Raw genomic sequence first — 48,510 nt, forward strand, 5'->3', positions numbered from 1 at the left:
GAAGAGCGCCGGTCGCCGCAGCGCGAACTCGACGTAGGCGACTGCGAATTCGGCAAGATCCGCCGACGTCGACGGTAGCTCGCGGCCGTCTGTCAGGTCCGCCTTCAGATCGCGCAACCCTTGCGCGGCGAGAGCAGATTCGAGCGCTTCACGATCAGCGAAATGTCGGTACGGCGCAGTCGCCGACACACCGACCTCGCGCGCGATCGCGCGCATCGAAAACGGCTCACCTGCCTCGAGCATGCGCATCGCCGACGCCAGCAGCGAGGCCTTCAGATCACCGTGATGGTAGCCACCCTTGACTGATGTTGACACCGTTAACTTTCCTTTCTACGCTCATGTGAGCAATGTAAACATACCGCATTCAGGAGCGCCGATGCCATTCACCGACCCTGCACCCGACAAGTTGGAGACTGACAGCACAGTCTCTCCGGTCTTCGCCCCGTTCACTCTTCCCAGTGGGGCGACACTCCCCAACCGGATGGTCAAGGCAGCCATGGAGGAGAACATGGCCGCAGCTGGACAGCTCCCCGGCAAAGAGCTGTTCGAGCTGTACCACCGCTGGAGCCGAGGAGGGGTGGGAACGATCATCACCGGCAACGTCATGGTTCACGCGGAGGCGCTGACCGGGCCGGCCGGCGTCGTTCTCGACGCACAATCCCCAATCGGGCCGTTCCGCGAATGGGCGGATGCCGCACAGGGCGGAGGTGCGAAAGTGTGGATGCAGATCAATCACCCCGGTCGGCAGATTCAAGCCGACATGCCCGGTGTCGCATGGTCTCCGTCGGCCACTCGCGTCGAACTCGGCAAGAACAGCAAGCGATTTGCGCATCCCCAGGCCATGACCGCACGGCAGATAAACGACACCGTCAACCGTTTCGCAACAGCAGCACGTCGCGCAGAGGAAGCTGGTTTCGACGGCGTGGAAATCCATGCCGCACACGGCTATCTGCTCTCGCAGTTTCTCTCTCCGTTGGTCAATCAGCGCACCGACGAATGGGGCGGCACCCTAGAGAACCGAGCGCGATTGCTTCTCGACATCGTCCGCACAGTGCGCAGGGTTGTCGACCCGACGTTCACGGTTGCCGTCAAACTCAATTCCGCGGATTTCCAGCGCGGAGGATTCGACTCCGACGACGCAGCGCAAGTGATCGCCATGCTCGCACCACTCGGTGTCGACGTCGTCGAACTGTCCGGAGGGAGCTACGAAGCACCGGCCATGACCGGCCAAGGCCCGGACGATCGCACCCTCGCTCGGGAGGCCTACTTTCTGACTCTTGCAGAGGAACTGGCCGAGGCCAGCCCGGTGCCGTTGATGTTGACCGGCGGTGTGGTTCGGCGACCTGTTGCCGAGCAGGTCCTGGCGAGCGGTGTGGATTTGGTCGGCATGGGCAGTGCGTTGGCGATCGATCCCGATCTGCCGAATCGGTGGCGCCTCGATGCCGCAGCCTCCGTCGAATTAGCCCCGGTGACCATCAAGGACAAGGCCATGGCGTCGGCGGCGAGCATGGCTCGCGTGCGACAGCAGCTTCGACGATTAGGCCGAGGCAAGTCCACGCGGCCGACGGCCAGCCCTGTGGTCGCACTATTGAAAGAGCAGCTGCTGCAGCGCCGCGCGCTCCGGCGGTATCGCCGCTGGTTACAGCACCGCACCCCCTCGATCGGGTAATGCGGACAGTTTCCCGTCATTTCGGCGGCGAACCCAGACAGTGTTGACAGTGCTTACATTCACCCTTAGCCTGATGTAAGCAATGTAAACATTGAATGGTCGACAGAACGAACGGAAGCATGAAAATGACGAACACAGCGACAACCGTCAAGGTCGATCTGGGCGGCCGGACCGTCGAAATCCCGAAGGACGGCCTGTTCGACCGCTACCGGATGGATGTGCCGCTCGACAAGGTCGCCGCCGACCCGCGGGTCCCGAGTGTCGACTTCTTCCGCACGCTTCCGAAAACGCAGGTCCAATCGCCGATCGGCACGACAAGGACGCCGAACTTCTACTACGCGATGTCCTCCGCGCGTTTGACCATGGTGGCCCCGAGCAGGGCGATCCGTAAGCGGATCCCAAAGGAGCTGGCGCCGCTGGAAATCGCACCCGGGTTCGGGTTGGTGTCAGTGATGGCGTTCCGCTACGACGTGTGCGACATCGATTTCTACACCGAGGCGGCTGTGGGTGTGGCGGTTCGCCCGGCGCGCCACGGCGGACTTACCACGGCCGCTGCCGATCTGGTTGCCGCCCTCGGTGACGATCACCTGCACTCCTATGTGCTCTCACTTCCGGTCAACACCGACATCGCCCAGGTGCGCGGCCATGACGGGTACGGGTTCCCCAAGTGGGTCACCGATCTCGATGTCGGCATCGACCACGCACGCACCACGGCCCGCATCGCCAACGCGGACGGCGGCGTCGACATCGCCTTCTCCGCCCCCACCCCGGAGCAGAAGACGTTCGAAACGGGCACGAACGTCTCCACCCTCACCTCGTACACGAAGCGAGACGGATCCTGGCACTCGACCCTCAACCAAACCAACGTCCTCGCCAGCGGAACGTCGTTGTTTCCTCGCGGATTCGATCTGACTCTCGGCGAGGGCAGGATGTCCGACGACCTACGCGCACTCCGGCCCATCCGCACGATCAGATTCGATGCCACCACCTCGGCTCAGGCCGCTCTGCACATGCCGGTCCCGGTCTCGGTTCGCTGACACCTCGTATCGACCGAACATTTCAGGAGTACACCGACATGACCGCAACGACCTACACCTCCACAGATCCCCGCGCGGCGCTGCCCGCCACACTGACCACAGGATTACTCGAACGGCTGACAGAACGAGTTACGGCCTCGCCCGGCGCTCCCCGCTCGATCACCACTGCCCCGTACACCGGTTCACCACTCGCAGACTTCCCGGTCTCGGCCCCGGCTGACGTCGACGAAGCATTCGTTCGTGCCCGCCGCGCCCAGGCGAGATGGGCAGCGACTTCCGTAGCGGAGCGTGCCAGCGTGTTACTGCGTTTCCATGATCTGGTCCTGAAGAATCAGAACACCGGGCTCGACCTGATGCAGGCTGAGAACGGCAAGACTCGTCGCGATGCGTACCTCGAGATCGCCGACGCTGCCATCGCCGCCCGCTACTACGGCCGCACCGGACCGAAAGTTCTTGAACCCGAACGTCGCCGGGGGGCTCTGCCCTTTCTCACCCGCACGTCCGAGCTGCACCACCCGAAAGGGGTGGTGGCGATCATCTCGCCATGGAACTATCCACTGTCGATGGCGGCGACGGACGCCATCGCCGCACTGATGGCCGGAAATGCTGTGGTGCAGAAGCCCGACACCCAGACCGCGCTGACCGCCTTGTGGGCCATGGACCTGATGTACCAAGCGGGCCTACCGGCCGATGTGTGGCAGATGGTGATCGGCCGAGGCAGTTCGATCGGGGACCCACTCTTGGCGAACGCGGACTACATCATGTTCACAGGGTCCACGGCGACCGGTCGAGACATCGCCCGCGGCGCGGGCCAGCGGCTGATCGGGGCGTCACTCGAACTGGGCGGCAAGAACGCGATGCTCGTCCTCGACGACGCAGATCTCGATCGGGCAGCCGAAGGGGCCGTGCGCGCTGCGTTCCCGTCGGCAGGACAATTGTGCGTCTCGGTGGAGCGCCTGTATGTCGCCGAGTCCGTACACGACGAGTTCGTTGCCAAGTTCGTTCAGCGAACCTCTGCCTTGACCATCGGAGCCTCCTACGACTACGGGGTCGACGTCGGGAGTCTCACCACCGACAAACAACTGAAGACAGTGTCGGCTCATGTCGACGACGCCGTCGCGAAGGGCGCACGCCTTCTGGCCGGAGGGAAGCCACGTCCAGACCTGGGGCCGCTGTTCTACGAGCCGACCATCCTCGCCGACGTCACACCAGAGATGACGTTGCACACGGACGAGACGTTCGGTCCGGTCGTCTCGATCTACGCCGTCGCCGATGACGACGAGGCAGTTGCACGGGCAAACGACACCGTCTACGGACTCAACAGCAGCGTGTGGGGTCGCGACGCCACCCGCGCCCGCTCAGTCGCTGCCCGATTGCGTTCGGGGACCGTGAACATCAACGACGCCTTCGCCGCGGCGTGGGGCAGCATCGACTCGCCGATGGGCGGAATGGGCGATTCCGGCCTCGGGCGTCGGCACGGTATCGACGGCATCCTCAAATACACCGAAGCCCAAACCATCGCCCACCAGTCGCGATTCGGTTTCTACCCACCAGCGGGAATCCCCTGGAACGCGTGGGCACCCGTGGTGAACGCCGCGCTACGCATCTGGAAAACCATCGGCGCACGCTGACAAACACCGCCTGCCAACCGATTTCGACTACCACCACAGGAGAGGCAAGATGAGCACCGTCACCCCCACCATGCGAGCGATCGTCGTCGACGAGAAGAAGAACCTCGTCGTAGAGGAAGTACCGACCCCAACGCCCGCACCTGGCGAGGTCCTGATTCGCGTTGCCGCCGCCGGTATCAACCGCGGTGATGTGATGCAGCGGCAGGGACTCTATCCGCCACCGCAGGGTATCAGCGACATCATGGGTCTCGAAATCTCCGGCACCGTCGTCGCCCTTGGTCCCGGCGTCGACGGTCCGGCACTGGGCCACGAAGTGTGTGCCCTGATCGCCGGAGGCGGGTACGCAGAATACGCAGTAGTCCCCGCATCTCAGTTACTACCTGTACCCGCAGGCGTGACTCTGATCGATTCCGCTGCTCTGCCCGAGGTGGCGAGCACCGTCTGGTCCACGATCGTCACCGACGCAGGCCTGCAAGCCGGCGATCTGCTTCTCGTCCACGGCGGCGGCAGCGGAATCGGAACCCATGCCATTCAGGTGGCCAAGGCGCTGGGGGCGCGCGTCGCGGTCACCGTCGGATCAGAGGCCAAGGCGCAGCGCTGCCGAGACCTCGGTGCCGACATCGTGCTCAACTACCGAGATCAGGACTTCGCAGCCGAACTGGCGGGCCAGGTAGACGTCATCCTCGACATCATGGGTGGGAGCTACCTCAGCCGCAACATCGACGCCCTCGCTGTCGGAGGTCGGCTGGTGATCATCGGCATGCAGGGAGGCTTCACCGGTGAGGCGAACGTCGGTGCACTCATCGGTAAACGTGCGCGAATCATCGGCCTCAACGTGCGCAACCGCCCGCTGACTGGCCCCGGCTCGAAGGCGGAGATCGTTGCGGCCGTCGCCACTGACGAGTGGCCGTTGATCGAACAAGGGCTTATTCGACCGATCATTTCGGCAAAGCTACCCCTGGCCGATGCAGACGAGGGGCAGGCGTTGCTCGAATCGAAAGACTCGGTGGGAAAAGTCCTTCTCCTGCCGCAGAGTTCGTGACAGATCTCAACCGACTGGAGCGAATGACCCCTCACAGGGCACCCACCGCGCACGCACACAGAATCACCCTCACCACCTTCATGAAGGGATGAGAAATGTCGAACACCGACACCGTCAAAGACCTCGGCGCCAAGCTGATGAACGGTGCGCACAAAATCGTGCTCACCGTCAGTGGAGGGCGACTGCTGTCCAAACCCTTCGGAATGCCGGTCGTCGAGCTGCACACGATCGGACGCTCGTCAGGACTCCCGCGGTCGTGTTACCTGACAACCCCTGTCCGAGAAAAGGACTGGATCGTGCTCGTCGCGTCGAAAGGCGGCGACGACCGCGATCCGGACTGGTATAAAAACCTCCAGGCCCACCCCGACGCCGAACTCGTCATGGACGGAGAACGCTTCGCGGTACACACACGCACCGCGTCCGCAGAAGAACGAGCCGCACTGTGGACCAAAGTCGTTGCTGCCTATAAAGGCTACGCCGACTACCAACGACGAACACAGCGCGAAATACCACTGGTGATCTGCCAACTGTGAGAAACGAACACCACGCAGCACAAGACGAAGGCCCACCTCGTCCGTTGTGCACTCCGATTCGTCACCGCTTGCACAGCTCGAGCGCTCCCCTTGTCCTGATCGCGCCCGCGATGGCAATAGGGTCGCACTTCTACGAACCGCTGGTCGCAGAGTTCGCACGGCACGGGTGGGAGGCCCATGCTATTCGACGACGAGGATCCGAACGCGGCGAGCCCCGCGCCGACCGCAGACACGATTGGTCCTACCAGGACGAAATCGACGACATCGAGGACGCAATTACCTGTGCGCGGAGGGATCATCCCGAGCAGCCAATCCTGTTGCTCGGGCACAGTCTCGGCGGTCAACTCGTCGCCGGACACCAACTGAACCACCCGGCGGTCGAGGCAATGGTCACCGTAGCTGCTGCGCTCCCCCACCATCGAACCTACCGATTCTGCGGGCTACACGTCTTGCTCATGGGCGCAGTAGCCGTCCCGCTGCTCACCACACTGTTCGGCTACGTACCGACACCGGCTTTCGGCGGCCCCGGCGCTCGCACGTTGATGCGGCAATGGGCCCGCACGGTCATCACAGGCAACCCACCGTACAAAGCCGATCGGCCGATCGCGACGCCCGCTCTCGTCATCAGTTTCGCATCGGACGCCATGGCCCCACCACGATCGGTGGACATCTTCGCGGAGAAACTGTTCGAAACACGCGCGGTGACACGATGGCAGTACGAGCACGACGACGTCTTGCCCGGTGCGAGCAACGATCACGTCAGATGGGTCCGGGGAAGTTCACAGGTGGTCGCACGCATCGTTGCCTGGTGGGAGAAGCCATGACGGTCGCCTCCGACACGCGCGAACATCGATCCATTGACGACCCGACAGGCAATATGTTTAGGTCATGTGAGAGGTGCACACATTCAACCGAACGTCGATCGCTCGTCGGCAGTGCGGGGTCGAAGTAGCGACTACTACCCGATGCAACTGGAGCACGAAACTACTTGCTATGCAGCGGGTTTGCGTACTTCTGCCAGGTACCCTCCCTTCGAATGTACCGGCACTTCTTGACCGAGTTTTCGAAAGACCAACCATCGCCTGCTTCGTCCCATCGTTCCCCCACCCGAGAGGCCAGCTGACATGTCCGAACTACCACCACCGCTCACTCCGTACCTCGAACCGGCAGCGAAGGAGCTGTGCGAGGCCACCGACCCCCACCCCCGAATCTACGAAGTGCCACCCGAAGAAGGACGAAAGATACTGCGGGACCTACAAAGTGGCGACGGCGTCGCACGACCCGACGTCGACGAAGAGTGGGTGGACGTCGATGCAGGCCAATGGGGAACGGTCCGCACTCGCATCATTCGACCGAAAGGCGCTACCGGACCACTGCCGGTGGTGTTCTACATCCACGGCGCCGGATGGGTTTTCGGAGACGACAAGACACACGATCGACTGTTTCGCGAACTCGCGGTAGGCGCCGACGCTGCCGGAGTATTTCCCGTCTACGACCGCGCGCCCGAAGCCCAGTACCCGACCCAAGTCGAACAGAACTACGCGGTTGGGCAGTGGATACTCGAGCACGGAGCCGAGCACGGCCTGGACACTACCCGCATCGCGGTGACCGGGGAGTCCGTCGGCGGATGCATGTCTGCGGTCTTTGCACTCATGAACAAAGAACGTGGAGGTATCGACCTCAAGGCACAGGTGTTGCTCTACCCAGTCACTAACGCGGACTTCGATACTCCGTCCTACCTGCAGTTCGCCGAAGGCTACTACCTCACCCGCGACGGCATGAAATGGTTCTGGGACGCCTACACCTCCGACCCCGCGAAGCGCGCAGAAGTGCACGCCTCGCCGCTACAGGCTTCCCTCGAGGACCTCGCCGGACTCCCGACCACGTTGGTCATCACCGACGAAGCCGATGTCCTTCGGGACGAAGGAGAGCAGTACGCGAATAAGCTCCGAGAGGCAGGTGTCGACGTGACATCGGTGCGCGTGGCCGGAATGGTTCACGATTTCCTATTGCTCGACAGCCTCCGAAACACCCGCGCTGCCAATGTTGCACGGACCCTCGCCGTGGACGCACTCCGTGCCGCACTGCACGGCAGCTGACACAAGTCCGAGCCACGACAGGTAGGCGACAGCGGCGGCACGGAATTAGATCAGTTTCCAAGAGAAACCAACCCCCACCTGTACGGATGAGGTGCCAACTGCACTGCACACCGCGCTAATAGATGTTGCTGCCAAGCCGGCATCAGGGGCGGACGACGGTAGAGCTGCGCCCAGGAATCGCCGCCCACGTGGCGGCCATGCCTGGGTGACGAGTGCGCGTGGCGATATCGTGCGCGCACTGCATCGCCCGGCTCTATGCCCTGCTCACGTGGTTATCGACACCAATCGATCTATTTAGCGCCCGTCAGGAGTGCGCGGCTGACGGAGGATCTGCCGACGCCGAGCGTTGCGGCTATGGCGTCGAGGCTCTTGCCCTGTTCGCGGAGGGTACGGGCGAGTTCTGTGCGTTCGGGTGTCATGACGGTGGGTCGGCCTTGGCGGCGGGCGGCTTCGAGGCCGGCGTGGGTGCGTTCGACGATCATGCGGCGCTCCATTTGGGCGAGGGCTGCCATGATGTGGAAGAGGAATTCGCCGCCTGCGGTGGTGGTGTCGAATCCTTCTGTGAGGGAACGGAATGCGATGCCGCGTTCGCCGAGGTTGTGGACGGTGTCGATGACGTGGCGGACGGATCGTCCGAGGCGATCGAGTTTCCAGACGATGAGGACGTCGCCGTCGTTCTCGCGTAGGTAGTTCAGGCATTCGGTGAGCTGGGGGCGCTGCGCTGTGGAGCCGGATTCGTAGTCGGTGAAGATGCGGATTGCGCCGGCTTGTCGGAGGGCGTGTTCTTGCAGTTCGGGGTTTTGTTCGAGGGTGGAGACGCGGGCGTATCCGATGATGCTCACAGTCTCGGTCCTTCTGATCTGCTGCGTGTTGTGGGATGGTGCGGCTGTTCATGAGTTGGTGGTCGACCTCGGGGCTCCAGTGGGTGTGGAACTTGGTGGTGTCGAGGTCGGCTAGTTCTCGCTCCGGAGCGACGGGCTCAAGTCTTGGCCGAATCTCGGTCACCTGTGGTTCATGTTGTGGTGCTTCCGGTTTGATCTGGCTAGCCCACGTGTAGGCCTGTTCGGGCATGGTGTCGTAGTGCTCGATCATTGCCTGCCAGTGTTCGGGGAAGGTCATGGTGGTGCCACGCGGTGATGTGGCGATGGAGCCCGCGGGTACGTCGGTGACGGGTTTGATCGCGGGTCTTAGGACGTCGGCGAGGATGGTTCCGCCGTCGATGTAAGCGAAGTTGCGGGCAGCTTGGACGGCGTCGACGCTGAGTTCGCGCCATTCGATGGCCCACCCGACGTCGCGGGCGAGTTGGTCGAAGAAAACCCTTTGGGTGCGGGAGTTTCCGTCGACGAACGGGTGGACGCTGGTCAGGTCTCCCCAGTGGCCGGCGAGGTCCTGGACGAACGCTTCGTGGCTGTGGTGGTTGACGTAGACGCCGCTGTTGATGTCGGTGAACACTCGGTCGAGTTCACCGGGGACGGCGCGGGTGGGTCGTGGAGGATGCCGAGATCGCCTGGCGCGGTGTCGATGGTGCGGATTTCACCGGCCCATTCGTACAGGTCACCGAGCAGGTGTCGGTGGATCGCTTGCAGGTGCGCGAAGTCGAAGTGCCCGTCGATCGGGTTCGCTGCCAATTCCGCCATTCGTGTTGCGGCGATGAGAGCTTCGGCCTGCGCGAGAGTGTGAGGGTCGGTGTACCCGAGTCGGTTTCGCAGGACCGTAGTCCCCGGATAGTGGTAGTCGCTGCTCACTGAGCGGTGCGGGAGTTCAGTTCGGCGAGTCCGCGGGCGATCGCTTCGTCGCCGGTGATCTCGCCGTTGAGGACAGCTCGGGCTGCCACTTCCGCTTCCGCAGTAAAGGGGACTCCACCCATTTCGAGTCCGGCGCGGATGCCTGCTATTTCCCGTTCGATCTCACCTGCGGTCAGGATGCGGGTGGGTTTACGCGGAATCTCGTCTCGTGTCGTCATGGTCCGCTCCCCCGGTTCTCGTTTTGCGGCTGTACGCGTTTCTGCGGTTTCGACGCCGCCGACCCTATGTCGGAGGTCGCCGGCGGCGTGTTCGTCGTTCTGCGTTGAGAGTGATGCTATCGAACCGACCGAAAACGGTCTCCTCCACCGTTTCGGTCGATCTAGTTTCGGTCATGAGTTTCGGTCGACGGTTTCGCGTGGTCGCTCGATCGCGCCGATTCGGGTCGATTCGTGGGCCGAATACGAACGTTTGCGGTCCGCCCCCTCCAATCGAACTTGCCGCCACGTCATGCCTCCTTCGAACAGAATTTGGCTAGCCGACGGGCGGGCCGAAAATTTGTCCTCCCGCTTGCCGCCTGTAGTACAGAGCAATTCCAAAGCAGATAGACGACGCGATAAGGAAGCCACCGGCGATACGGATGAAGACCGCATCTTGAGTGATCAGTAGCACTACCCCGATCGCGCCTAGTGCCACGCTCGCACTCACTTGGCCAAGCAACCGCAGTCGCGATCCATTGCCATTCCGCATAGATGTGGACTTGCCCTTGTCGCGCCACAACGTGATCCAGCCAATGACGAGCAGCGCGATCCACAAGATCTGGATCCAGTCACCGCGAATAGCGCCCTCCACCAGTAGGAAAAGCGCGGCAACGGCCACGGTTGCCACTGCGCTGACTCGAAGACACTTGGATTGAAGCATGACTGAGCTTGAGGCTCGACCGCCTATGTCGTCAACGTCAGTCGCTCGTGAATCCATTTCGCACAGAGGAAATTCTGTTTTCTGACGTAACAGCTTCGGTCCAGGTCCCACGAATCGATCGTTTGCGGTCGGACCTTGGAATCGACATATTGATTTAGCTGGGCGCCGGGTTTGGGCGACATCGCGGGCACATAGAGTCAAAGCAGCGCGAGAGTACTTGGCGAGTGCTGAGGCCTACTCCATTGAGAGGATCATTCATGGCTCGTTGGGGACGACGCATCGCCGTTGCATTAGCAGTCAGTGTGGCCGCGGCGATGGTAGTTGGTCTTTTGTATATCGCGCTAGGTACCCGCTCGATTGATTCCTCCTCGACGGATCCGACGACTTCCGAGCAGCCGAACCACGACGCTCCCCAGACGAACGAGGACTTCAAGAGGGATTCGAAGTTGGGGCGAAGCCCGAGAGAGACCCCGGTGCCAGGCGAGTCGACGATCGGCACTTCGGGTGGATACACAGCCGGTTCCTAGCCGAGTGGAATCTGATTGACCGAATTCGGCCGTTTCCGGTCAGGCTTCGGATCGTATGAGGTGATCAGGGTTTCGCCGACAACACAAGTTGCTGCATCAGCAGCGCACTCTCCCGGCTGGCGAAGCCCGTACCTGAGGCTGGCCCGATTCAGGCCCTGTGACTCACCTTGACCTTCAACGCTGCAACGATCACTACGAGCGAAACTGCGGTTGTGATGGAGTTTCCCCACCCGAGCGCGAAGTAGTTCGCGGCTGAATCGAAATCCAATGTCTTGCAGGAGGATACGGGAAATGGGACCCACGCCCACCCTGCTTCTTCGAGCACGCCGCTTGAATACAAACTTGATCGACAGAGCTCCGGCGCTGAGGCCGGGAACCCCCACCGAGAGGTCGCACCGAAACTGACGATCAATCCAAGTACGCCGAGAGCCAGCGCGAAGGAGGAGGCGTTAAAGAAAGCTCGAACTACGCCCCCGGATGAATTCATGTGCACAGCGTACGTTCTCTCTGGATATAGAAACTGACCAATTGCGAGTCACTCCCTGCCGTGACATCGATCCACTCACTGTCCCAATCGAGTTCGTCTCGGGCAGACGCACCAAGGTCCGCAGGCAGTGACCCGGACGCCGTCAACACGATCCCACCACCTCGCGCAGAGTTCAGTAGCCACAGCAGCTGGCGGGTTGCTCCCTCACGCATCACCTCGAAATAGTTGTCATATCCGCCACGAAGCTCCGATTTGGCAACTGCGGCAAACAGTTTCGGCGCGGAATGAACCGACAGGCGACGCAAGAACTTCTCGAACAGCGAACTGCCCACAGGCGGTGACCTATGCAGTGCCACTGCAATGGTGACTGCTGCATTGGACTCTGCGGGAACAAAACGTTCGGGATCGAACAGTCCGTTACTCGCCTGCACGTTCAGGAACTCGCGATACCCGATCGGACCGCCAGAATCCTCCGGCGGGCACGCCCTCGCACCGTCGAGACACGATGGCTCAGAAATCGGCTGGTCTTCGACAATCTGCTCGAGAACCAACGTGTGACTCCACCTTGCGCGGGCGTTGTACTCATAACGGACGTACTCCCCTACCGCGGTAACTGCCTCGTCGATCCGGACTTCGTCCTCACCAAACTCGTCTTCCTGGTATCCGTCGCGCTCGATCACATCTGGCGCGATATACCGATCTGGGCCATTGTCCGTTGAATGATGGACACTCACCCACTGATGAGCGTGTTGATCTCCCCACCCCATCACCGCCTGCACAATCGAATGAAGTTGGTCCAGTTCGATATTCGACGGAACCGAAAACCGTCTCCAAATAGGCGGCGTGATGCAATCGAGTTCGATCCGCATGACAAAGTTCGCCGCCTCCGGCCGTCGACGCTGATTCCGCATCTGCCTCGGCGTAAGGACCTTCATCTGGCTTTGCGCCGCTTGATATGCAGCTACCAAACGCAGATGTGAAGCTCGCCGAACTCTCTGACCCGTCATGCATGGAGGCTAGATCTACCTACCGACAGCCGAGATACTCACTGCCACAAGGCTGTCCGATTTGTCGGGGCTCGCATCACGTCGCTGGTCGGCTGTTAAAGTCCTGATCGCGCGGACCTGCCCAGGCATTTTCAATCATCCACTGCGCGGACAATAGTGTGCGCCGATTACCGTAGACCTGACAGCTACCGCACGAAAACAGTGCCCAGCGCCTGCTCGGACTGGCACAGAACATGAGGATCCATGAGCGACCAAGACACGACCGCCGACCAGCCCCTCCACATCAACGGCGCAATTGCCTTGGTGACGGACGAGCGCGACGAATTGGTTCGCCTGTGCGTTCAAACTCTCGCCGAACTACTGGGCAGTGAGCCTGCCACCGATGACGATGGCGACATCGTCGTGCCGGTTCACGGGTTTGTCGTCTACGTAACTGTTGCGGATGACGGCCCTCAGATCAACGTCTGGTCCTCGGTCCTGACGGGCCTCGGCAATCCCTCGCACGCTGCGACTCGACTGATCGAACTCGCGCAGGAATGGCCACGCCTGCGCTTCGCCTTCAGCGGCGACCACCTACTGGTCTCCACGATGCTCGACGCCGATCCCTTCGCTCCGCAGCATCTGCTGAACCTGATCGACGAGGTTCACGACTTCACTCACGAACTCGACGACGATTTTGCTGAATCCTTCGGAGGGTCCCTCGACTGCGACGCGGATGACGACAGCTACGCCGGCGACTGCAATCCCGGCGGTTGCGACGGAGACTGTGACTGTGCGTGCGGCGATGATGCAGACGGCGTCGACGGTGATCTTGGTATTACACAAGTTAAGTAGTCTGGCTCATCTTCGATCTGCTCCGCAGAGCGCTCGCTGGCGAAGTCACGAAGCGACATAGATCTGCGTGCGGTGCCAGTCCAGATAGACAACATCCGGACGCTCCGCCTTGTCCGGCAAGATCAATCGGTCTCTCAGAGGTGGCTTCCCGAGTGCGGCGCGAAGCGGACCTTCGATCTCCATATCGCTCTCGACGCCGGGCGCGTAATGGAGGTTCAAGTCCTCATCGACGGTGATGAGCCCCGTATCGAAGGCAATGTCATGTGTCGGACACGCGGTGAAGCCGTTGCGACGGTCAAGTCGCTCTTTGTCAGTGCTGTCTCGCCAGGGCTTGATATGGCTTGCAGTAAGGAGGCGCGGCCGGCGTCGGCCACCGATGTTCGCGCTAAGGCCACAGAACACGCAGCGGTGCTCGTGATTGCTGAGTACGCCAGCGGCGAACCGATGCTGGCCGATCCGAACCCTCGAGGTCAGCAATCGCTGGGTGGTCGCGATGGGGATATCTTTACGCTCGCTAGACCACTTTTCGAGCGACTGCTCCAAGGATCTCTCGATCTCACTTTGGACTAACTCTTCTTGTCCCGCCAACCACAGCGTTTCGCCGTTTTCCAATTCGAGGAAGTCTGGCAACGCATGTTCGTCAATTCCGTGGGAACGCGCCGACCGCAGAATTCGAAGGTATACGTCCTGCATCAACACGCTGTCCGAAAGCATCAACGACGCGACTTCGACCTCATGTCGCCCGCCATGACTACGTGTTCCATCCAGGTTCGCCATCTTTGCGATAAAGCTCGTGGGCGGACGCTTGAACAAACTCGCAAGATGCTGGACCGGCATTCCCGCTCGATGTGCAGAAGAGCTACCGAACCGGCGATGGTCAACCAACAGCGATGCGCAGAGCGACAACACGACCTCGCTCGGAACGAACGGCACCTGTCGGCTTCCCTTCGGTACCTCCTGACGTGCGAGTACCGATTTCCACTGCGCCTCCAGCGCGGCGGGCGATGGGTCAAGAAACTCGGAGATCACCGAAGGTGCCACTATGCGCCTTCCTGGTAAGCGTCCAACCCGCAAGTTCACACACTAGCCGGCGCCGCGCGGAATCATTCGAAGCCACTCGTGTGGTATCGCCATCCACTGATGAAGGAGTCCGGCGAACCAGTGCGCCAATCTGGCGGCCCCAAGGACCACAACGGCGCGCTGAGAGGAGGAGCCCCTACCGGAACGCATTCCCCTTCGACGTCAGTGCCTTCACCCGCTCTACGGTCCAGACTGCAAGCACATCCACCTTGCGCTTGCGACCCGTCTCCTTGTGCGTATCGATTTCCTGTTCCGCGATAATGTCCTTGATACCGTCCGCGTCGAGAGCCGAAAGCCGCTCCAACAGAACTTCTTCCCCATCAACCTTGAAGATCTCGAACGGGTCGAAAGCGCCGGGCTCCCGCTTCACCTTCGGGGCAGCAGCACGACGACGCGGCGCCGGCGCAGAAGCAGGTACCGCAGCGGCGGATCCATCCGACGGAACTGCGAAAGCGCTTTCGATTGCCTTCGCGAAGCGCGGGGTACGGGCAGCTTCCTCTGCAACTACCTGAACCAGTTTGGCCAGCAACACCGATGCCGAGGCATTGGTTGCTCCCAACTTGAGGAGCGCTGCACCGGTTTCCTGCACCTGCACGCGACGACGCGCCTCATCGATACCCGCACTCATAGCTTCGCCTGCGCTTCCGTGAGAATGTTCTGCGTAATTGCACGCATCTGATCGAACTGACCTGCATTGCCGTACTTCACCTTCAAAGTGCTGTACGGGTGAAACTCCGCCGACGCGGCAATCTGATTCGACTCCGCGAGATACTCCGGTAATACGTGAGGGACGTTGGGATCGCGTCGAAGATTTCGCACAGTCGTGCGGTGCACCGCCGAGTTGGACTTGTACTTGGTGATCACCAACCCGAGTTCGAAGAGTTCACGGCCGAGTTCTTTGCCGAACTTCGCGATGTGCGTCTGGATCTGCGGAATGCCGTACGTGGAGAGCACATCCGGGATCGTGGGGATCACGTAGCCGTCAGCCATGGCCAATCCGTTGAGTGTGATCGGCCCGAGATTCGGCGGGCAATCGATCAGAACGTAGTCGTAGTACGGCATCACCGGGGCGACGGCATCCCTCAACAATTCAACCGGCTTGGTGGAGTTCCGATCAGCAACCCGAAGGGCACTGATCTCCTCCTGCAGCTCGATCAAATCGAGAGATGAGGGAAGCAGATCCACACCCGTCACTCGCTTGACCGGAGAAACTCCGCGCTGAATCGAGGCTTCAAGATCGAAGTTCGACGTGCCATCGACGGCGTCGCGGAAAATGGTTGCGCTGGTCAGCCCTTGCTTGTTGAGTTCGAGCCAGTGATCCTCACTGATCATCATCGTCGTCAGATTGATCTGCGCATCGAGGTCGATCAACAGCACGCGCTGACCGAATTCGAGCGACATGAACTCGGCCAACCCCGCGGTGATCGTCGTCTTACCGACGCCGCCCTTGAGGTTGATCGTCGCAATCGTCTTAGCCATCAGAACCCATTCCTGTCTCCCACCACAACACACCTAGTTCGCATCGACGATCGCCCCTGTCCCTGACTGCTTCACCCGAAAACCGATTCGCCCCAACGGCTCCGCCGCGTGCGGAAGCGCGTACGAGAACAACGTCGCAAAACCGCGCGAGTCCACGGGACCAGCCTGTGCCCGTTTCAACTGACGAGGAGCCGGATCGTTGGCCAATACCAGAATCAATGCACCGCGAGTCTTCCGATGAAGAGCACCCGCAAGCGGTCCACCGTTCTTCTTCGGGCTGCCCGCAATGTGCTCGATCGCATCGCGCTCACGGACGGCCGTACCGGTGAAACCTGTTCGGTACTCGCGTTCCTGACGCTTGCGATTGACGATCGGAAGTTTCTCGTGCCAACCCTTGATCTCGATCGGCTCCCGGGTCTTGGGGTACGGCAGCAGAACTGCAAAATCCTTGAGCAATCCGGATTCGATTGCGGTCGAAAGCGCTTCGCGGTGGGGACCGAAATCCCACCCGTTCGCCCACTCGAACTGGTCGACGGCCTCCAACACCACATGGGCAGGGACAATGCCGTATCGCGCAGTGAACGATCGCGAAACATCATCCTTGTCAACGAAATTGAAGGACCCTGTTTCGCCCAACGACTTCAATAATGGTGCAACCGCGTCGAAGTGCCGAGCGTTGATCGAACCGTCGCCTCGCGGGGGCTGCATCGTGAAGCTGAAACTTTCACCGCCCATGCCTCGATAAACCAGATCGGCGTTGAACATCTTGTTTCGAGCCGTTGGCCTGAGCCACGGCAGCTGCTGAAACACCATCGGCGGCACATCGCGTGGAGTGACCCACGGTTCGCCCTTCTCATTCACACCGCTGAACCGAATGAGCTCACGCCGGAACTCTTCCTCGTCCCGAACGATCGCCTCGAATGCCTTGTACATGTCGTAGTCCGCGCCGGCGGGCCCGCCAACCGTGCGGCCGATGAACAGGCGCACCAGGTCTCGGTACCCGGGGCGGAATCCGAACCATCGACCCATCTGCATCAACGTGTCAGCTTGGCCCGTTCGACGCGTGTAATAAGTGATGGTCAGGCCCTCGACCGTGAAGCCGCGACTCAGCTTCGTTCCGCCGACAAGGATCTTCCACACTCCCCGTTCTTGGAAATCGAGGGAATCCTGGTTGTAGTCCTTCTCAGCCGCTCCATTGACCACGATGACGGGGCTGGTGCCCTCCGAGATCCTGTCGTAGGCGGCGCCGATGAACTCCTCCAACTCGGCAAACGACCCAGGGTTTGGCAGTTCACTGCCCCGAGCCGCACTCACCACCGCAAAGTCCTCGGCCCAGAGCTTGTCGAGCCTGGAAAGACTTTTGGCCTGGCTGTATCCGGCCGATTTCCACAAAGCTTTGAAGTCGTCCGCTACAGCAACATGCTCGGCCTGCTTCACCGATTCGTGCACCAGCATCGTGTGGTGCCGATACAGCTTGGCGCCCTTCGATTCCCGGAAAAGCTTGATCGCCCCGGTCAGGACAAACGAGTCGAGGGCCCGCAATTGCTCGGCGGAACGATCCTCGTCGCACTCGGCCCGGAGATCCCGTACGTACGCTTTCTGGTTCGAATTGGCCGGAGTCTTGTCGTCGTCTTCGAGATCGTCTAGATCGTGGAAGTCCGCACCACCCATGTACGGGCCGGGCCGCTCGAGACTGACGATGAAGTCCGAAGGAAAGACGTTGACGCTGTCTTCCGGATCGACAAACACATTGGCAAAAGGTGTTGCGGTGTAACCGATGTACTGGGCACGCTCGAGTAGACCGAGGATCTCGGCAATCTGACCGTTGATCGCCGTCCGCTCGACCTGCTCGGTTTTCATCTTCTTCGGATCGATCGTGTTCACCGATGCCTGATCGGCTTCGTCGTCGATGATCAGGGCAGGAATCTGATCGAGTTCGGTCGGCACTTTCTTCAGATCGGCCACCAGCTTCTTGAGGCTGGAGACGTTCTTCTTCACGACCGCGATGCGAATATTGCTGGGGTACAGATTCTTCGGATCATTCAGCGGAAGGGAGTGATCCACGGTTTCGAAGTGCAGTGCGCTCAGGCCCGCGAGCAGGCTCTTGTAGTCAAAGGTCGAGGTGGTGAGTCGACGGATAGCCGGGATTTCATTGGTCTTGTTCGGATCGATTTCGTGTTCGAGAAAGTTCCCGTCCCGCCAGTCCTCGTCGTTGGCGTAGTCGTCGTCCACACCGGCACTGATGTTTTGACGACCGACCAATTCCATGTCGAGGCGTCGCTGAGTCTGGCTCCGGAGAATCTCGATCGTGCCGGTCAACACGATGACCAAGCGGTACCCAGCGTCGATCGCCTTGGCCACCACGCCGCTGAAATTCGCCGTCTTCCCGCTCTGGACGTAGCCGACCACCAAACCTTTGGACTGATACGGCTCGGGCCGCGTCGGATCCGCAAGCCGGTGCACAACCTCAGTGGTTGCAATGTCCAGCTTTCCGATTGTCGCCTCGTCCCAGTTCTTGTCGGCTAAAACTCGCTTGTAAGCGCGCCAATAGAAGTCGTGCTCGCGCCGGCGTTCGGAGGTGTACCAGGGGTCCCACGGCTGCTGAGCCGCAATGACAACGGGCCCACCTTCGCGAGGGAAGTGCGCATCCATCTCGGCGTGGGCGTCGACCGGCAATCCCAACAAGTCGTAGATCCGAGCCCGCCGTTCCGGACTTTGCGGAACAGTCGAGCCTACCCACGTCTCGACACTTTCCGCATCCCACTGCCGTAGACGCGAGGTGAGCGCCGTTCGTACACCGACAGCACTCTCATCGAGGAACACATCGATGATGTCCGCGATGGTCAGGCCATCCGGATAGCTCGCTCGCAGGCGCGCGTTGACCGGGTAGAGCACGTTCTCGGGCGGAAACCCGTCACCGAGTTCACGCGCAACCGCACGGAATACTTCATCACTCACTGCACTACCTGCTCCCGGTGCGCTGCCACTGCGGAAATCAACACTTCCTGCCACGCCTGCATCTTTTCCCTCTGACGAGCGCCGATTCTCGTTCCTTCGAACATCTCACTCACCAACAGGAAGACAAGAGTCTTGAGCACCGGAGCATCAGCCGGGTCGAGACTGCGACGTCCGAGCAGATCACGCCGAAAACGCGCATTGATCCACAAAGTCCGAGTCTTGAGGTCGACTTCGAAGAACTGATCACGCGCCAAGGCTCGCCAACCCACAGCAACAGGATCATCACCGACGCTGAATTCGAAGGCGTCGCTGAAGGAATCGAGCACGTCTTCCGGAAAGCCGGACGCCGGCTCGATGACGCTGATCGGCCGAGGTGCAGAACTTCGGGCTGCCCGCACGACGCGCTCGGCATCGGTCAGATACGAACGGAATCCACCGTTGCAATCCGTGAAGACGGCCCCGTCGACGGCAGCCGACGCAGTGGCGTCGAGCGTCACCCCCGATTTCTCGGGATTGATGGTGATGTGCTGCAGCAGAGAATCGTTCAGATCGACAGCAATTCGTGCCAATCCGTAGTCCGGTCGGCCCCGCACTATCGCGTTCCAGCCGCCGATCTGCAGGAGTCGATCGTGCCGATAGAAGTAGAGCCCCTGCTGGTCGCGGCCGGGGGCGCCGTGGATGCGAAATTCCGGTGCATTGCTCCGGGCGGGCCACATGTGAGCTTCGGCGGTTACTGTGGCACCGGCGATCGACACGGTAAGTGTCCGAGGGTAGTTGGGGTCGCCGGTGCGCGGATACCGGAACGGGTCGATGGCACTGACTGTGCGCAGCGCGCCGGCGCGTCCCGCTTCGACGTCGAAGACATCCACAGTCAGAGCGATCCGGCCGGATTCGATGAGACGGTGAAATACGACGCCGAGGTGACTGCGCACGTCGTTGATGGTCTGTTCGAGCCAGCTGGTCTGCTCGTCCGCGTGCGCGGACATGAGAAATGTTGTGATGCCGCGCCATTCGACAACAGTTCCGGTGTCGAAGGGAAAGCGGGGCGTGACTGCGTCGAAGAATTCTTCGGCTTGCCGGTCCTCGATCACCGAAACTGATTGACGCCCCTGCACTGAGGCCGAGTCGATCTCGCGGCCCTGCGTCGGGTGCCCGGACTTTCGAGACCACACTCGGAGCAACCGAGCCTGACTCAACGACGCCGCCTTCATCCCTACACCGAAATGACCCAGGTCCCCGGCGGCATAGTCGCGCCGGCGGCCGTAGGTCATCGCGGAATCAATGGTGTCACTGTCCATGCCGGAGCCGTTGTCGATCACCATCATCGACACGATCCGTGTGCCGTCCTGAACGAACCTGATCAGCACGTGGGAGGCCGCGGCGTCGAGGCTGTTGTCGATCAGATCGGCGAGCGCTGTCGCGATGGTGTGGTGCAAGCCGATGGCGCCGGCGAGGGACTCGTCCGCAGCAAGGATCTTGGTGCCCACTATGCGGGTGTCCGCGACGTCAGTCATGGGATGCATCCTTACCGTCTACCTCGTCGATTTCGGATGCTTCGCCGCGCCGCCATGCCGCCTCCAGGAAGTCCAGAACCACGTCTTCACCACGATCTTCGTACGCGCGCAGTATCTTTCGTGGACGGTCTTCGCCGTCCAGACACACTGCTTCGGCGAGAATCCGCACCACATGTCTCTCGGCAGTTCGCAATGGCTCGCGATTGCCAACCTCTGCGAGTGCCTGACGTAGTGGGTCGATGTCAGAGTGGACAATCGCCGGTCGGACCACGCGGAAGGTTCCGTCTTGCCACAGCTCGAGCAACACGTCTTCGCCCTCGACAGCGGAGAGTTCACGCAGGAATCGGCGGATAGTGCCGAACGTCGGCTGCGCTCCGGTCCACCGAACTGCTTGAACGCCGAGGTGGCTCTCCAACTCGATGGTCTCACCGCGCACACAGCCGGCAGCGACCGCGACACCGGCGGGTACAGCAAACCCGGAACCCCGTAGATGATCGGAGGTCACGGTCAGTCGATACCGCCACGTACTACCTGACCGATACAGGCGGCGAGTCAACTCTGGCGTCTTCGCAGTGTTACGTGTCCGCTTACGCCGGACTATCCCGTCACCACCAATGTTGAACTCACTGGTTCCTTCAGCCTCTCCCGAAGAAAGCGATTCCTCCCCAACGGAATCCGCACTTCCCCAGGCGTGCAGCCGCCACACTGCGCCGTCGAGCGCCACGCGATCGTCGGCCTCGAGCGCGCGCTCGATCGACCGGTCACTGCGATCGGACTTCAGCAACTCCACAAGCTCCACGACGGACTTCGGCGATCCGACGGCTTCGAGCGCGCCGACTGCCAGATCGGAGATCCGACGCGCACGCGTCAGCGCAGACTCCGCCACAACGACAACGCCGCACCACGCAAGCCACTTCTCCAGTTCGCCGCGTGACATCGACACCACTTCGGCGACGTCGTCGAGTGCAACCACACCGTTCGGGGACTCAAAGTCCTCGAGCAAGGTCTGAGTCCGCTTCTTGGCCTCCGCGACGCCCGGAGCGGCAGCCCAACCGTCAGTCACCTCGAAGTAGTCGTCGAGACGGTCCAGAACCAACCACAGCGGAACTCCGTAACCAGGCACCTCCGCCGCGATGCTCGGATGCACGTCGAGGAGGCGATCAAGCGAAGCTACCGGCTGAATCTCGACCCGCAGGCTGGCAAGCAGGTTCCCCACCGCCGTCCCGAATCCGCACGCCGCGTTGAGTTTGGCTTTCACGTCGGCCTCGATCTGCCCGACTCGCCCCGAGCCCACACCGAGCTTGGCTCCGATCGCTCCCCTGCGCTGCGGAACTCGCGCCACGATCCGCTCACGCAACACCAACGACTCCCGCTCATCCAGCTGCGAGAAGAGATTGTCGATCTCGTCCATCGCGTCGGTACGGTCCGTGTCGGGCAAGTCGTTCGGCGTCAGAGCCGAGATCCGGGCGGCAACTTCCTGAATCGAGGCCGGAGATTCGTCGTCGATCTCGACGGTGACGAGTGGTCTGCTGTCCTGACCTCGGACCCGTCGCCACATAGCAAGCTGAGCGAGATCGTCGAGCAGCGCTGTGATCGCGGGTGGGGCACCTGCTTCCTCATTGGCCTCGACGCGGGCGAGCGGAGTCGTCATGACCGCACAGACCAACAGGTTGAGCACTATGTCGTGCACCGTCTGTTCGCTCGTTCCGCGCACGCCGAAGATCTCAGCGGTCGTGTGCATCAGCAGTCCGCCGATTGCTTTGTCGGTGGTGAGCCGAGACAGTGCAGTCACTGCGCGAGTATCGAGACTCAACACCTCCAGCGGGAGATCTTCACCAAGTAGCGGAAAGCTCGCTCTTAATACCGCTGCCGCGTGGTGAGCGATGTAGAGGGACGCCAGCTCGGAGAGAACCTTCTCGAGATCGACCTCGAGAACAGTGAACGACGGCGCTTCGCTGAACCACCAATCAGGTGACGGTGCCAGCGGCTCGAGCAGCGCAGCACGATCGGATACGTAGTCGTCCAGCCAAGGAAACAGATCGACCCACAGCGTCTGACTCAGCTCGTTCGCGGGAAGCGAGTTCACACCCAACGTCAACGCACTACTCCCACTCACGGATACCTTCATTGCGGTCAAAACCGACCGCGATGTCGGTAACAAGTTACTGCAGCTCGTGAGCGGTCGCAGCGCCGGACCCGCTTACCCGACAGTCAGACTTCTCCGCTCAGTCGACGGCGGTGAAACCCTTCGCCCGATCTTTGTCGGCCGAGGTCCACAGCGTCGTCGACAGTTCCGCCTTCACCAGCGGGATGACCTCTTCCGCAAAGCAGCGCAAAGTGTCCTTCTGCTGCTCGAAGTCGAGCACATGATTGACCGACACCGATTGGAAATCGTGGCCGTAGCTCTGGTGGTAATCGAGGATCTTCTCGGCGACTCGCTCAGACGACCCGACCAACGCCGGCCCGCGATCGACGGCCTCTTCGATGGTCCGGAAACTCGTCGACTTTCCGACAGCTTTGGGATCGTGCTTGCGTTTGTCGGCCTGCGCAACGGCGCCTTCGTAGATCGGACGGAACTCTTCGATCGCTTGTTCGGTCGTGTCGGCGAGGAACAATCCGCCCGAACCCGATCCGACGTACGCCTTGGACGGGTCGTGCCCGTACGCCAGGTACTGCTCGCGGTAGTGGTCGATCAGCACTTTGTAGTTCTCACGAGGCTGGAAGGCGTTGGCGGTGACGATGGGGTCGCCCCACTTCGCCGCGAGTTCGACGGCCTCGAACGAGGTAGCCGATCCGTGCCAGATACGGAACGGGCCGTCGAAAGGACGCGGTAACGTCGTCGCGTCCTCGAGCGAAGGCCGGTGCGTTCCCACCCACTTGACGTTTTCCTCGCTGATCAGCAGTTTGAGGAGTTCGTAGTTCTCGGTGAGGTACTCGTACTGCTTGGTGATGTCCAGACCGAGGAGCGGGTATTGAAGAACCTCGTTGCCCTTGCCGATCACGATCTCGAGGCGTCCCCGGCTGAGTTGATCGATGGTTCCGAAATCTTCGGCGACTCGGATCGGATCAAGTAGCGAAAGGACCGTGACACCTGTCGACAGCAGGATTCTGTCCGTGGCCTGCGCAATCGCCCCCAAAACGACGGTTGGCGCCGACGAAAGAACCGGCCCGGCATGGCGCTCACCCACCGAGAACGAATCGATACCCAGTTCTTCGGCGAGAACCGCCAGTTCGACGACGCGGTTGAGCCGATCGGACGGGGCAACTTCCTCGCCGGTCACTGGATGGGGTGGGTTGAAAATGATGTCCAGAACCTGAAAACGCATGACCCGTCTTTCTCGATAACCGCACAGCGCGCCTGTCCCTCGGAGGCTAGTGCGCGACTGCTCGACGGATCCGCCATCCGAGGATGTTCCCAACGCAATGACGTCGCGAAACACGCTACTCAGCAACATCTTTCGACTCAATAAGACCATTCGGTCGATAAAACTCTCACCGATCCGAAGTCGACCGAAAACATGCCGAACTCCCGCCAGGCAGGACCTGTGTCACCAACCAAACGAGCGCACGGTAAACATGAAGTACTAAGAGTGCGTTCCCTTATCGTTAAGAGGTACTTGTTATGAACGGTGCGGCGGCCATCGGTGATGGCATATTCCAGATTCCTGTCCCGATCACGGACAACCCGCTCGGGCACACGCTCGTCTACGCCATGGAATCCCCCGGCGGACTGATCTTGGTCGACGCTGGTTGGGGTGACGACAACGGCTGGCAGGGCCTCAACGCGGGGCTCGCCGAGATCGGACATTCGGTGACCGACATCGAGGGCGTTGTGGTTACGCACTTCCATCCGGACCACACCGGACTGTGCGGACGGGTCCGCGAGGCATCCGGCGCCTGGATTGCCATGCACGAGGACGACCACTACCTGTTCGATCAGATGGCCACTGCGCGTAACGAGGAGTGGATGGCGTACCAGCTCGACAACATGGAACGTGCCGGAGCGCCCGCAGCTGACCGTGATGCCTTCCGACTGGCTGCCGCGGGTGAGTCTCCCGTGGGCCCCGAGTCCGCTCCCGACCGCCTTCTCGTCGACGACGAGATCATCGCACTCACCGGCCGCGGCCTCCGCGTTGTCTACACCCCCGGCCACACGCCTGGTCACGTCTGCTTCTACCTCGACGACGCCGACATCATGTTCACCGGCGACCACGTCCTGCAGAAGACAACACCGCACGTCGGCAACTTCGTGTACCCCCTCGACGAGCGTGACGCCCTCGCCGATTTCCTCGACTCGCTCGCACGGGTGCAGAACATGAACATCACCCGCGGTCTCGGCGCTCACGGCATTCCGATCGACGACGTCGGAGGTCGCGCCGGTGAGCTGATCGAGCATCACCAGGAGCGACTCGATCACCTGCTCCAGGAGTTCGCCGACGACAAGCTCACTGTGTGGGACGTCGCGGCAAAGATGAAGTGGTACAAGCCGTGGGCCGAGATCTCCCCGATGGGAAAGACGATGGCGTTGTCCGAGGGCGCAGCTCACCTTCGCCATCTGGTTGCCCGAGAGCAGGTCTCTCAGGTTCCCGGCTCCGAGCCCGCGCTCTTCGCTCGCTCCGTCTGAAAGATCAGGGCCGACAAGCACTCGGCTCGTCGGCCCTGATCTCTATTCCGCTTCGGCCTGATCGACTATTCGGGTCGACGCCGATCGCGGCACCACCACCACCGGAACCGGTGAGTACCGCACGATCTTCGCCGCCCGACTGCCGAGGAAGACCCGGGCCAGTGGACCTGCCTTGCTCGAGCCGACAGTCAGAACGTCACCTCGATCCCACTCGACGCCCTCGAGCGCCTCGGCCCAGTTACGACCATGGCTGATAACCGATTCCATGACGTCGGGAATTTCGGGCAGTGCACGCACGCGCTCGAAGGCAGCATTGGTCTCGCGCTCGACCACCTCGGCCCACTCGGAGATGACCGGTGAATCCCCCTCGGTCCCGAGCGTGGTCGTGTACTGCGCGTTCGCACGAACTGCAAACGCCGCCAATCTGAGTCCGGCATCGACACGCGCAGCCACGGTAGCGGCGGCGAGCACCAGATCGTCTTGATCGGGTGTGCCCGAGTATGCGGCGGTGACGCGGCGAACCACCTCACCGGGCTTGGTTCGAAATCCCCTCGGCGCCAGGGCGACCGGAACGTCGGAGCTGTGCAGCAAGCGTGAGGTGACACTGCCGAGAGCCACGTGACCGAACACCCCGGCGGTCGACGAATCCAGGACGATCATCTTGGCTTCGTGCTCGTGAACGAGATCAAGTAGGCCACTCGACGTCGACTGAGCCTCATGCACGACATAGGTCACGTCGACTTCCGAGGGCATGTCAGCCCGCGCTTTCGCCAGCGCCGCTTCGGCTTCGGCTCGCAACTGCTGGTGGTATTCGGCGTCGACCCGCGCCATTCCGGGCGGTGGCGGCGAGGGAATCACCGCGCAGATCACCAACGGTTCACCGGACGAGCGCGCCAACAGCGTTGCCAGATGGACGGTTCCGGAGCTGTCACCGTCGGGTGCGTATCCCGCGAGCAGCGTCATAACTCGGACTCCGATCCCAATTCGGCGCGGTTCTTCGCACCGAGGCGCGAGTGCTTCATACCGTAGGCGAAGTACCAGATGATCGCGACGGTCACCCAGACGAGGAATACGTAGATCGTGACGGTTCGGAGGTCCTTGATGATCCACAGGCAGCCCAGGATCGAGAGGATCGGCGTCACCGGATAGCCGGGAACTTTGAAGCTGCGCGGCAGGTCCGGGTCACTGCGCCGCAGGATGATGACCCCGACCGAGACCACGAGGAAGGCCACCAGGGTTCCGATGCTGGTCATTTCGGCGAGGAAGTTGATCGGAATGAAACCGGCCAGAATGCTGATGACGACGCAGACGATAATGGTGTTGGGCACCGGCGTCAGAGTCCGCGGGTTCACCTTGTGGAAGATCGACGGAATCATGCCGTCGCGTGACATCGCGAACAGAATGCGGGTCTGACCGTAGATGACCACGAGCGTGACGCTGCAGATCGAGATCACCGCACCGGCGGCCAGAAGTGTTCCCGGCCAGGTAGATCCGGTCACCTGTTCGAGGATGGCGGACAGCCCGGCTTCCTGACCTTCGAACGATGCGGAATCCTGTGCACCGATCGCCACGGCGACAACGGCGATGTAGATCGCGGTGACAGACACGAGCGCAATGAGGATCGCGAGAGGGAGATTGCGACGAGGGTTCTTCACTTCTTCGCCGGCGGTGGACACAGCGTCGAGGCCGATGTACGAGAAGAAGATGATTCCGGCGGCGGACATGACGCCACTGAATCCGAACGGTGCGAAGTCGGCGAAGTGATTGCTGTTCCATCCGGCGATGCCGACCACGATGAAGAGCAGCAGAATTGCGAGTTTGATCGAGACCATGATGGCGTTGGCCTTGGCCGATTCACTGGCGCCGCGAATGAGCAGAACACCGCACAGGCACACCAGGATCACTGCGGGCAGATTGATGATGCCGCCCTGCTCCGGCGCTTGTGACAGCGCGTCGGGGATCTGGAACCCGAAGAGGTTGCCAAGTAGCTGGTTCAAGTATTGCGACCATCCGACGGACACCGCCGCGGCCGAGACTCCGTACTCGAGAAGCAGACACGCGCCGACGGCCATGGCCGGAAGCTCTCCGAGCGTCGCGTAAGCGTAGGAATACGACGAGCCCGACGCCGGGACAGCTCCGGCCAACTCCGCGTAACAAATCGCCGTGAGTCCCGCGACGACACCGGCAACAACGAAGGAGATGATCACTGCCGGACCCGCAACCGGGACTGCCTGCGAGAGGACGAAGAAGATGCCGGTGCCGATCGTGGCGCCGATGCCGAACATGGACAACTGCGCCAAACCGATACTTCGGGTCAGCTCGCCGCCGTTGGTATCTGCGCCGGTCTCCTGGTCTATCTGCAAAGCCGGCTTGCGCCGAAGTACGTGTTTGACGAGAGTAGCCATCGACGCTCCTCTAGAGTGCCTGGTAGGAAACTGTTGTATCCTCATACTGCACGTAAGTGTCCTGCGACACAACAGTTGGAGCAAAGTTGCCCAGCTCACGCCAACCGTCCGGTCTGGAATGCCCGGATCGTGAACCGCCTCCGGAGAAAACAGGGAGATCATGACCGGACCGACCATCACCGTCGACCTGCGTCGTATCGAACAGAATGCGCGCGTCCTCGTCGAAGCGTCCAATGCCAAGGGTATTGAGGTGGCGGGCGTCAGCAAATCTACATGTGGCTCCCCCAAGGTGGCGCGAGCAATGGTCCGCGGCGGCGTCGCACAGATCGCCGACTCCCGCCTGGACAACCTGGCCCGCATTCGCCGCGACGGCATCACCGTTCCCCTGATGCTGATCCGCGCACCGTCGCTCAACGAGATCGACGACACGATCCGCTACGCGGACATCAGCCTCAATTCCGAGTTGACGACGATTGTTGCTCTGGGCAGAGCAGCACGGACGCGAGGAGTCGTCCACGACATCGTGCTGATGATCGACCTCGGAGATCTCCGCGAAGGAATCCTGCCGGCGGAGGCGTTGGACGTAGTCGCTGAAATCCTTCCCATCGAGGGCATCAGACTGATCGGAATCGGCGCGAACCTCGCGTGCGTCGGTGGCATCCAGCCGACCGTCGACAACCTGTCGAATCTGGTCTACCTTGCCGACGAAATCACGAAGCGGTTCTCGATCGAACTGCCGATCGTTTCCGGCGGCAATACGTTCTCGCTGCCACTACTCGAGACGGGCACGATGCCCGAGGGGATCAACCATCTGCGTTTGGGCGCCAGCATTGTTCTGGCCGAATCACCTACTCCCCCCGGACTGTACGAACTGCTGAACAGTGATGCTTTCACCCTCACCGCGGACATCATCGAGGCCAAGGTCAAGCCGTCGCGGCCGTATGGAGTCTCAGGCGAAGACGCATTCGGCCGACGCCCCGTCTTCGACAACGAGGACAAGCCGAGCCGACGCCTGATCTTGTCCATCGGCCGCGAGGACATCTCGCCGGAAGGCTTGACCCCGATCGATCCGCGATTGAAGGTGATCAGTGCCAGCAGCGATCACCTCCTCGTCGACGCCGGAGAAACAGGTGACGAATACCGACTGGGTGGCACCGTCGACTTCACGATCGATTACGGCGCGCTCTTGATGGCGATGACATCGCCCTACGTCGAAAAGCGCTACGTCCTGGGCACCGAACCGATCGATGCCAATGCGACCGTCGAATTGATCGATCTCGAAACTACCGGGCTGGCAAGCCATCTCCTCGATCACGGTCTACGCGAGGACATGTCCGGAATCGGTTTCAACTGCATTCAAGCCGAGAACGCCGCCGCGGATCTCACAACGCTGCCGCTGTGGCTCACTACCGAGGCCTGGCAGAACACCAGAATTCCGATTGCCACCGAACCCGGAACCGATTTGGGTGCAATCATTTTCGCCTCCCACGGCGATATCGAACAACTGCTGTCGTCGGCGGCGGATCTGCACGGCCCCAGTTTGGAGAACACCGTCCTGGTGGGCGTCAAGAACGCCACGGTCGATCACAAGCGCGCACTCGACGAGTACGGGGTATTGCTGGTGACGATCGACGAGATCGATCGCCATGGCATGGCGGCCTTGATGCCTCGCGTCCTCGCCGCGGCGGGCCAGGGTGTGAACGGCGTCCACGTCCATTTCGACATGGACATCATCGACGGACGTGTTCTCGGAGTCGACGACACGACACATCTGGGCGGCCTCACATTCCGAGAAGCGCACCTCGCCGCCGAATTCATCAGCGAGACCGGCCTGACGAGATCGATTTCGATCGGCAGCGTCGCGGCAGCGGATTCCGATCCCCTCGGACGGCAAGCGACCTTCGTCGACGGACTGGTTGCATCGCTGCTCGGGCGCAAGGTGGTCAAAGCCTGACGCTGTCGGCAGCCCTTGCGAGAATCGTCCGATGATCACGCGGAGCTCCGGTCAGCACGTATTCATCGCACTCGGCACGCCATGGATCGATGCCGTGGTCGCGTTTCTCGAACCCCGAGCCCGTGTCGATCCCTGGATCATGCACGGAAAGATGGCCATCGGTGACCTGCTGGTCACGGTTCTCGACACCACTCCTCGCACGCTGCTCTGCATCGAGACCGTGGCTGCGCCCTTCGACGGCACGTCGCCGATGGAAGTCGATGAACGCCCGTACGAACTCCACGGTTTGCCCACCGTTCCAGAACTCGAACAACGATGGTCCATCACGTTTCCCACGGATCCTGGGCCGGTCGACGACGCACTGGCCGACCGGATTCTCACGGCCGGCCAGTCACACTATGCGCACTACTTCGGCGACATCGACACGCTGGATCCGACGTCCACAGCTGCCCACGCCCGAACGTTGATGAACGAGCGGGGCAACTGCACAGGTTGCAGCTCACCGATGCCGTTGCGAAAGTTCAACAGCAGCGATCGCCTTCACTTTCATTCCGCATCACGGATCTTCAGGCAGGCTGAACCTGGTGACGACTACCCAGCCGTCCTGTGCCGCAAGTGCACCGGAAGGATGGCCACGTCTGGGCACACCAACTTCATCGACTACATGCTGGCGAAAAATCCACCGTGCCCACACTGCGGTGCACACAGAACCGCTCAGTGTGCCCCGGGGATGCCGGTCCATCCGTTCGATCACCTACCGTGGCTCGCCGTAACTGGCTGCGTCGTGGGACCGGACACCCCGGAATGGACGTGCCGAGCGTGCAGTCACTCATGGGGACAGATGTTCCCGCCGGATCACCCGCAGCACGACTGATCAGTTCGCGGCGAAGCCGGGAAGCCGATCGATGTCCGCGATGATCGAATACTCCGCGGCGTCACCCTGGAGGATTCGACTCTGCTCGCCGTGGACGTCGACGGGGACGTCGCCGGCCAATGTCACTCGGTGCACACTGCGCGCCTGAGTCCCGTAGTCGGCGATACCGTAATGCTGAGTCGCCTGGTTGTCCCAGATCGCCAGGTCGCCGGCCGACCAGTTCCATCGAACAGTGTTTTCCAACTTGATGATTCGTGCCTGCAGGATCTGGTAAAGAGCGACCGACTCCGACGGCTTGAGCCCGACGAACTCCTTGAAGAAGTGACCGAGCAGGAGGGTCTTCTCCCCCGTCGCCGGATGGATACGCACCACCGGGTGTTCGGTCTCGTAGATCTCACGGGTGAATTCGGCGTAGTAGGCCTGGCGCTGCGCGTCTACCGGGTTCGCCTGATCGACAACCTCGGCATAGTCGTAGGCATTGGTGTGAACGGCCCGCAAATTCTCGACCAAGACCTTGAGTGAAGACGGCAGTTGGTCGTACGCGGCGGTGGTCGACGCCCACGTGGTCGCTCCGCCGTACTCGGGAATGGTCGTCGCTCGCAGAATCGAGGCTTTCGGGATGCGGTCGACAAACGTCACGTCCGTGTGCCAACTGTTGGCGGCTCGGTCGAGCACCAACAGCTTGTCGCCCCTGGACTTCACCGTCGGATGCGGGGTGGTCTGGGTGCCGAGGGTTCCGGCGAATTCGTACTGCGACGTGTCGTCGAGATGATGCTGCCCACGGAAGAACACAACCTTGTGCGCTGCCAGCGCATAGTTGATCGCGTAGGCGGTCTCTTCGGACAGATCCCCCGAGAGGTGTACGCCGTCGATGCGGGCGCCGATCAGCTCACCGACCTTGTGGACAGTGATTCCGCCGGCAGCGTAGATCTGCTCCGGGGTCTGGGTGACACGTTCGAGTTCGGTGACGGACATGGCGATCTCCTGTGAGTCGGTCAAGCCTACGGGCGCGGCAGTCGTCATGGCGCTGCCTACTGTGAACACTCAATCATTTACGCTGCGGGCTCGAATACGGTTGAACTCGAGGTGATCTCAAAGTTCGCCGCTCCCTCGCCGGAGAATATTGCCGCTCACTGGGACGAGGCCGTCGTCGTTGTCGTCATGAGCTGTAGCCTGCGATCTGCCGCACCCACGTCTACGGAGGACAGCATGCAACCCGAGGGCCCTGCCGAACAGATTCGTTCAACGCTCGCTCGCATCGCGCATCTTGCCGATACCGGCTCGGTCGAGGATTACGTGGAGCAGTTCACCCGCGAGGCCGAATGGAACATGCCGGCCAACCCCGATCGCGGTATCCCCGCACAGGTACGACGCGGCCGCGAAGAAATTGCTGCTGGAGTAGTCGAGCGCAGGGCGGCCGGAATTCAAGGGCCTGGCACGTTCACGCGTCACATCACCACCGCGATCGCCGTGGACGTGACCTCGGAAACGACAGCCCGCGCGGATGCGGTGTGGACGTTCTACGTCGACACGACCACAACCCCCAAGCTCAGCGGCGTCGGGAGCTACGCGGACGAGTTCGAACTCGAAGATGGGCGGTGGCGACTGTCGCGACGGGTGATTTCGCGCGGCTGACGCTCAGTCTTCTTCGCCGGTGATCGCCTCACACCAGTCTTCGACCTGATCGATCCCCTCTTCCGTCCATTCCGGGCTCATGTCTTCCAGTGCATCGAAGACCACCTCGCAGGTCAGCATCTCTGGTGAACCCTCCGACCCCGCCGTCTCGGCGCCTTCAGCAGAAGCTGTGGCAACTGGGCCGGCGGCCAGCGCAACAGCCATCGCGCCTGTTCCGACCATCGCTTTCACACGCATCGGTTCTCCTCCTTCACTCTCGCTTCGGTCCTCGGGGTACCCGACTCGCCCCGCCCTACCCATCGCCGTCACTCATGTCCGACTTTCGGCGCCGACGGCATAGACTGAGCTCGTCGCCACCACGCTCTCGCAGCGTCGGGGCGACAGATACACAGCTGGATCAGAATCGGAAGGCATCCCATTACAGAATCTCCCGCTCCGCACGACATCTACTTCGTACCCCCGGAGCAGGACAGCCCCAATCCTGTGGAGCCGGCGTCGGCCGCGTCACGCGCACGGATGGGCGAGCTACCCGAGACCGTCCGATTCAAGAATCGTTTTGCCCTCGCGATCACGACCACCACGCCGCTCGAAGCGATGGTCGAAGATCTCCTCTTCATCCGCGACATCCTCGACGCCGCAGGAATCGAGTATCTACTCGTCCGCGGAAACGACGAGCGCCCGGTCATCGCGGTCAGCTGGACGGAACGCAAGAACCTGCGGCAGGCACTTGTCGAGGGATGCGCCAACGCACCCTTCTATTCCAAAACCGTCGACGCGAAGAAGAGTCCAGCGCTTCTTGTCGCGGACGGTGCCCTGTCGAAAACCAACAAGTCACGGATCTTCCGCTTGTTCCGTCCGAGGGTTCACGTCGCAAGCGGTATGAACTACGGCGCGAACATCGGCGTTCAAATCGAATTGTGGTCGATTTCCGACGAAGAAATCGTCCTACCCGTCGAGAACTCACTGACACGACGAACCGTCCTCCCCGAAGAAGCGGTCCGAGGAACCGTCGAGCGATTCGGCCGGATCTGGCCGACCATCGAGAACATGTTCGCCGATCATGCCTCCGATATCAGCTTCGATATCGATCTTGTCTTTTCCTGGGTCGACGGCTCTTCCAAAGAGTTTCAGGCTCAGCGCGCCAAGCGGATGCAGAACTACATCGTCGGCGAGGGGGACGAATCAGAGGCGCGTTTCCGTCAGATCGACGAGCTCAAGTACGCGCTACGGTCCATCCACATGTACGCGCCGTGGATCCGACGGATCTTCGTCGCAACCGATTCCGATCGTCCAGACTGGCTTGCGGACGATCCGCGAGTCACGTTCATGCCCAGCGAAAAGTTCTTCGCCGATCCAAGTGTGTTGCCCACCCACAATTCTCAAGCTGTCGAGTGCCAGCTGCACCATATTCCGGGTCTGGCAGAGCATTTCCTCTACTCCAATGACGACATGTTCTTCGGTCGCCCCGTCGGCCCTGACATGTTCTTCTCCCCCGGTGGGATCAGCATGTTCATCGAGGCCGACACCAGAATCGGATTGGGACACAACGACAACGACCGCAGCGGGTTCGAGAATGCGGCTCGCGTCAACCGCCGTCTGCTACAGGACCGCTTCGGTCTGATGACCACCAGACATCTGGAGCACGCAGCGACGCCACTACGCAAGAGCGTGATGGCCGAGATGGAACGCGAGTTCGCCGAAGACTTCGCGGCCACTGCAGCAAGCACCTTCCGCGCGAGTTCCAATATCTCGGTGACCAATTCGCTGTACCACTACTACACGCTCATGAGTGGACGGTCGGTGGTGCAGAAGTCCGCCGCCGTCAAATACGTCGATACGACGGTCAAGGCCGGTTTGCGCGACATGGACTCACTGCTCGCCAAGCGCTCCATGGACTTCTTCTGCCTCAACGACGGCAGCGCTCCGGAGATCGATCTGGAACTTCGCACACGCAAGATCACGGAGTTCCTGGAGAGCTACTACCCCATCCCGGCGCCCTGGGAAGCCTAGACGAAACAAGGGCCCAGCCGATTTCGGCTGGGCCCTTGCTACTTCGGTCGATCAGCGTGCTGTCACATGCTCCCGTTGCACCGGAATGGGCAGTCCGAGATTGTCACGCAACGTCGTTCCTTCGTAGTCACTGCGGAGGACACCTCGATCCTGCAACAGCGGCACCACGTCGTCGACGAACTCGTCGAGGCCGGTCGGCACGAGGTGCGACCCGAGGATGAATCCGTCCGAACCGTCGTTGCTGACAAACGAATCTATTTTCTCGGCAACCTGCTGCGGTGTACCCACGATCGGTCCACGCTCGAACTGATCGATCACCACTTCGCGCAGATTCAACTTCTTGCTCTCGGCGACCGTGCGCAGTTTTGCCACGGTCGCGAAACGATCCTGGTGAATGAAGGCGCGCCCCTGGATGATCGGCGGAGCTTCGGGGTCCGGAGCGATGTCGGGTAGTGGTCCTTCGGGGTCGTACTTCGACAGATCGAGATTCCAGATCTGTTCGAGCAGAACCAAAGCGGTCTGGCCGGTGACCTGCTGGTCGCGAATCTCTCGGTATTTCTCGATCGCATCTGCCTCCGAGGTGCCGAGAACAAAACTCGCCGACGGCAGGATCTTGATGTCACCCGGGTCACGTCCGGCCGCGACGGCACGTGCTTTGATATCGCGATAGAAATCGGCCGCCTCGGGCAACTGACCGTACGGTGAGAAGATCGCGTCGGCATTGCCAGCAGCAAAATCGCGCCCCTGCGGCGACACCCCGGCCTGCAGAATAACCGGGCGCCCTTGCGGACTGCGCGGCACCGTGAATCGGCCGTTCACGTCGAAATGTGATCCATGGAAAGCAAATTCACCGGAATCCGGTCGCGCGAGAAAGCGCCCTGATGCCTTGTCGGCCACGATGTCGTCATTGCGCCACGAATCCCAGAGTTGACGCACCAGCGCTACGGTCTCCTCCGCACGCTCGTATCGTTGCGCACGATCCAGGTATCCGCCGCGACGAAAGTTCTGGCCGGTGAATGCGTCGAACGAGGTGACGACGTTCCAGGCGGCACGTCCTCCGGACAACTGATCGAGCGTCGCAAATTGTCTTGCCAGCTCGTAAGGCTCGTTAAACGTGGCGTTGATGGTGCCTGCCAAACCGAGGTGTTCGGTCACTGCTGCCAACGATGCGAGCACGGTGAAGGTGTCCGGCCTACCGATGATGTCCTGATCGAAAATCTGTCCCGCACGCTCACGAAGGGCGAGGCCTTCGGCGAGGAAGAAGAAGTCGAACTTCCCACGCTCGGCGGTTCGAGCGGTGTGTTCGAAGGAATCGAACTCGATCTGGCTGCCCGCCTGCGGATCCCACCATGCAGTGTGGTGGTTGACGCCGCCGAGGTAGGCACCCAGGATGACCTGCTTACGCTTCTGAGAACTCATGAAAATGTATTCCTCGTCTGTCAGGCGGCCGGAGTACCGGCGGCGTAGCGGTTGGGAACGTCGATGGGTAGGCCAAGCAGTCCGCGAAGATTCGTCTGCGGATACTCGGTGCGGAATACGCTGCGTCGCTGCAATTCAGGCACCAGCTCACCTGCGATCGCGTCGAGGTCGTCCACGACGACGCCCGGCCGCAACCGGAAGCCGTCGATTCCCAACTGCTGCCACCGGAGCAGAAGATCTGCCAACTCAGCCGCGGTGCCGGTGAAGGTCAGCGCGTCCGAACGGTATTCGGCGCCGGCCTGCGCGTCGAGGCGAGCGAGCCGTTCCTTTCCGGTTTCTTCCGGAGCATCGAAGAATACGACGATGTCGGTGAAGACCCGAAGCGGTTCGCCGGTGCGCTGCACGTGTTCTTCGGCTGCTCGCACTTCACCCAGGATTGCCGTGACCTGCTCGTCGTCGAACGGCGTCACGAACACCAGATCGGCCGTCCGCGCCGCCAGCTCGTACGCGACCCGCTGATGAGCCAATGCGGTGACGACGGGATGCCCCTGCGGCGGGCGCGGAGTCACCGACGGTCCACGGACCGAGAGGTACTTTCCCTCGAAGTCGATGTAGTGCAGCTTGTCCCGGTCGATGAATCGGCGCTGCTCCACATCACGGATCTCGGCGTCGTCCTCCCAACTGTCCCAGAGTCTCCGGACGACGTCGGCTGCCTCCGCAGCTTCGTCGAACAGCGCGCGCACGAAGTCCGGGAGGATGCCTGAAACGATCGACTGACGGTCGGCATCGGTGAGCGCTGGGATGTCGCGGCGCCCGAACTGTGCTGCCTCGGATTCCGACGCCGAAACCTTCACCTGCCATCCGGCGCGACCGCGCGAGGTGTAGTCCAGCGTGGCAACGGCTTTGGACACGTGAAACGGCTCGGTGTGAATGGTGGTGATGGTCGGGATCAAGCCGATGTTGCTCGTGATCGGTGCCAGTCGGGCGGCCACGAGATGTGCGTCGAGCCGAGCGCGCACCCGGTCAACCGCGTCGTCGACAGGCTCGAGTGGGTTGGCCGGCACCGAGAGACTGTCCTCGATGGTGACGAAATCGAGCAGACCACGCTCGGCGATCGTCACCACGTCAGTCCAATACGACGCGCTGAACAGCTCACTCGGGCGCGAGTGCGGCTCTCGCCAGGCCGCTGGGTGCCAACCGGTACCGTCCAGCGCTACGGCGAGATGCAACGGAGCAAGATGAGAAGAAGGGGTCGAGGTCATCGGCGCATACTCCTGTTCGAGAACTACTCGGGAGCGCACAGTGCCGACCGCAGAAACCGTCAGCACCCGACTGACGGTTCTCGTGGCGACTGCCGCTTGCGACACGCACCGCGCGTATCGCCAGGTGTGATTCCGGGGCACCCCATCGGCATGAAGGGTTGCCGTCCAGCTAGCCGGTCCTTGTTGCTGGAGCTCTGCACCTACCTCGACGGTAGTGAGTACGCGACCGCCCGGCAATCACCCGGAACTGCGCGTGGGTGCCGGAAACCGCCTGCCACCTCAGATGATCGAGCGTGCCGCCTTTTCGCTCTCGAGGATTCGAATGCCGGCAGCACTGAGTCTCCGGGCACCCTCGGCCGCATCGACGGGCTCACCGACCGTCACGTGCGCACCGAGTGGAACGACCGAATGAACAATTGTCTCGTCGTACACGTGCACCAGATTGCACCCCTGAGCACCGTCACGACCACGCTGACCACCGACTTCCACGTTCAAGTCCTGGGTGTAACACGTCGACGACGCCACGGAAACCGGAATGCCGGCGAACGTCGCCGTCGTCGAATAGTGCAGATGCCCAGCAAGAATCGCCCGGACGTCGCTGCCACGCAAGACGTCCGCCAACCGGGACTGATCGCGCAACTCCACCAGAACCGCGAGATCCTGAATGCACGGAACCGGCGGATGATGCAGCGCCAGAATTGTTCCGTCGGGCGCCGGCACTGCCAATTCTGCGCGTAGCCAATCCAATTGACGATCCGAGATCTCACCGTAGTGGTGACCGGGAACCGACGAATCCAGGGTGATCACCCGCAGTCCGTCAAGATCGTAGACGTTGTCGACGGGATGTTCGGTGGCGTCCTCGCCCAACAGCAGAGATCTGAACGTAGGGCGGTCGTCGTGGTTGCCCATCGCCCAGACGACCTGCGCATCGATCTCGGCCGCCACGGGTTCCACGATGGCTTTCAATTCCGCGTATGCGTCGGGGTGTCCCTGGTCGGTCAGGTCGCCGGTGAATATCAGTGCATCCGGGCGTGCGCCCGAGGCCACGATCCCGCTGAGCACTTCCCGCAATCTCGTCGACGCATCCACGGCGTCGTACAACTCCCCCTGAGCCACCAGATGCGTGTCACTGAGGTGCACCAGGAAATGCTTCGGACGCGGGTACTCGGCATTCCGAACGCTCATCGGTCTCTCGCTTCCGCTTGCCGACGCGTAGGCGCCGGTGCGGCACCTACTGATCGTCGAGACTAGTCAACCGACCAACAGTGACTGATCGGGGCACGCCCGACGAACACGAAGCGAACTCCCGCGGCGACCCTCGGGATCGAGTAGTTGAAGCTGCGAGTAGTGTGTGGACAGTGTTGTTCCTGACCAGTCGGCGTTACGTCGACCTTCGCCTGCAGGCGAGCGCAATGTGTACGCGCTCGCTCTGACCTGACGCGTACCAGGAAACATTTCTTCGAATCTGCCCGGCCTCTGGTGCCGCGCTGCGTTTCGCTCCCTTGATTTTCGAAAGGCATAGTCATGCCCAGCTCCACCTCCACCGGCGTGCCGGAAAAGTCCACGTCCCGTTTTCCGTCCTGGGCGACGGCATTCGGACCGCAGATCGTCGCCGGTCTCGTACTCGGTGTCATCATCGGTCTCGTCGCCCGGGCAATGCCTGATGCGGCCGACGGCAACGTCAACTGGTTGGTCGGCACCGTACAGACCATCGGTTCGAGTTACGTCAAGCTGCTCACCGTTGCGGTGATCCCGCTGGTGTTCACCGCCATTGTCAGCTCCATCGCCAACCTGCGCCAGGTCGCCAATGCAGCTCGCCTGGCCGTGCAGACCTTGCTCTGGTTCGCGATCACCGCTTTCATCGCTGTGATCATCGGCATCATCGTCGGCCTGATCACCGATCCCGGTTCACGGACCGACGTCGCCGCCGAAGCCGCGAAGGAACCCAAGAGTTCCGGTTCGTGGTGGGCGTTCATCACCGGACTGGTTCCGAACAACTTCCTCGGGTTGGGTGCAAAGACTTCCGTCGCCGAAGGCGTGGCGACTACATCGCTGAGCTTCAACGTCCTGCAGCTGCTCGTCATCGCCGGTGCAATCGGTATTGCTGCACTCAAGATCGGTCCCAAGGCTGCGCCGTTCCTCGAGTTCAACGCTTCGCTGCTCGCGATCGTCCAGAAGGTCCTGTGGTGGATCATCCGCCTTGCCCCGATCGGCACCGCTGCGCTGATCGCCAACGCTGTCGCCACCTACGGATGGGATGCGATCGGGTCGCTGGGCGTCTTCACCGCCGCCATCTACATCGGTCTGGCGATCGTGTTCTTCGTGGTCTACCCCATCCTGATTGCCGCACACGGCCTCTCGGTTCGAAGCTTCTTCTCCGGCGTCTGGCCCGCAACTCAGCTCGGATTCGTCTCGCGCTCGTCGATCGGCACCCTGCCGTTGACCGAACGCGTCACCGAACGCAACCTCGGCGTTCCGCGTGAGTACGCCTCGTTCGCCGTTCCGCTCGGTGCCACCACGAAGATGGACGGTTGCGCCGCAATCTATCCCGCGATCGCGGCGATTTTCGTCGCAGGCTTCTACGACGTTCCGCTGACCTTCACCGACTACCTGTTGATCGTCGTCGTCTCGGTCATCGGCTCAGCGGCAACGGCCGGAACCACCGGTGCGACAGTCATGCTCACACTCACACTCTCCACCCTTGGTCTTCCCCTGGCCGGCGTCGGACTGCTCCTCGCAGTCGAACCGATCGTCGACATGGGCCGTACCGCAGTCAACGTCACCGGCCAGGCACTGGTCCCGGTCATCGTCGCAAAGCGTGAGGGAATCCTCGACAAGGTGCGCTTCGACGCTCCCCGCAACGGTGACCCCTTCGCCGAGGAACTTGTCGACGCGTAACCCTCGATGACTACAGCAGCGTCCTCGCACCTGAGCAATACGGTGCGGGGACGCTGCTTTTCACCCCAGATTTCACCCTTACCGAAATAAACCATTTGGTCGTTATGACCAGTATGCTCAGCCGGCACAGCCCTCCGAAGTGGAAGGGCTGCCCAGTTGAACACGAGGTCACATGAAGCTCCGCCGTCTGGCATTCAGCGTCGCAGGTTGCGCCGCAATCACTCTGGTTGCCGCGCCCGCCGCTCAGGCATCCACGGTTTTCGATTTCCTACCGATCGAGATCGCACGCATGATTCCGACTGGCTCTGCCGACGCAGTCCAGCCGTTCCTTCCCCCGGTCTTCGCACCGCCGGCGCCGCCCGCTCCGCAAGCGCCCCAGAACCAGCCGGCGCCGCAGAACACTCCCGCACCAGCGCGGTACTACCAGAACTGCACAGCCGTTCGTAATGCCGGCGCAGCTCCGTTGTACCGGGGCCAGAACGGATACGCCCCGCATCTCGACCGCGACAACGACGGCATCGCCTGCGAGTGATCCAACGCTCGGGTTGTGGTGCATCCACAACCCGAGCACTGTTGTCGAACCGTCAGACGCCCAATGCCCGGGACAGAGTCGGCCACGCCTTCGGCAGTCGTTCACGCCAATACGCCCACGCGTGCGTGCCGTTCGGCTCGTAATCCACCTGCGCCGGAATCTTCAGCTCCTGCAACCGAGCGTCGAACATCTTGGTGCAGGCGTGGGCGGCAACCTCGATGCCGCCGCCGATCACCAGACGCTCGAGCAGTTCAGGAGTCTGCAGCGTCTCGTCAGATCCGGGACGACCGTTTGCCGTCGACACGTAGATTTCCTTGCCACGCAACTTCTCTGCGTTGGTCAACGAATCGTGTGCCTCCCACTCCGGGCCCCCTGGCACACCCCAGATGTTGGCCGGATCTCCGCTTCGAGAAGAAATCGTGGCCTGGACGGCAGTTCGGCCGAGCGGATCCATCGTGGAATAACAGCCGCTGAACACGGCAACGCCGCGATACATGTCCGGAAAGCGTTGGGCGAGCATCATTGCACCCATCGCGCCCATGGAATTGCCGGCAATCGCGTTGATTCCGTTGGTCTCGAGTCGCGCGTCGATCAGCGGTGGCAACTCCTCGGTGATGAAGGTTTCCCACTTGTGCAGTCCCAGCCGCGGATCCGGATTCTCCCAGTCCGAGTACAGGCTCGCGATTCCGCCATTGAGCATCACGACGTTGACGTTCTTGTCGGCGAAGAACGCCGGGGCGCCGCCGATCGTCATCCATCCGCTGCTTTTCTCTCCGGCGTCGACACCCTCGAGCATGTACAGCGCTGGGCGCGGAACCGAATTGTCAGCGGGTAGCAAAATCTCGACGCCGACCTCGCGTCGAAGTGCGAGCGACGCCACCGTCAGCCTGATCGCTTGTGGTGCGGTCACCTTCTCGCCGACGATGGCCGGGACGACGATGTCGTCGCGCAGGTCCGGTTTGGGGCCCGGATCCTCCTGAAGTGGTCCCGGGATCGTCGACCCCGAGCTCACGCTTCCCTCGACGCTGCCCAGACTTCCCGAGCTTCCCGAACTACCCGAGCTTCCGGAACTCGGCGCTGCCGTCGACAGTCCGCCCAATTGCAAAGAAAGTGCACAGACGGCCAAACACACCGCACCTGTGCGCGCAGATCGAATCCACGCACGCCGCTCAGTCCTCATGAAACTCCCAAACCAGTCAAAGATGTTTCCGTGAACATACCGTGCAGTTCGGACTTTCTTGGACAAACGACCACGACAAGATCTGTCGGTCGCCGCTACTAGGCTGGCCCCCGTGCAACCGGATTCAGTCAGGGCCCTCGACCTCGACCGAATTCGCGCTGTCGTGGGCACAACCACCTACGACCGCGGACTTGTCTACCTGCGGGAGAATGCAGTCGAATCCATCGGATGGAACGACACCGCTGACATCTTGACCGGCGCTGTATCGGGAACTGCGCGAGAGCCGTACACCTGCACGATTTCGGTAAGTCGCGGCGCGGCCGGTACAGCAACGTTCACGCGTGGCCTCTGCACGTGTCCCGTGCGGATGAACTGCAAGCACGTAGTCGCGTTGGTGCTCGCAGCGGTTGCCGAGGCGAACAAGACTCCACAACACCTCGAATGGGACAGCTCGCTCGAGGAGTTGCTCCGACCAGACCTGGCCGGCCGCACTACACGTGGACTTGGCATTCAATTCACCACCCGAACCAAGGGCGCATCGACAAGGCTCATCATCAAACCCGTACAACCAGGAGCGAGAGGGTGGATCTCCGGCGGGCTCGCCTGGAACAAACTCGGAAGCACTTTTCAGTTCCCCGCAGATCACCTCCGGGTTCTACGCGACATAGATCTCCTCCACAGCGCCGGCAACTACTACCGAAATCAAAATGCCGCGGAAATCGATCTTGCCGGGTTCGCGAGCCCGCAACTCTGGTCGCTTCTTCGTGAGGCCATCAGCGTCGGAGTTTCACTCGTTCACTCGAAAGCCGGCCTCGGCAACATCTCCCTACTCTACGACGCCAACATCTGCCTCGACGTCCACGGAGCGGAAGACAACAACCTCCGTCTCACTCCCCGAATTCAGACCGATGGGCACATCGTGACTCATTCCGACTGGGGACTGGTCGGCACGCCGGCACATGGCGTCTTCGCGCTCGACGCCGCCAACGCGATCACTCTCGCACCACTGCACACGCCGATAACTCACCAATTGAGGCAGTTGATCGACTCCGGAAAATCGGTCGACATACCCGCCGAGCATCGGGATGCATTCACGTCGCGGTTCGTGTTCAAACTCGGAAACCTCGCTCCCGTCATATCTTCCGACGGTGCTTACAACCCACCGACTGTGTCCGGTCCTCGGCTACAACTGATGGCCACTTACGCGGACAACCACCGCATCGACATCGAATCGGCATGGAAGTACACCGTCGATGCCGACGAACTGATCATTTCTACCGCAGACACAACCACCGACGAGTCCGAGATCCGCAACCACGTTGCCGAAGATGCCATTGCCAAGAGCCTCGGTGCGGCCGCGGCGAAGGCCACTCTCGCGGGAACTTTGACCGGCCTCGATTCCATGCAGTTCACACTCGACCTCCTGCCCCAACTCGAAGCGCACGACGCCATCGACCTCACGGTTGCAGGAACCCCCGCCGACTACCGGCCTGCAGACGACGCTGTCGTGATCGGCCTCAGCACAAAAGCCCCCGACGGGGACAGCGGATCCGACTGGTTCGACCTCGATGTCACCGTCGATGTTGCGGGACAAAGCGTTCCGTTCACAACACTGTTCTCTGCTCTGAGCAAGGGCGAGACTCACATACTGCTACCGGACGGCGCCTTCTTTCGGCTCGACGCACCTGAACTACTCGGCCTGCACCGTCTCATCACCGAAGCGCGGTCGCTACTCGATCGGCCTACCGGCAAACTCGGGATCAGCAAATTTCAGGCCGGACTGTGGGAAGAATTGACGGCGCTCGGAAGGGTCGAACATCAAGCAGCAGCTTGGAAGAAGCAGATCGCAGGATTGCTCGGCAGTTCGGGCATCGATCCCGTCGAAGTCCCGGACACGTTGACGGCAACGCTACGTCCCTATCAGGTCGACGGATTCCGTTGGCTCAATTTCCTCCGACTGCACAACTTGGGCGGCATACTCGCCGACGACATGGGCCTGGGCAAGACCCTGCAGACCCTCGCAATGATCTGCGCTGCAAGGCAATCGAATCCGGCCGCGCCTCCCTTTCTGATCGTCGCTCCCACCAGCGTGGTCTCCAACTGGAAGTCCGAAGTGGCGAAGTTCGCACCGACCCTCCACACCGCTGTCATCACGGATACTCTGCGGCGCAGAAGAACCGACCTGGCAACACTCGTCGACGGGGCGGATATCGTCGTGACGTCGTACGCTCTCTTTCGCCTCGACACCGATGCGTATTCCGCCGGCCGCTGGTCCGGACTGGTGCTCGACGAAGCCCAATTCGCCAAGAACCACAAGTCCAAGGTCCACCAGTGCGCGAGGGCGGTGAACGCACCGTTCAAACTCGCGATCACCGGTACACCCATGGAAAACAATCTCATGGAGTTGTGGTCGCTCCTCGCAATCACTGCACCAGGACTGTTTCCCAGCCCCACGACCTTCACCGACGTCTACCGCACTCCCATCGAAAAAGACGGTAATGCAGAACGATTGGCGCAACTGCGACGACGCGTCAAACCGCTGATGGTGCGGCGCACCAAGGAACAGGTGGCTGCAGACTTGCCGCCCAAGCAGGAGCAGGTACTCGAGATCGAGTTGCATCCGAGCCATCGCGCGATATACGACACCCACCTGCAACGCGAACGGCAGAAGATTCTCGGACTGCTCGACGACGTCGACAAGAACCGATTCACGATCCTGCAATCGCTGACGCTGCTACGCCAACTCAGTCTCGACGTCTCGCTGGTCGACGAGGAAAGCGGACCCGTCCCATCGGCCAAGGTCGACGCTCTCGTCGAGCAATTGGACGACGTCATTGCGGGCGGACACCGTGCGTTGATCTTCAGCCAATTCACCGGGTTCCTCGGTTCTGTCCGCAACCGACTCGACGCGGAAAAAATTACGTACAGCTATCTCGACGGTTCGACGCGCAATCGCGGTGAAGTGTTGGAGGAGTTCAAGTCTGGTGCAGTCCCCGTCTTCCTGATCAGCCTCAAGGCTGGTGGCTTCGGCCTCAATCTCACCGAGGCCGACTACTGCTTCATTCTCGACCCCTGGTGGAACCCGGCCGCCGAGGCACAAGCGGTCGACCGTACTCACCGCATCGGGCAGACACGAAACGTCATGGTCTACCGCCTCATTGCCAAAGACACCATCGAAGAGAAGGTCATGGCACTCAAAGCCAAGAAGTCGGCATTGTTCTCGAATGTCATGGACGCCGAAGGCACACTGGGCACCGGACTCGACGCCGACGATCTTCGCGCGCTGTTCGAGTGAGGTGCCTATTCGGTCGAACCGCACCTACCCGCTCACGGTAATGTGAGTCGCGAACGGACAACACAGAACTCCCGAACGAAGAAATCCACTTCGTTCGAACGAGAGGAACCTGAATGGGCGTCACACTTGCCAAGGGCGGCAACGTATCTCTGTCGAAGGCCGCACCCAATCTGACCAAGGTCGCAGTCGGTCTCGGCTGGGATGCACGCAGCACCAGTGGTGCCGACTTCGACCTCGACGCCAGCGCGTTGGTCACCGGCCCGGAACGCAAGGTCCTTTCCGACCTTCACTTCGTCTTCTACAACAACCTTCGCTCGCCCGACGGATCCATCGAGCACACCGGCGACAACCTCACCGGTGAAGGTGACGGCGACGACGAGGTCATCAACGTCGACCTCCCGGCTGTACCGCCCAACGTCACCAACATCTTCTTCCCCGTCTCGATTCACGACGCCGATGCGCGACTCCAGTCCTTCGGACAGGTCACCAACGCCTACATCCGCGTCGTAGATCTGTCGAACGGCTCCGAACTGGCACGCTACGACCTCTCCGAAGATGCATCCACCGAGACAGCCATGCTTTTCGGTGAGCTCTACCGCCACAATGGCGAATGGAAGTTCCGTGCAGTCGGACAGGGATACGCATCCGGACTCGCCGGAATCGCCCGCGACTACGGCGTGAACATCTGATCTCTATCGGTACACGAAACGGGGTTCGATTCGGCATTGCCGGATCGAACCCCGTTTCGGTTGTCTGCGTCGACGCGCGAGTTAACGCCGCAGGATCGCCCTCGCGAGGTGAACAGCCCAGGGCGAGTCCGCTTTGCTGCCGAACTTCCCCAGCTCGTACCCCGTAGCGCCGATCAATCCGAGCACCTCTACGGTGCTCCCTGACGTGTCACGTCTGGGAGTCTGAGCCCCAGCCATCAGGATGCTCGACGACCGAATCGGCTCCAGCGCTCCCGCGACGAAACGATGACGATCCGCCGGCGACATGCCGGCGGCTACAGCAAGGAGGACAAGGAGTTCCACCGCTCTCTGCGAGCCGCCGGGCGCAACCGGAACTCCCTCGACGATCACCGACCACGTCATTGACGCGTCCCGCTCTGCCGACTGTCCCCGCTTCGTCAGAACAATCTGCCCTTTGTGCTTTCGCACCAGGCCGAACTTCTTGAGCACTGCGAAGAGTGATCGCCCTTGTGGAAGGTTTACAGGTCCCAGTTCAGGTTCGTCGAGCATCGCGTCGACCGTCGTGAAGAAATCATCGGCACCGATCCCTTCGACACCGATCAGAGCCAGAACCGCTTGAATGCGTTGGCCCGCCTCGACGTGGACCAACTCCCCGATTGCCGACTGATCGTCAATGCCTGCTCGGGCGAGGACCGCGTGCAGTTCCGGGACTCGCGAGGGTCCCAGGCATTCGACGAGCTTTGCAATGTCGTACGACGCAGCGATCTCGTCCGGTCTAGGACTATGCAGTCGATTATTGACCTCAGCGATCTCGAATCGTGTCGGCTCGAAATCAGTTTGTGGCCATTCGAGGGTCCATTCATGGGAGCGCAGCTTCTCCGAAGCGAGAACACCGAGGAGTTGCTCGTACTCGTCAGGTCCGACACATTCCTCCGGCGGACAAGCACCGCGACCCGCGGCACACACAACTTGGAACCCTTCGGGCAGTACTTCGGAAGATTCAAGTGTCAGCGTGTGGCGCCAGTTCCCGAAGCGTCCGTAGCGATAACTGATTTCATCGCCAGGCGAGACCATGACCTCGTCCAGGCGTACCGCGGACTCTACGATCGCCGCTCGGCCGGCCCGACGCTGCTCGGCGTTGCTCCCGGAAGCTACGTACTCTTCGACCTCGCCGGGAAATCGGCTGCCGGACTTGGACCACGCGTGCGATTGACGGTCACTCCACCCCATTGCCCGTTGAACCACCGAATGCAGGTCATCCAGATTCAGATCCGACGCGACGAGGATTCGTCGCCAGATCTGAGTGGAAACATTGTCGACACTGATACGTATCGCGTATTGCGCCGGTACCGCGCGTCTCTTCGAACGCAACGATCGCGCAATCTGAATGCCCCCACGCCCTCCGCCAGCTTCTTGTACAAACCTTTGCAGTTCTTCAGGTTCCGTCGGAACGAGTCGCAAATGCGACACCCTCGAGCTGCTCAACCCCACCATGAGACTCAGCCTAGGCCAAAGTGCTAGGGACGAAGGCACAAAATCGGAGAGTACTTCGGACTTATGAGACGGTTCACAATCTATACCTTGGCTAACAAGTCGCTACGTGCATCGGCGACGGCATCTTCCTCGCCCAATCCCTGCCCTGATGGTGTGAACGTACCGTTCCCCTCGTCTAAGAGGGTGAGCGTGTCGTTCACTCGATCCCGGATGGGGTGGTGAGTCGGCGGCGTGCCCGCCCCTGATGGTGCGAACGGTACGTTCGGTCGATCTGAGGCGATGAACGTACCGTTCACTCGAAGTCGGGGGTGCCGGCGGCGGTGCTTTCGGGTGATGGTGGTGGTGGTGGGGTGTTTTGGGTACGAGAAAGCCCCCCAACCAGTACTGGTTGGGGGGCTTCTCTAATGTGTGTTCGGCGGTGTCCTACTCTCCCACACCCTGTCGAGTGCAGTACCATCGGCGCTGAAGGGCTTAGCTTCCGGGTTCGGAATGGGACCGGGCGTTTCCCCTTCGCTATGACCGCCGTAACTCTATGAAACTGTCACAGTAACCTTCTTCTGATCACCTGGTTTCACCACCCGTCAACACCAGTTTCTGGTGTTGGGGGATGGAGAAAACAGGGTTTCTCATCAGTATCTGTGTGTTGTTTCAGATACCGCACAGTGGACGCGTAGCTTCTTTGTGGTAAGTCCTCGGCCTATTAGTACCAGTCACCTGCATGCATTACTGCACTTCCAGTTCTGGCCTATCAACCCGGTGGTCTGCCGGGGGCCTTACCCCCTCGAGGGGGTGAGAAACCTCATCTTGGAACAGGCTTCCCGCTTAGATGCTTTCAGCGGTTATCCCTTCCGAACGTAGCTAACCAGCGGTGCTCCTGGCGGAACAACTGGCACACCAGAGGTTCGTCCGTCCCGGTCCTCTCGTACTAGGGACAGCCTTCCTCAAGTTTCTAACGCGCGCGGCGGATAGAGACCGAACTGTCTCACGACGTTCTAAACCCAGCTCGCGTGCCGCTTTAATGGGCGAACAGCCCAACCCTTGGGACCTACTCCAGCCCCAGGATGCGACGAGCCGACATCGAGGTGCCAAACCATCCCGTCGATATGGACTCTTGGGGAAGATCAGCCTGTTATCCCCGGGGTACCTTTTATCCGTTGAGCGACACCGCTTCCACTTGCCGGTGCCGGATCACTAGTCCCGACTTTCGTCCCTGCTCGACCTGTCAGTCTCACAGTCAAGCTCCCTTGTGCACTTGCACTCGACACCTGATTGCCAACCAGGCTGAGGGAACCTTTGGGCGCCTCCGTTACATTTTGGGAGGCAACCGCCCCAGTTAAACTACCCACCAGGCACTGTCCCTGAACCAGATCATGGTCCGAGGTTAGAGGTCCAATTCGATCAGAGTGGTATTTCAACAACGACTCCACGATAACTGGCGTCACCGCTTCACAGTCTCCCACCTATCCTACACAAACCGAACCGAACACCAATACCAAGCTGTAGTGAAGGTCCCGGGGTCTTTTCGTCCTGCCGCGCGTAACGAGCATCTTTACTCGTAATGCAATTTCGCCGAGTCTACGGTTGAGACAGCTGAGAAGTCGTTACGCCATTCGTGCAGGTCGGAACTTACCCGACAAGGAATTTCGCTACCTTAGGATGGTTATAGTTACCACCGCCGT

38 protein-coding genes, 2 rRNA genes, 1 pseudogene and 1 riboswitch (2 of these 42 running past the window's edge) are annotated in these 48,510 nt (G+C 61.2%); of the genes and pseudogenes, 17 read left to right on the plus strand and 24 right to left on the minus strand.

Annotated features, from left to right (window positions below; translation table 11 throughout):
• Positions 1-315: the 5' portion of a TetR/AcrR family transcriptional regulator gene (locus GN300_RS00560; RefSeq protein ID WP_058039359.1), read on the minus strand. Its footprint begins 261 nt before the window's first position; only the first 315 of its 576 coding nucleotides appear in the window; the start codon lies at positions 313-315; the stop codon falls past the left edge of the window.
• Positions 316-376: 61 nt separating this feature from the next.
• On the opposite strand from GN300_RS00560, the gene GN300_RS00565 reads away from it, so the two are divergent.
• From GN300_RS00565 to GN300_RS00595, 7 genes are all read left to right on the plus strand, one after another.
• A complete protein-coding gene (locus tag GN300_RS00565; RefSeq protein ID WP_058039358.1) occupies positions 377-1,669 on the plus strand; it encodes an NADH:flavin oxidoreductase/NADH oxidase family protein in 1,293 nt (430 codons plus the stop codon).
• 125 nt (positions 1,670-1,794) lie between these two features.
• Positions 1,795-2,706 (plus strand): acetoacetate decarboxylase family protein, encoded by a 912-nt coding sequence (locus GN300_RS00570; RefSeq protein ID WP_063316908.1) that lies wholly within the window; start codon positions 1,795-1,797, stop codon positions 2,704-2,706.
• A 38-nt stretch (positions 2,707-2,744) separates the two neighbouring features.
• The gene (locus tag GN300_RS00575) at positions 2,745-4,337 is read left to right on the plus strand and encodes a succinic semialdehyde dehydrogenase (RefSeq protein WP_063316909.1); all 1,593 of its coding nucleotides are present in this window, start codon (positions 2,745-2,747) and stop codon (positions 4,335-4,337) included.
• 70 nt (positions 4,338-4,407) lie between these two features.
• Entirely contained in the window at positions 4,408-5,379 is a 972-nt protein-coding gene (locus GN300_RS00580; protein WP_063316933.1) for an NAD(P)H-quinone oxidoreductase, read from the plus strand.
• 95 nt (positions 5,380-5,474) lie between these two features.
• A complete protein-coding gene (locus GN300_RS00585) occupies positions 5,475-5,912 on the plus strand; it encodes a nitroreductase/quinone reductase family protein (protein WP_054800725.1) in 438 nt (145 codons plus the stop codon).
• Positions 5,913-5,980: 68 nt separating this feature from the next.
• On the plus strand, positions 5,981-6,736 hold the full coding sequence (locus GN300_RS00590) for an alpha/beta fold hydrolase (RefSeq protein WP_267933022.1): 756 nt from the start codon (positions 5,981-5,983) through the stop codon (positions 6,734-6,736).
• 300 nt (positions 6,737-7,036) lie between these two features.
• Positions 7,037-8,011, plus strand: coding sequence for an alpha/beta hydrolase (locus GN300_RS00595; RefSeq protein WP_063316911.1), 975 nt, complete (start codon positions 7,037-7,039; stop codon positions 8,009-8,011).
• Positions 8,012-8,301: 290 nt separating this feature from the next.
• Here the strand turns inward: GN300_RS00595 and GN300_RS00600 are convergent, their stop codons facing one another.
• The 5 genes and pseudogenes from GN300_RS00600 to GN300_RS00620 form a co-directional block, all read right to left on the minus strand.
• Positions 8,302-8,853: a recombinase family protein gene (locus GN300_RS00600; protein WP_063316912.1), complete on the minus strand. Its 552-nt coding sequence runs from the start codon at positions 8,851-8,853 to the stop codon at positions 8,302-8,304.
• Positions 8,854-9,370: 517 nt separating this feature from the next.
• Positions 9,371-9,463 (minus strand): annotated as a pseudogene (locus GN300_RS29950) (hypothetical protein); the annotation flags it as partial.
• Positions 9,464-9,752: 289 nt separating this feature from the next.
• Entirely contained in the window at positions 9,753-9,974 is a 222-nt protein-coding gene (locus GN300_RS00610; protein WP_063316914.1) for a hypothetical protein, read from the minus strand.
• 313 nt (positions 9,975-10,287) lie between these two features.
• Entirely contained in the window at positions 10,288-10,641 is a 354-nt protein-coding gene (locus GN300_RS00615) for a hypothetical protein (protein ID WP_139799862.1), read from the minus strand.
• 1,043 nt (positions 10,642-11,684) lie between these two features.
• Positions 11,685-12,695 carry a plasmid pRiA4b ORF-3 family protein gene (locus tag GN300_RS00620; RefSeq protein ID WP_308190173.1) on the minus strand — a complete coding sequence of 337 codons (1,011 nt, stop codon included), beginning with the start codon at positions 12,693-12,695 and terminating at the stop codon, positions 11,685-11,687.
• Positions 12,696-12,938: 243 nt separating this feature from the next.
• Between GN300_RS00620 and GN300_RS00625 the strand changes: the two genes are divergently transcribed.
• Complete coding sequence (locus GN300_RS00625; RefSeq protein ID WP_063316916.1) at positions 12,939-13,529, plus strand: hypothetical protein; 591 nt, start codon at positions 12,939-12,941, stop codon at positions 13,527-13,529.
• Between the two features lie 45 nt (positions 13,530-13,574).
• On the opposite strand, the gene GN300_RS00630 is transcribed toward GN300_RS00625, so the two are convergent.
• The 7 genes from GN300_RS00630 to GN300_RS00660 form a co-directional block, all read right to left on the minus strand.
• Positions 13,575-14,570: an HNH endonuclease gene (locus tag GN300_RS00630; RefSeq protein ID WP_063316917.1), complete on the minus strand. Its 996-nt coding sequence runs from the start codon at positions 14,568-14,570 to the stop codon at positions 13,575-13,577.
• 175 nt (positions 14,571-14,745) lie between these two features.
• Entirely contained in the window at positions 14,746-15,237 is a 492-nt protein-coding gene (locus tag GN300_RS00635; RefSeq protein WP_063316918.1) for a hypothetical protein, read from the minus strand.
• Positions 15,234-16,088, minus strand: coding sequence for a ParA family protein (locus GN300_RS00640; RefSeq protein ID WP_003940667.1), 855 nt, complete (start codon positions 16,086-16,088; stop codon positions 15,234-15,236). The genes GN300_RS00635 and GN300_RS00640 overlap by 4 nt, the downstream gene beginning before the upstream one ends.
• Positions 16,089-16,121: 33 nt before the next feature.
• Complete coding sequence (locus GN300_RS00645; protein WP_063316919.1) at positions 16,122-19,046, minus strand: Z1 domain-containing protein; 2,925 nt, start codon at positions 19,044-19,046, stop codon at positions 16,122-16,124.
• The gene (locus tag GN300_RS00650) at positions 19,043-20,560 is read right to left on the minus strand and encodes an ATP-binding protein (protein ID WP_063316920.1); all 1,518 of its coding nucleotides are present in this window, start codon (positions 20,558-20,560) and stop codon (positions 19,043-19,045) included. Before GN300_RS00650 ends, GN300_RS00645 begins: the two co-directional genes overlap by 4 nt.
• Positions 20,553-22,676: a hypothetical protein gene (locus GN300_RS00655; protein ID WP_233405554.1), complete on the minus strand. Its 2,124-nt coding sequence runs from the start codon at positions 22,674-22,676 to the stop codon at positions 20,553-20,555. Before GN300_RS00655 ends, GN300_RS00650 begins: the two co-directional genes overlap by 8 nt.
• 109 nt (positions 22,677-22,785) lie before the next feature.
• Positions 22,786-23,886: an LLM class flavin-dependent oxidoreductase gene (locus GN300_RS00660; protein WP_063316922.1), complete on the minus strand. Its 1,101-nt coding sequence runs from the start codon at positions 23,884-23,886 to the stop codon at positions 22,786-22,788.
• Between the two features lie 296 nt (positions 23,887-24,182).
• On the opposite strand from GN300_RS00660, the gene GN300_RS00665 reads away from it, so the two are divergent.
• On the plus strand, positions 24,183-25,184 hold the full coding sequence (locus GN300_RS00665; RefSeq protein WP_054831764.1) for an MBL fold metallo-hydrolase: 1,002 nt from the start codon (positions 24,183-24,185) through the stop codon (positions 25,182-25,184).
• A 42-nt stretch (positions 25,185-25,226) separates the two neighbouring features.
• Here the strand turns inward: GN300_RS00665 and GN300_RS00670 are convergent, their stop codons facing one another.
• Both GN300_RS00670 and GN300_RS00675 read right to left on the minus strand, forming a co-directional pair.
• Positions 25,227-26,147: a universal stress protein gene (locus tag GN300_RS00670; protein WP_063316923.1), complete on the minus strand. Its 921-nt coding sequence runs from the start codon at positions 26,145-26,147 to the stop codon at positions 25,227-25,229.
• On the minus strand, positions 26,144-27,589 hold the full coding sequence (locus tag GN300_RS00675) for an amino acid permease (RefSeq protein WP_063316924.1): 1,446 nt from the start codon (positions 27,587-27,589) through the stop codon (positions 26,144-26,146). Before GN300_RS00675 ends, GN300_RS00670 begins: the two co-directional genes overlap by 4 nt.
• 160 nt (positions 27,590-27,749) lie before the next feature.
• Between GN300_RS00675 and GN300_RS00680 the strand changes: the two genes are divergently transcribed.
• Both GN300_RS00680 and GN300_RS00685 read left to right on the plus strand, forming a co-directional pair.
• A complete protein-coding gene (locus GN300_RS00680; protein ID WP_063316925.1) occupies positions 27,750-29,543 on the plus strand; it encodes an alanine racemase in 1,794 nt (597 codons plus the stop codon).
• A gap of 31 nt (positions 29,544-29,574) precedes the next feature.
• Complete coding sequence (locus GN300_RS00685; RefSeq protein ID WP_063316926.1) at positions 29,575-30,417, plus strand: hypothetical protein; 843 nt, start codon at positions 29,575-29,577, stop codon at positions 30,415-30,417.
• Here the strand turns inward: GN300_RS00685 and GN300_RS00690 are convergent, their stop codons facing one another.
• A complete protein-coding gene (locus tag GN300_RS00690; RefSeq protein WP_003940665.1) occupies positions 30,418-31,392 on the minus strand; it encodes a TauD/TfdA family dioxygenase in 975 nt (324 codons plus the stop codon).
• A gap of 111 nt (positions 31,393-31,503) precedes the next feature.
• On the opposite strand from GN300_RS00690, the gene GN300_RS00695 reads away from it, so the two are divergent.
• On the plus strand, positions 31,504-32,052 hold the full coding sequence (locus GN300_RS00695; RefSeq protein ID WP_233405555.1) for a nuclear transport factor 2 family protein: 549 nt from the start codon (positions 31,504-31,506) through the stop codon (positions 32,050-32,052).
• A gap of 3 nt (positions 32,053-32,055) precedes the next feature.
• Here the strand turns inward: GN300_RS00695 and GN300_RS00700 are convergent, their stop codons facing one another.
• Complete coding sequence (locus GN300_RS00700) at positions 32,056-32,289, minus strand: hypothetical protein (RefSeq protein ID WP_024488025.1); 234 nt, start codon at positions 32,287-32,289, stop codon at positions 32,056-32,058.
• A 279-nt stretch (positions 32,290-32,568) separates the two neighbouring features.
• Between GN300_RS00700 and GN300_RS00705 the strand changes: the two genes are divergently transcribed.
• Positions 32,569-34,062 (plus strand): stealth family protein, encoded by a 1,494-nt coding sequence (locus GN300_RS00705; RefSeq protein ID WP_020970156.1) that lies wholly within the window; start codon positions 32,569-32,571, stop codon positions 34,060-34,062.
• A 51-nt stretch (positions 34,063-34,113) separates the two neighbouring features.
• On the opposite strand, the gene GN300_RS00710 is transcribed toward GN300_RS00705, so the two are convergent.
• The 3 genes from GN300_RS00710 to GN300_RS00720 all read right to left on the minus strand — a co-directional run bounded on the left by GN300_RS00710 (position 34,114) and on the right by GN300_RS00720 (position 37,928).
• Positions 34,114-35,481, minus strand: a complete 1,368-nt coding sequence (locus GN300_RS00710) for an NtaA/DmoA family FMN-dependent monooxygenase (protein ID WP_063316927.1) — start codon at positions 35,479-35,481, stop codon at positions 34,114-34,116.
• A gap of 20 nt (positions 35,482-35,501) precedes the next feature.
• Positions 35,502-36,848 (minus strand): LLM class flavin-dependent oxidoreductase, encoded by a 1,347-nt coding sequence (locus tag GN300_RS00715; RefSeq protein ID WP_156511784.1) that lies wholly within the window; start codon positions 36,846-36,848, stop codon positions 35,502-35,504.
• Positions 36,831-36,944: riboswitch (SAM riboswitch) on the minus strand. Its footprint overlaps the gene before it by 18 nt.
• 78 nt (positions 36,945-37,022) lie before the next feature.
• Positions 37,023-37,928 (minus strand): phosphodiesterase, encoded by a 906-nt coding sequence (locus GN300_RS00720; RefSeq protein WP_003940661.1) that lies wholly within the window; start codon positions 37,926-37,928, stop codon positions 37,023-37,025.
• Between the two features lie 339 nt (positions 37,929-38,267).
• On the opposite strand from GN300_RS00720, the gene GN300_RS00725 reads away from it, so the two are divergent.
• Together GN300_RS00725 and GN300_RS00730 are read left to right on the plus strand one after the other, a co-directional pair.
• Positions 38,268-39,641 carry a dicarboxylate/amino acid:cation symporter gene (locus GN300_RS00725; RefSeq protein WP_058037184.1) on the plus strand — a complete coding sequence of 458 codons (1,374 nt, stop codon included), beginning with the start codon at positions 38,268-38,270 and terminating at the stop codon, positions 39,639-39,641.
• Positions 39,642-39,813: 172 nt separating this feature from the next.
• On the plus strand, positions 39,814-40,173 hold the full coding sequence (locus tag GN300_RS00730; RefSeq protein ID WP_003940648.1) for an excalibur calcium-binding domain-containing protein: 360 nt from the start codon (positions 39,814-39,816) through the stop codon (positions 40,171-40,173).
• 52 nt (positions 40,174-40,225) lie between these two features.
• Here the strand turns inward: GN300_RS00730 and GN300_RS00735 are convergent, their stop codons facing one another.
• Positions 40,226-41,353 carry an alpha/beta hydrolase family protein gene (locus GN300_RS00735; RefSeq protein ID WP_063316928.1) on the minus strand — a complete coding sequence of 376 codons (1,128 nt, stop codon included), beginning with the start codon at positions 41,351-41,353 and terminating at the stop codon, positions 40,226-40,228.
• A 112-nt stretch (positions 41,354-41,465) separates the two neighbouring features.
• On the opposite strand from GN300_RS00735, the gene GN300_RS00740 reads away from it, so the two are divergent.
• Together GN300_RS00740 and GN300_RS00745 are read left to right on the plus strand one after the other, a co-directional pair.
• Entirely contained in the window at positions 41,466-44,648 is a 3,183-nt protein-coding gene (locus tag GN300_RS00740; RefSeq protein ID WP_063316929.1) for a DEAD/DEAH box helicase, read from the plus strand.
• A gap of 113 nt (positions 44,649-44,761) precedes the next feature.
• Positions 44,762-45,337: a TerD family protein gene (locus GN300_RS00745; protein ID WP_003940660.1), complete on the plus strand. Its 576-nt coding sequence runs from the start codon at positions 44,762-44,764 to the stop codon at positions 45,335-45,337.
• A gap of 81 nt (positions 45,338-45,418) precedes the next feature.
• On the opposite strand, the gene GN300_RS00750 is transcribed toward GN300_RS00745, so the two are convergent.
• The 3 genes from GN300_RS00750 to GN300_RS00760 all read right to left on the minus strand — a co-directional run.
• Positions 45,419-46,708, minus strand: a complete 1,290-nt coding sequence (locus GN300_RS00750; RefSeq protein WP_233405556.1) for a plasmid pRiA4b ORF-3 family protein — start codon at positions 46,706-46,708, stop codon at positions 45,419-45,421.
• A 533-nt stretch (positions 46,709-47,241) separates the two neighbouring features.
• Positions 47,242-47,358 (minus strand): 5S ribosomal RNA (rrf, locus tag GN300_RS00755).
• A gap of 153 nt (positions 47,359-47,511) precedes the next feature.
• A 23S ribosomal RNA gene (locus GN300_RS00760) occupies positions 47,512-48,510 on the minus strand; it runs 2,137 nt beyond the window's last position.

The sequence above is a fragment of the Rhodococcus sp. Ni2 genome (assembly GCF_021352185.1).
Classification (GTDB): Bacteria; Actinomycetota; Actinomycetes; order Mycobacteriales; family Mycobacteriaceae; genus Rhodococcus_F; species Rhodococcus_F qingshengii.

What these genes read in the sequence shown, in the direction of transcription:
- GN300_RS00565 (WP_058039358.1), top strand. Translation starts at nt 377, where the DNA reads ATGCCATTCACCGACCCTGCACCCGACAAGTTGGAGACTGACAGCACA.
- GN300_RS00570 (WP_063316908.1), top strand. Translation starts at nt 1,795, where the DNA reads ATGACGAACACAGCGACAACCGTCAAGGTCGATCTGGGCGGCCGGACC.
- GN300_RS00575 (WP_063316909.1), top strand. Translation starts at nt 2,745, where the DNA reads ATGACCGCAACGACCTACACCTCCACAGATCCCCGCGCGGCGCTGCCC.
- GN300_RS00580 (WP_063316933.1), top strand. Translation starts at nt 4,408, where the DNA reads ATGCGAGCGATCGTCGTCGACGAGAAGAAGAACCTCGTCGTAGAGGAA.
- GN300_RS00585 (WP_054800725.1), top strand. Translation starts at nt 5,475, where the DNA reads ATGTCGAACACCGACACCGTCAAAGACCTCGGCGCCAAGCTGATGAAC.
- GN300_RS00595 (WP_063316911.1), top strand. Translation starts at nt 7,037, where the DNA reads ATGTCCGAACTACCACCACCGCTCACTCCGTACCTCGAACCGGCAGCG.
- GN300_RS00610 (WP_063316914.1), bottom strand. Translation starts at nt 9,974, where the DNA reads ATGACGACACGAGACGAGATTCCGCGTAAACCCACCCGCATCCTGACC.
- GN300_RS00620 (WP_308190173.1), bottom strand. Translation starts at nt 12,695, where the DNA reads ATGACGGGTCAGAGAGTTCGGCGAGCTTCACATCTGCGTTTGGTAGCT.
- GN300_RS00625 (WP_063316916.1), top strand. Translation starts at nt 12,939, where the DNA reads ATGAGCGACCAAGACACGACCGCCGACCAGCCCCTCCACATCAACGGC.
- GN300_RS00635 (WP_063316918.1), bottom strand. Translation starts at nt 15,237, where the DNA reads ATGAGTGCGGGTATCGATGAGGCGCGTCGTCGCGTGCAGGTGCAGGAA.
- GN300_RS00640 (WP_003940667.1), bottom strand. Translation starts at nt 16,088, where the DNA reads ATGGCTAAGACGATTGCGACGATCAACCTCAAGGGCGGCGTCGGTAAG.
- GN300_RS00650 (WP_063316920.1), bottom strand. Translation starts at nt 20,560, where the DNA reads ATGACTGACGTCGCGGACACCCGCATAGTGGGCACCAAGATCCTTGCT.
- GN300_RS00660 (WP_063316922.1), bottom strand. Translation starts at nt 23,886, where the DNA reads ATGCGTTTTCAGGTTCTGGACATCATTTTCAACCCACCCCATCCAGTG.
- GN300_RS00665 (WP_054831764.1), top strand. Translation starts at nt 24,183, where the DNA reads ATGAACGGTGCGGCGGCCATCGGTGATGGCATATTCCAGATTCCTGTC.
- GN300_RS00670 (WP_063316923.1), bottom strand. Translation starts at nt 26,147, where the DNA reads ATGACGCTGCTCGCGGGATACGCACCCGACGGTGACAGCTCCGGAACC.
- GN300_RS00675 (WP_063316924.1), bottom strand. Translation starts at nt 27,589, where the DNA reads ATGGCTACTCTCGTCAAACACGTACTTCGGCGCAAGCCGGCTTTGCAG.
- GN300_RS00680 (WP_063316925.1), top strand. Translation starts at nt 27,750, where the DNA reads ATGACCGGACCGACCATCACCGTCGACCTGCGTCGTATCGAACAGAAT.
- GN300_RS00685 (WP_063316926.1), top strand. Translation starts at nt 29,575, where the DNA reads ATGATCACGCGGAGCTCCGGTCAGCACGTATTCATCGCACTCGGCACG.
- GN300_RS00690 (WP_003940665.1), bottom strand. Translation starts at nt 31,392, where the DNA reads ATGTCCGTCACCGAACTCGAACGTGTCACCCAGACCCCGGAGCAGATC.
- GN300_RS00700 (WP_024488025.1), bottom strand. Translation starts at nt 32,289, where the DNA reads ATGCGTGTGAAAGCGATGGTCGGAACAGGCGCGATGGCTGTTGCGCTG.
- GN300_RS00705 (WP_020970156.1), top strand. Translation starts at nt 32,569, where the DNA reads ATGGGCGAGCTACCCGAGACCGTCCGATTCAAGAATCGTTTTGCCCTC.
- GN300_RS00710 (WP_063316927.1), bottom strand. Translation starts at nt 35,481, where the DNA reads ATGAGTTCTCAGAAGCGTAAGCAGGTCATCCTGGGTGCCTACCTCGGC.
- GN300_RS00720 (WP_003940661.1), bottom strand. Translation starts at nt 37,928, where the DNA reads ATGAGCGTTCGGAATGCCGAGTACCCGCGTCCGAAGCATTTCCTGGTG.
- GN300_RS00725 (WP_058037184.1), top strand. Translation starts at nt 38,268, where the DNA reads ATGCCCAGCTCCACCTCCACCGGCGTGCCGGAAAAGTCCACGTCCCGT.
- GN300_RS00730 (WP_003940648.1), top strand. Translation starts at nt 39,814, where the DNA reads ATGAAGCTCCGCCGTCTGGCATTCAGCGTCGCAGGTTGCGCCGCAATC.
- GN300_RS00735 (WP_063316928.1), bottom strand. Translation starts at nt 41,353, where the DNA reads ATGAGGACTGAGCGGCGTGCGTGGATTCGATCTGCGCGCACAGGTGCG.
- GN300_RS00745 (WP_003940660.1), top strand. Translation starts at nt 44,762, where the DNA reads ATGGGCGTCACACTTGCCAAGGGCGGCAACGTATCTCTGTCGAAGGCC.